This is a genomic window from Rhodoferax ferrireducens T118 (genome assembly GCF_000013605.1).
Lineage (GTDB): Bacteria > Pseudomonadota > Gammaproteobacteria > Burkholderiales > Burkholderiaceae_C > Rhodoferax > Rhodoferax ferrireducens.
The window spans coordinates 114,494-172,164 of sequence record NC_007901.1 but is presented as its reverse complement, the minus strand read 5'-3'; the positions used below and the strand labels follow the sequence as shown (position 1 = coordinate 172,164).

The 57,671-nt window shown below is 55.6% G+C and carries 53 protein-coding genes and 1 tRNA gene (2 of these 54 running past the window's edge); 46 read left to right on the top strand and 8 right to left on the bottom strand.

What is annotated here, in order from left to right; all coding sequences use genetic code 11:
* The 16 genes from RFER_RS22340 to RFER_RS22255 form a co-directional block, all read left to right on the top strand.
* Positions 1-957: the 3' portion of a response regulator gene (locus RFER_RS22340; protein WP_011458649.1), read on the top strand. 30 nt of this gene lie to the left of the window's left edge; the window shows 957 of its 987 coding nt (coding positions 31-987); its start codon lies off the left edge, out of view; it ends in the stop codon at positions 955-957.
* A gap of 572 nt (positions 958-1,529) precedes the next feature.
* A complete protein-coding gene (locus tag RFER_RS22335; RefSeq protein WP_166485919.1) occupies positions 1,530-2,945 on the top strand; it encodes a Type II secretory pathway component PulD-like protein in 1,416 nt (471 codons plus the stop codon).
* Positions 2,946-3,045: 100 nt separating this feature from the next.
* Positions 3,046-4,914, top strand: a complete 1,869-nt coding sequence (locus tag RFER_RS22330) for a type II secretion system protein GspD (RefSeq protein ID WP_011458651.1) — start codon at positions 3,046-3,048, stop codon at positions 4,912-4,914.
* On the top strand, positions 4,907-5,611 hold the full coding sequence (locus RFER_RS22325; RefSeq protein ID WP_011458652.1) for a hypothetical protein: 705 nt from the start codon (positions 4,907-4,909) through the stop codon (positions 5,609-5,611). The genes RFER_RS22330 and RFER_RS22325 overlap by 8 nt, the downstream gene beginning before the upstream one ends.
* The gene (locus RFER_RS22320; protein ID WP_011458653.1) at positions 5,608-7,335 is read left to right on the top strand and encodes a GspE/PulE family protein; all 1,728 of its coding nucleotides are present in this window, start codon (positions 5,608-5,610) and stop codon (positions 7,333-7,335) included. The genes RFER_RS22325 and RFER_RS22320 overlap by 4 nt, the downstream gene beginning before the upstream one ends.
* Positions 7,332-8,588 carry a type II secretion system F family protein gene (locus tag RFER_RS22315; RefSeq protein WP_011458654.1) on the top strand — a complete coding sequence of 419 codons (1,257 nt, stop codon included), beginning with the start codon at positions 7,332-7,334 and terminating at the stop codon, positions 8,586-8,588. Before RFER_RS22320 ends, RFER_RS22315 begins: the two co-directional genes overlap by 4 nt.
* 12 nt (positions 8,589-8,600) lie before the next feature.
* On the top strand, positions 8,601-9,524 hold the full coding sequence (locus RFER_RS22310; RefSeq protein WP_041793398.1) for a hypothetical protein: 924 nt from the start codon (positions 8,601-8,603) through the stop codon (positions 9,522-9,524).
* Entirely contained in the window at positions 9,511-9,975 is a 465-nt protein-coding gene (locus tag RFER_RS22305; RefSeq protein WP_244095915.1) for a hypothetical protein, read from the top strand. The genes RFER_RS22310 and RFER_RS22305 overlap by 14 nt, the downstream gene beginning before the upstream one ends.
* Before the next feature lie 29 nt (positions 9,976-10,004).
* Positions 10,005-10,829 (top strand): peptidyl-prolyl cis-trans isomerase, encoded by an 825-nt coding sequence (locus RFER_RS22300; protein WP_011458657.1) that lies wholly within the window; start codon positions 10,005-10,007, stop codon positions 10,827-10,829.
* 41 nt (positions 10,830-10,870) lie between these two features.
* Entirely contained in the window at positions 10,871-11,518 is a 648-nt protein-coding gene (locus RFER_RS22295; RefSeq protein ID WP_011458658.1) for a hypothetical protein, read from the top strand.
* A gap of 72 nt (positions 11,519-11,590) precedes the next feature.
* Complete coding sequence (locus RFER_RS22290) at positions 11,591-12,226, top strand: hypothetical protein (protein WP_041793389.1); 636 nt, start codon at positions 11,591-11,593, stop codon at positions 12,224-12,226.
* Entirely contained in the window at positions 12,226-12,768 is a 543-nt protein-coding gene (locus RFER_RS22285) for a hypothetical protein (protein WP_166485918.1), read from the top strand. Before RFER_RS22290 ends, RFER_RS22285 begins: the two co-directional genes overlap by 1 nt.
* Before the next feature lie 19 nt (positions 12,769-12,787).
* The gene (locus RFER_RS22280) at positions 12,788-15,937 is read left to right on the top strand and encodes a hypothetical protein (RefSeq protein WP_011458661.1); all 3,150 of its coding nucleotides are present in this window, start codon (positions 12,788-12,790) and stop codon (positions 15,935-15,937) included.
* Between the two features lie 790 nt (positions 15,938-16,727).
* Positions 16,728-17,420 (top strand): tail fiber assembly protein, encoded by a 693-nt coding sequence (locus RFER_RS25000; protein ID WP_279587716.1) that lies wholly within the window; start codon positions 16,728-16,730, stop codon positions 17,418-17,420.
* Position 17,421: 1 nt separating this feature from the next.
* Positions 17,422-18,213: a sulfotransferase gene (locus RFER_RS22260; protein ID WP_011458664.1), complete on the top strand. Its 792-nt coding sequence runs from the start codon at positions 17,422-17,424 to the stop codon at positions 18,211-18,213.
* Positions 18,210-18,791, top strand: a complete 582-nt coding sequence (locus RFER_RS22255) for an adenylyl-sulfate kinase (protein WP_011458665.1) — start codon at positions 18,210-18,212, stop codon at positions 18,789-18,791. The genes RFER_RS22260 and RFER_RS22255 overlap by 4 nt, the downstream gene beginning before the upstream one ends.
* A 139-nt stretch (positions 18,792-18,930) precedes the next feature.
* Here RFER_RS22255 and RFER_RS22250 read toward each other — a convergent pair whose 3' ends face one another.
* Together RFER_RS22250 and RFER_RS22245 are read right to left on the bottom strand one after the other, a co-directional pair.
* The gene (locus RFER_RS22250; RefSeq protein ID WP_011458666.1) at positions 18,931-21,087 is read right to left on the bottom strand and encodes a sensor domain-containing protein; all 2,157 of its coding nucleotides are present in this window, start codon (positions 21,085-21,087) and stop codon (positions 18,931-18,933) included.
* Positions 21,088-21,237: 150 nt separating this feature from the next.
* Positions 21,238-21,447, bottom strand: a complete 210-nt coding sequence (locus RFER_RS22245; protein WP_011458667.1) for a hypothetical protein — start codon at positions 21,445-21,447, stop codon at positions 21,238-21,240.
* 525 nt (positions 21,448-21,972) lie between these two features.
* On the opposite strand from RFER_RS22245, the gene RFER_RS22240 reads away from it, so the two are divergent.
* The 7 genes from RFER_RS22240 to RFER_RS23205 all read left to right on the top strand — a co-directional run bounded on the left by RFER_RS22240 (position 21,973) and on the right by RFER_RS23205 (position 28,605).
* A complete protein-coding gene (locus RFER_RS22240) occupies positions 21,973-22,566 on the top strand; it encodes a thymidine kinase (protein WP_011458668.1) in 594 nt (197 codons plus the stop codon).
* 61 nt (positions 22,567-22,627) lie between these two features.
* The gene (locus RFER_RS22235) at positions 22,628-23,110 is read left to right on the top strand and encodes a hypothetical protein (RefSeq protein ID WP_011458669.1); all 483 of its coding nucleotides are present in this window, start codon (positions 22,628-22,630) and stop codon (positions 23,108-23,110) included.
* A 13-nt stretch (positions 23,111-23,123) separates the two neighbouring features.
* Positions 23,124-24,167: a tyrosine-type recombinase/integrase gene (locus RFER_RS22230; protein ID WP_011458670.1), complete on the top strand. Its 1,044-nt coding sequence runs from the start codon at positions 23,124-23,126 to the stop codon at positions 24,165-24,167.
* Between the two features lie 294 nt (positions 24,168-24,461).
* Complete coding sequence (locus RFER_RS22225; RefSeq protein WP_041793384.1) at positions 24,462-24,665, top strand: hypothetical protein; 204 nt, start codon at positions 24,462-24,464, stop codon at positions 24,663-24,665.
* Between the two features lie 14 nt (positions 24,666-24,679).
* A complete protein-coding gene (locus RFER_RS23210; protein ID WP_011458672.1) occupies positions 24,680-26,449 on the top strand; it encodes an ankyrin repeat domain-containing protein in 1,770 nt (589 codons plus the stop codon).
* A gap of 13 nt (positions 26,450-26,462) precedes the next feature.
* Positions 26,463-27,605 carry a hypothetical protein gene (locus tag RFER_RS22215; protein WP_011458673.1) on the top strand — a complete coding sequence of 381 codons (1,143 nt, stop codon included), beginning with the start codon at positions 26,463-26,465 and terminating at the stop codon, positions 27,603-27,605.
* 427 nt (positions 27,606-28,032) lie between these two features.
* On the top strand, positions 28,033-28,605 hold the full coding sequence (locus tag RFER_RS23205; protein ID WP_011458674.1) for an ERCC4 domain-containing protein: 573 nt from the start codon (positions 28,033-28,035) through the stop codon (positions 28,603-28,605).
* A 43-nt stretch (positions 28,606-28,648) separates the two neighbouring features.
* On the opposite strand, the gene RFER_RS22200 is transcribed toward RFER_RS23205, so the two are convergent.
* A complete protein-coding gene (locus RFER_RS22200) occupies positions 28,649-28,915 on the bottom strand; it encodes a hypothetical protein (protein WP_166485916.1) in 267 nt (88 codons plus the stop codon).
* 326 nt (positions 28,916-29,241) lie between these two features.
* Here RFER_RS22200 and RFER_RS24355 point away from each other — a divergent pair, with 326 nt between their 5' ends.
* The 21 genes from RFER_RS24355 (at position 29,242) to RFER_RS22095 (ending at position 50,061) form a co-directional block, all read left to right on the top strand.
* Positions 29,242-29,526, top strand: coding sequence for a hypothetical protein (locus RFER_RS24355; protein ID WP_166485915.1), 285 nt, complete (start codon positions 29,242-29,244; stop codon positions 29,524-29,526).
* 104 nt (positions 29,527-29,630) lie between these two features.
* Positions 29,631-29,703, top strand: a tRNA-Ile gene (locus tag RFER_RS22190).
* Positions 29,704-30,182: 479 nt separating this feature from the next.
* Positions 30,183-31,052, top strand: coding sequence for a hypothetical protein (locus tag RFER_RS23200; RefSeq protein WP_011458677.1), 870 nt, complete (start codon positions 30,183-30,185; stop codon positions 31,050-31,052).
* Positions 31,053-31,252: 200 nt separating this feature from the next.
* Positions 31,253-31,705, top strand: a complete 453-nt coding sequence (locus RFER_RS22180) for a hypothetical protein (protein WP_041793376.1) — start codon at positions 31,253-31,255, stop codon at positions 31,703-31,705.
* The gene (locus RFER_RS22175; RefSeq protein WP_041793374.1) at positions 31,705-33,042 is read left to right on the top strand and encodes a hypothetical protein; all 1,338 of its coding nucleotides are present in this window, start codon (positions 31,705-31,707) and stop codon (positions 33,040-33,042) included. The genes RFER_RS22180 and RFER_RS22175 overlap by 1 nt, the downstream gene beginning before the upstream one ends.
* A gap of 191 nt (positions 33,043-33,233) precedes the next feature.
* Positions 33,234-33,599 (top strand): hypothetical protein, encoded by a 366-nt coding sequence (locus RFER_RS22170; RefSeq protein WP_011458680.1) that lies wholly within the window; start codon positions 33,234-33,236, stop codon positions 33,597-33,599.
* Positions 33,596-33,916, top strand: a complete 321-nt coding sequence (locus tag RFER_RS22165; RefSeq protein WP_041793368.1) for a hypothetical protein — start codon at positions 33,596-33,598, stop codon at positions 33,914-33,916. Before RFER_RS22170 ends, RFER_RS22165 begins: the two co-directional genes overlap by 4 nt.
* Positions 33,917-34,215: 299 nt before the next feature.
* Positions 34,216-34,500, top strand: a complete 285-nt coding sequence (locus RFER_RS22160; RefSeq protein ID WP_244095914.1) for a hypothetical protein — start codon at positions 34,216-34,218, stop codon at positions 34,498-34,500.
* A gap of 118 nt (positions 34,501-34,618) precedes the next feature.
* Positions 34,619-36,373, top strand: a complete 1,755-nt coding sequence (locus RFER_RS22155; RefSeq protein WP_011458683.1) for a DUF4222 domain-containing protein — start codon at positions 34,619-34,621, stop codon at positions 36,371-36,373.
* A 116-nt stretch (positions 36,374-36,489) separates the two neighbouring features.
* Positions 36,490-37,014, top strand: coding sequence for a hypothetical protein (locus RFER_RS22150; RefSeq protein WP_011458684.1), 525 nt, complete (start codon positions 36,490-36,492; stop codon positions 37,012-37,014).
* A 422-nt stretch (positions 37,015-37,436) separates the two neighbouring features.
* On the top strand, positions 37,437-38,282 hold the full coding sequence (locus RFER_RS24770) for a hypothetical protein (RefSeq protein WP_011458685.1): 846 nt from the start codon (positions 37,437-37,439) through the stop codon (positions 38,280-38,282).
* A gap of 146 nt (positions 38,283-38,428) precedes the next feature.
* Positions 38,429-39,136 (top strand): hypothetical protein, encoded by a 708-nt coding sequence (locus RFER_RS22140; RefSeq protein ID WP_011458686.1) that lies wholly within the window; start codon positions 38,429-38,431, stop codon positions 39,134-39,136.
* Positions 39,137-39,543: 407 nt separating this feature from the next.
* A complete protein-coding gene (locus RFER_RS22135; protein ID WP_011458687.1) occupies positions 39,544-40,068 on the top strand; it encodes a hypothetical protein in 525 nt (174 codons plus the stop codon).
* Between the two features lie 78 nt (positions 40,069-40,146).
* Entirely contained in the window at positions 40,147-40,872 is a 726-nt protein-coding gene (locus tag RFER_RS22130) for a hypothetical protein (protein WP_011458688.1), read from the top strand.
* A 198-nt stretch (positions 40,873-41,070) separates the two neighbouring features.
* Positions 41,071-41,775 (top strand): hypothetical protein, encoded by a 705-nt coding sequence (locus RFER_RS22125; protein ID WP_011458689.1) that lies wholly within the window; start codon positions 41,071-41,073, stop codon positions 41,773-41,775.
* Positions 41,776-42,017: 242 nt separating this feature from the next.
* On the top strand, positions 42,018-43,082 hold the full coding sequence (locus RFER_RS23195) for a DUF7221 family queuine tRNA-ribosyltransferase-like protein (protein ID WP_166485914.1): 1,065 nt from the start codon (positions 42,018-42,020) through the stop codon (positions 43,080-43,082).
* A gap of 526 nt (positions 43,083-43,608) precedes the next feature.
* Positions 43,609-45,171: a methyltransferase gene (locus RFER_RS23190; protein ID WP_011458691.1), complete on the top strand. Its 1,563-nt coding sequence runs from the start codon at positions 43,609-43,611 to the stop codon at positions 45,169-45,171.
* A gap of 18 nt (positions 45,172-45,189) precedes the next feature.
* A complete protein-coding gene (locus RFER_RS22110; RefSeq protein ID WP_011458692.1) occupies positions 45,190-46,419 on the top strand; it encodes an ATP-dependent DNA ligase in 1,230 nt (409 codons plus the stop codon).
* Positions 46,420-46,773: 354 nt separating this feature from the next.
* Positions 46,774-47,301 (top strand): hypothetical protein, encoded by a 528-nt coding sequence (locus RFER_RS22105; RefSeq protein WP_011458693.1) that lies wholly within the window; start codon positions 46,774-46,776, stop codon positions 47,299-47,301.
* Positions 47,302-47,436: 135 nt separating this feature from the next.
* A complete protein-coding gene (locus tag RFER_RS22100; RefSeq protein WP_041793357.1) occupies positions 47,437-48,300 on the top strand; it encodes a hypothetical protein in 864 nt (287 codons plus the stop codon).
* Between the two features lie 138 nt (positions 48,301-48,438).
* A complete protein-coding gene (locus RFER_RS22095; protein ID WP_011458695.1) occupies positions 48,439-50,061 on the top strand; it encodes a hypothetical protein in 1,623 nt (540 codons plus the stop codon).
* A gap of 201 nt (positions 50,062-50,262) precedes the next feature.
* On the opposite strand, the gene RFER_RS22090 is transcribed toward RFER_RS22095, so the two are convergent.
* Entirely contained in the window at positions 50,263-50,769 is a 507-nt protein-coding gene (locus RFER_RS22090; protein WP_166485913.1) for a hypothetical protein, read from the bottom strand.
* 535 nt (positions 50,770-51,304) lie between these two features.
* Here RFER_RS22090 and RFER_RS22085 point away from each other — a divergent pair.
* Positions 51,305-52,822, top strand: a complete 1,518-nt coding sequence (locus RFER_RS22085; protein WP_011458697.1) for a replication initiation protein — start codon at positions 51,305-51,307, stop codon at positions 52,820-52,822.
* Positions 52,823-52,895: 73 nt separating this feature from the next.
* On the opposite strand, the gene RFER_RS22080 is transcribed toward RFER_RS22085, so the two are convergent.
* The 4 genes from RFER_RS22080 to RFER_RS22065 are packed head-to-tail and all read right to left on the bottom strand — an operon-like array spanning position 52,896 to position 57,343.
* On the bottom strand, positions 52,896-53,507 hold the full coding sequence (locus RFER_RS22080) for a hypothetical protein (RefSeq protein WP_011458698.1): 612 nt from the start codon (positions 53,505-53,507) through the stop codon (positions 52,896-52,898).
* Between the two features lie 32 nt (positions 53,508-53,539).
* On the bottom strand, positions 53,540-55,981 hold the full coding sequence (csf4, locus tag RFER_RS22075; RefSeq protein ID WP_011458699.1) for a type IV CRISPR-associated DEAD/DEAH-box helicase Csf4: 2,442 nt from the start codon (positions 55,979-55,981) through the stop codon (positions 53,540-53,542).
* A 1-nt stretch (position 55,982) separates the two neighbouring features.
* Positions 55,983-56,795: a type IV CRISPR-associated protein Csf1 gene (csf1, locus tag RFER_RS22070; RefSeq protein ID WP_166485912.1), complete on the bottom strand. Its 813-nt coding sequence runs from the start codon at positions 56,793-56,795 to the stop codon at positions 55,983-55,985.
* Positions 56,796-56,806: 11 nt separating this feature from the next.
* Entirely contained in the window at positions 56,807-57,343 is a 537-nt protein-coding gene (locus tag RFER_RS22065) for a hypothetical protein (protein WP_041793353.1), read from the bottom strand.
* Positions 57,344-57,542: 199 nt separating this feature from the next.
* Here RFER_RS22065 and csf2 point away from each other — a divergent pair, with 199 nt between their 5' ends.
* Positions 57,543-57,671: the start of a type IV CRISPR-associated protein Csf2 gene (gene csf2, locus RFER_RS22060; protein WP_166485911.1), read on the top strand. It continues 1,002 nt past the right edge of the window; only the first 129 of its 1,131 coding nucleotides appear in the window; the start codon lies at positions 57,543-57,545; its stop codon lies off the right edge, out of view.

Here is a 57,671-nt window from a genome sequence, read left to right as displayed (position 1 = left end):
TCCATCATCTTCGTTGACGATGATGAGAATTACTTGGCGGCTGTAAAGACCATTTTCCCGTCGCAGTGGAACATTCAGACATTCGCGGATACCTCTGAATTTGTTTCGCACATGTCGGCCATGATGACGGTGATCGAGGATATGGACGCCTATCAACGGGGCGCCATTGAACGCTGCAGAAAAGGCGGCTCCGTGGCCATCGAAGTGCTGCGTTTCTGGAACGCATTTCCAGAGCGCTACGCGTTGCCAAAAGTGGTCTTGATGGACTATCACATGCCCAATCACAGCGGGCTTGACGCTTTGGAGAAAATCAAGGACTGGCGTGGCCCTAAAGTCTTGCTGACGGGCGTCGCCGACGAGGCACAGGTATGTCGGGCGTTCAATGAACGCTTAATTGACTATTACGTCGCCAAACAGAATTCAAAGATACTGGCGCTGATTGTTTCGACAGTGAAACTCATGCTCAATAATTACACCGAAAACAGCAGCCTGCAATGGAACGCGTGGAACATGTCGATGAAGCCCGAGCAAACATTAATTTTGGGCTATCCAGAAATCACACAAGCCCTGTTCAAATTTGTTGATGACAACTGTGAACATATTGTGATCGGAGACCCATTCGGGGTCATGGCGCTTGGCTACGCAGGCGAGGTCAAATGGCTGCAATTGGAAACCACCGCCACCCTCGACGCTGCGGCCGATCTGGTCATCAAGTCGGGTGGAACCAGTGAAGACGCGCAGAGTGTGCGCGCGGCGCACTCCCTGACCAATGCGCGCATCAACTCCGCACTGGGCATTGCAGACACTCCATCTGCCGTCGCTAATTCATTTCAGATTCGTATTCCCAGCATCAACGAAATTCTTTTCGGGGCTGTTTTCGACCTGACTGTTGGTGGGGCACCTCTGCCAGAGGCGTGCTACACGGCATGGCAACAGCGCCAGAGCCAGCGCATTTAGCCATTACGGCTAATTAAGGGGCGCCAAGAGCCACGGACCTGTTAGGTCTGTTCGCATTCCTGCGTCGACGCAAACACCATTGCTCCGGACTTGCCTGCGTCCGGCAGCGGCCTTTGGTGCGCGATCTGAAAACCTGCAATCCAACGATATTGCACATGTCTTTGCAGTCCTGACCGGCAACAATCCTGCGCGCGTCTGTACCTAGCCACTTTGAACCATCTTTTGGCCGCCAATTGGGCGGAACCGCAGCTTTCGGGACGGTCATAGCCGCCCTTTCGCCAAAAACACCCAAACAAACTAGCCAAAAACTCGCTCTAAAGCAGACCTCTCGCAAAACCGCGTCGTATTCACACGCGAATGAATCAAAATAGAACACAAATGTGAAACGAGGTCGAAAGTGAAATAGGCAGAGCGCCAGAAATAGCACTCAAAAGCTTAAAACGGAGCAATCCACAAAGTTGCTCGCTGGACTCATCGAGAGTCTCCTTCTCGGAAAAAAAGTGGCGTTATGCCATCAAGAATGATGAACTGGATACTTCTACAAACCTGGGCGGCGGTCAATGCATAGGCAATTGACCGTTGCGCTGTTGGTGGCGAGCAGCGCCTTCATGGCGGGCTGTGCTCAGCTTCCAGAGGCAACAGGAGACACCACAGGCAACGTCGGCGCATCGGGTCCTATAGCGCCCGCACCGGAAATCTCCGTCGTCGACCGCTCCCCCGACAGAACCAGGAACATTGGCAAAGAGGAGCTGTTCATCGCGCAGCCACTGCAGAGCAGTGATCCTATGCCACGGATCAACATAGAGAACGTAACCATATTGAGCAGTCGGGTCTATGAGCTGATGCGCACCCTGCTTGATGGAAAGAATATTTCGTTTTCAATTTCCGGCGTCAACAGCAAAGTTATGCGCCGCCATGTGTCAGCGTCCAACATCACGGGTGATCTAGAGCAGATTCTTGACGATTTTGCCAATTCGGTCGGGTTCTACTGGCATTACAAGGGAGGGACACTGCACATAGCGCCTGACCGCCAGTACATCGCCACGATTCCCCCCATTGACGACGTGTACGAAAGCATGCCCCCCATGCTGCAATCCATGGGTGCGATTGACGTGTTTGTCGATCGGACATCACACCTGGTGACCTACAGCGCCAACAGGGAGGCCTCAGAGAAGATAGATGGCTACCTCAAGCACATTCGTGACAACAAGAAAATGATTTCTTACGATGTGTACGTCTGGCAGGTCGAACTCGATGGGGACCACAAGAACGGTATTCGGTGGGAAAAGCTCGACGAGGAAATCGCTTCCAAAAGAGGGGTTAAACGCCAGGCCGCATCCAGTGATGCCAAATTGGGAGCCGGCTTCAGTTCGACCTTCGGGCGCGGCGAGTTGCCGATTGATGTGCTTTCGAGTTTTCTGTCGGCCCAGGGAAAGATTCACGCTATTTCGCAACCGAAAATGGCAATGATCAGCGGTGGCAAAAGCACCTTTCGGATCGGCAACACCACGGTGTACGCCAAGCAAGTCGGAACCGATTCGAGTTCGGGAGTGAACAAGACCACAGTGACTACCGCGCAGGCGTTGTCGGGAATCGAGTTGACGGTGGTTGGCAATCTGGATGGCGAGACGGTCTATACCGACATCCAGATGAAACTCAACGACTTGCTCAGGTTCAACTCCTTCAGCGCCAACGGTATCTCCCTGCAATTGCCCCAAAACGCAAATCGCGAACTATCGACCCTTGCGCGGATTCGTCCAGGCAACTCTCTCTTGCTGGCGGGGATAAACATCAGCAGAACCGACGATAGCCGCACCGTAAAAGACGCTCGCGAGAAGAACTCGATGACCTTGCCAAATAGCATGTATGAAACCGAACAGAGAACAGAACTTGTGTTGGTTTTTTCCCCCAATGTTTACTCCTTCATTAACGAAGGCGTGAATTCCAAGACCAATGCTGACCTTCAGGCCTATCAAAATGAAAAATGATCTCACTCGATATGCTTTGTGTGCCGTGTCATTGGCGGTGTCTCTTACGCTAGGTGGGTGTTCATCTCCTACAAGGGTCATCGCGGAGGATGGCGCGTCCATGCATGGTGCCCTCGGCGCCGCGCCTGCGGGAACCATAGGCAACTCTGATCCCAGCAGCGTCATTGACCTAGACACTGAATTTGAAGACGCGTTCATCTACCGTCCGGTGCAAAGCGGGGGCGACCGCCTGCCTGACAAGATGATCAAGTCGTTGTCGTTGACGGATACCGCGATTCTGGATGCATTGCGGCTGCTGATAAAAGACACGCCCGTTAGTTTGTCGATGATGAACGCAGCGAACCAGAATTCAACGGTCAATGGAACAGTCACCGCTTACAACCTCAGTGGCAACCTGCCCGACGTGGTGGAAAAGCTATCCAATTCTGCGGGTTTTTACTATCGGTACTCCCAAGGTACGCTCAATATCTACCCTGACGAACAGTTCGTGGTTTCCCTGCCGCCCATCGTCAATGAAGATGTTTTTGCGGGTATGGCCAATACCATCGTGAAACTCGGTGCATCGGACGCATATTTGGACCGCCAGGGCAGGTCTCTGACGTTTCGCGCCAACCGGTCGGCCATGCGAGGGATTGACAGATTTCTCGAAAATGTGAGAGAGACGCGCAGCCTCATCGTCTTCGATACCTATATTTACGAAGTCAATCTGACCGATGGCGCTCAAACAGGAATCAAGTGGAACAAACTGGCAATGGCCATCGGCCCGGGGGGCTCTCTGGGCGCTCTTGGCGCTGTCGGGGGGAGCACAGTCGCAGACTCGGGAGGCATGGGCTTCTCGGCGATCTACAAGGGGTCGCGATTTGACCTTGACGCGTTTTTCTCATTCTTGCAGACGCAAGGTAATGTCAAAACCATTGCCCAGCCGAAGATTGCAATCATGTCGGGATCAAAAGGCGGGTTTAAGGCAGGTTCGACCACCAAGTACGTTTCCCAGGTCGGCACCAATTCCAGTACCACGATCAATCAAACCACAGTCAGTACCGACACCGCTGTCTCCGGGCTGGACCTGTCTCTGACGGGCGATGTATCGGATGGCACCGTCTACGCGCGGATTCGCATCTCCCTGTCCGAACTCATCCGCTTCAACTCATTTGAGGCACTTGGAACGTCATTGCAGCTGCCACAGACCACCTCACGCGAATTGACCACTGCGATACGTGCACGCCCAGGCGATGTGGTGCTCCTGGGCGGCGTGAACAACAGCAGCGAGTCATCGGACTACTCGGGCTTGCCGGGTGAAAAGGGGCAAATGCTGGTGCCAACAAGTTCAAATAAAAAAGTGGCGCGCACTGAACTGGTTATGGTCATGAAGCCAAAAATCGTGCGATTTTCAAATCCGCAAAGGGAAGCCGAAAAATTGGCTCGGAAGATGTTCGAGCAAAGCCAGGTCCGCGCTGTGGCCGACGTGAAAGTGCCCGTACAGTTGGTGGAGCTCCAGGCCGTGCGGCCAGCGCCGATACGACCTGCGATCCTGCCGGCCAATTTGATCAATCCTGTCAAAGCCAGGGTTGAACCGAATGCCCCACCGGTGGAAATAGCTGCCCAGGCCATTGCCGAACCCGCGCCGGTCAATAAAGACAGGACTCCACCGAAAGCGAATCCATCCCAAACCAGGGTTGCCGACGTGAGTCCGGCGGTGAGCGTGCAGACCGGCAACCTAACCGTGACTGATCCGGTCCATGGCCAACGCGAGATGGCAGTTTCCGTAGGACAGGCGGCCCAACAACCTCAAGAGCAGGCGCAACCAGCGCCGCGTGCACGGGCTCCCATTGCCGGCGAGGCGATATCGGCCGTGCAAACAGCCTCGAACAAGGATGGAAGTCTGGTCGTACAGGTAAAGTCAGGCGACCATTTGGTAGCTGAAGTCAATCTCAAGCAGCCACAGAGTGGAGAGAACAACAATGATTAATCGTGCCGTGCTCGCCCTAGCGCTGATGGCAGCACTTCCCGCCATGGCGGATGTCCCCAACCCCTTGATGGCGCCAACGCCGCGCGGTACAAAAACAGGGGCGCAGTCGCTAACGCCAATGCCCCCAGGCGGTCCGTCACCAATGCCAGTTGATCAGCCAAGTACCACCTTTGGAAAGAAGCAGGTTGCTCCGGTGGAAGAAGCGGTTGATTTGCAGAGCACTTGGTATGTGTCGGCCATTGTCGGCAATTCCGCAATGATGCGTCAACGCCCAGGCGCTACGTCTCCCAAAGGTTCGGCAGGTGCCGGTCAGTACGCTGGCGCAGGGCAATTTCCCGGTGTGTATTCAGGTGGCGGAGCGCCCCAACAGGTCCAGAGCGGACCCGCCGAAGTCAAAACAGCACCAGGCATGTCCCTGATGGTGACTGATGGTGAAGACACGTTTGTGATGGGGATGGCTGTACGTGCGAAGTTTCGCGGGGATACTGTGATGTTGTTCGAAGGCAGTAATCGAGTGCCGTTGTTCTACGGCGGCGTAGAGGCGTCGCCCACCTTGCGGGCCGAGCGCAAAGTGACCGAGCTACCCGACACGGCATTTGCCAGTCGCGCCGCACCGGACACAGCGACGGGCAGCTCCACTGGTGCTGCGCCAAGCTCAGATCCGATGCAGCCGCATGCACCTCAGTTCGCGCGATGAGCAACGCCCTGCATATTGTCGAAACGCCAGCGCTGGCTGTGCCATTGCGCACGGGGGAGATTTTGATCCGGGACGGGGTCATTACGCGCCATCAATTGGAGATTGCGCTAAAACAACAACGGGTATGGCGAAACTCCGGAAGAATTACGCCAATCGGCGAAATTCTGCACGAGTTGCGTTTTGCCGATCGCGCCGCCATCGAAAATGCGGTATTGATGACAGCCGGCTCCACGACTGGCATTTTTGAGGTCTTGCTGTCATCCGTCACCTGTATGCGCTATCGCGTGCACCCCATTCGCATGGATGGAGAAACGTTGGTCATTCAGTCTAGGCAGCGTCTGAGTGATCGGGAAAAGCAGCGCATTCTGGATGCATGCCATGTGTCGGCCAAGTACCTGAAAGTCGTTGCAGCTGATCACCAGGCCATAGCTTCGGCGCTTTCGATGCATGAAAAGCAGGATTCTTCCCTCGACATCTGGATCAGACGCTTGCAGCACGACCCATCGGGCTATGTGCTCAAAGCGTTCATGGGGCACATGATCGGGGAGGCATCTCAACGGGATGCCTCCGATATCCATCTAGACCGCAAGGACGACGTCCACTCGTGGATTTCCTACCGCATAGATGGCGATATGAGCCAGATGTACATGCTGCCGTCCAAATTGATGGCCGCCATCATCGTGCGCATCAAAACGGAAGCGGGCATGGACGCATCATCTACCCAGCGTCCCCAGGACGGGCGCATCAGTCTTGATTCGCGCCACCAAAAACTTGACATCCGGGTCTCCTCGCAACCCATCGCAGGGGGTGAGACGATTGCACTTCGACTGCTCAGCTCGGACTCCATCAAGTCTTTGAACATCTTGTTTCCGCAGCAGCCTGAACTGATTGCGCACCTCAAGAAGCTGACCCGTGTTGATTCAAAGACGGGTGGGTTCATTTTGATTTCCGGCGCGACTGGAATGGGGAAGTCCACCACGTTATATGCGTTGTTGCAAGAACTCGACAGGGACCGACTCAACGTCATGACGGTTGAAGACCCTGTGGAATATCAGTTGGCGTTTCTCAGGCAGATCCAGCTCAATCAGTTTTTGGGCGAGCAAGCTACGGATATGGAGAGATCACTATTGCGTCAGGACCCGGATGTGCTCGTATTTGGCGAAATGCGCGACGAGAACTCGACAATTGCCGCATTGCGCCTGGCTGAATCGGGCCACCTGGTGATCTCTACCATTCACGCCAATGACGCGGTACAGACGTTCGAGCGGCTTGCCAATAAAGTGGGCGAAGCAAACCGCGATGACATGCTCTACATCCTGGGCAGCTATCTCAAGGCGATTATTGCCCAGCGCCTGATCAAGAAGCTGTGCCTTTGCGCGCGCCCCGCCACACCTGAATATCGTTCGCTTCATGCACAGACCGCGGCGGATTTGGGCATCAGCGATGAAGCCACTGGTTTGCTGGAGCCAGGAAAATGCAAGGCATGCAACAACACGGGGTACCGGGGGCGCGTCATGCTGCACGAGACCTTGCTGATACCCGATGACGATCTTGTTCGCAAAAATTTGCTCACGGCGATCACGTCCCCTAACGGTTTCTCATCAATCTTGGACGTACCGGGTGTGAAACACATTGCCCGCACGGATACCCTGCGCACGCTGGTTTCATCCGGTGTGATTCCTCTGGGGTTTGCAGCGCTTCAAATGGGGGTATCAGCATCATGATCAACCCTCAGAGTCAGCAAGTGTGGGCGGCACCCCGCAGACAACTTTTGCGCTGGACCATTTCGTACGCTCCATGGAACAGCCCGAAGACCGTCGTCACAGAAAAGACCATTGCCGCATCACAACGAGAAGCGTTGCAGTCCGCCATGAAACTGGGTGTGCCGCTTTCGGCCAAACGCGACTGGCAATTTGGCTGGCAGAAGATAGACAAAGATTACCGGCAGCAATTCTTGCTGGCGTTGTCGTTCAACGTCCAGTCCGGCATGTCTGCAGGCAAGGCGTTGGAAGAGGTCATCCAGTCCGAACGCGGCCATGTGCGACAAGTGATGGAACCCGCGCTGGCAATCATCAAGGCGGGAGGCGAGTTCTCCGATGCGATCGATGGCCTGGCCATGTTTGATGATGCGACGCTCTCCATCTTGCGCGCTGGTGAAAAGCTCGGGGCAATGAAAGAGGCCATGGCCAGCGCTATCGCTCATATCAAGAAGACCAATCACTCGATGAAACTGATGATTGGCGCGTTGATGGTCATTATTGCGGACATTGTGGTGTCCTCCATAACGGTGTTCGGCGTCCAGTTCTATCAGTTGCCGCAACTGCGGACCGAAGGCATCACGTCAAAAGACCCGGTCGTCGTTGCCAATTTCGCCAGCAACCTTGATATGGCTTTCTTGTTGAATGGAATTTTGACTGCCTTTACTGTGGTGCTCTCCATCGTGGTGACAGTGGTCGTCATGTCGTATTCAAACAAGGAAATGCGCGAGTTCAGGCAGAAAGTCGACTACGCACTGCATCAAATGCCGATTCTGCGCGATTTGCTTCGGCACACCGCGATTTCGTCCACCATGTCGATTTGCGGTGCCTTGCTGAGCGGGGGTGTGATGCTCAATAAAGCGTTGGTCATTGTGCGCGGCTCCACCATGTCACCCATCGTTTCAGGCTACTGGCAAAGGGCCGAGTCGCATCTCGAGCATGGGGAATCGGTGAACATTGCCCTGCAGGATGAAAACGTGCTTGAACGCTCGGAATGTCTGATTCTCGCCTCACACGCAGACCAGATGCAATTGGCGCAGGCCATGCTTGCGATAAGCGAGCGTCGGGACGAGATGGCGGAACGGGCATCCAGCAAGTTCGGTAAGTTTGCATTTTGGACCGGGCTACTTTACTCAGGCTGTGGCGTGTTGATCGCCTTGTGGGTGTCCTACATCCAGTACCAGGCAGTGATGGCCAGCACAACGTCAATCGGGGGATAAATGAAGTCAATAATGAACCTGATCAATTCCAATTCGGGCGCCACAGGGCCGGTCGGCTCAATGCAAACCGAATTGTCACCAATAGCGCAAGAGGCAATTTACTCGTCGATGGTGGCGGGAAGCTTTCCGAAAACGACCGGCAGTTCACAACAGTCTGCCTATTGGCTTGCGCGGGAGGCGCTGGACGATGACAGGTTGGCGCTGGTATCGGGCAGCAGTGAGACCCATGTGTTTTACCTGGCGGTGCCAACCAGGGCGTTCTCCAACGGCGCCTTGCGGGATTTGCCCCTGTCAGCTGCCTTCCCAAATCATCCTGAGCATGAAGGCGACGGGGCGTATGTCCTGCACCTCGGGCACGATGTGACAGTGGCCGTCATCATTAACGGCTCGGACTTCAAAATCCTTTGCAATGAGCAGCTAGCCGTTCTTGAAATCATAGAAGATGAAGGCCTTAGGCAGATTGAGTGCGACGCAAAACTGGCTTGGCCTCTCAAATCACTGCGGCTGTCGTCCGAACAGGCTGCAGATTTGGCCACAAAGTGGGCGGGCAAAGTATCCGCGGTTGTGCTGGCGATGTCGGTGCTGGTCTACGCCGCGGCTTCAATCGCCTCAGGCGTAATTCAAGGCCGCTCCAAGGACGCCATCAGCGTGCGGGAACACGGGTTGGCCTCCATCATTGGACAGGTGGCTTTGTCATCGCCGCTGGCCGAACGCATGGCCAAATTTCAGCAAATCTCGTCCGTGGTAGTTCGTGCCGGTGGTTGGCTCAAAGCTTACAACTTCAAAAATGGAAAGGAAAGTTTTGTCGTGGAACTCCCCGAATGGGTATCACGCGACTATCTGGATGCGCTCGGACCCGATGTCAAAACAGACTTGGATCGGGTTGGCGGCGTATTGGTGGTAACCAAAGGGGCAATGAAGCTTGAAAACAAATAATGTGACGCCTGATTTTCTGACGCGAGTAGCGTTGGTCTGGTTTACTCGGTCCCCGTGGGCGGTCGTTTGCGCCATGGCGCTTGCTCTCGCGGCGACGTGGATTGCGGGCAAAGAAATAAGGGCACTCGTTTCTGCTGTGCGCACGAGCGGCGCGCAAGCCGGCGATGCGGCGAGCCTGAGTAAAGAGGACGTTCCCCTTCCCGAACTAACGGCGCTCTCAACGATGCTGGAACGCGTGACTCCGTCGGTCTCTTTCAAGCCTGAAGGAAACACACTCAAGGTGTGGGTAGATGCGCCTGTCAATTACTCAGACTGGGTGCTGGCTCTTTCGACTTTGCAGACGTATCAAAAAGGGCTGGTATGGGACGTCAAAGTCATATGCGCCAATTGCGAGGGCAAGGCAGCCTATGCAGAGGTTGCACCGTATGTGCAAAAGATTGTCTGGAAATGATATTGCTAAATTTATAAGGAGAGTTGATTGTGAGCTTAAAAAGCAAAAAGACGATAGGGGTTCTGGTGCTTGCGGCCGTGGCCTTGGCAGCCGGTGGTGTCGCCATGAGCAAGGTCACTCTCGGTGGCGACAAGTCAGTGACTGCGGCACCACCGGTGGCGGCATCCAGTGCGGGAACGAACCTCGTGGCCCTGGTCAATGGCGAGCCCGTTTACGAAATTGAACTCGCATCGATGTTGCAGAACATGCCCCATGCGGTCGCCGTAGATAGCTACATCAACAAAGTTCTTTCCGCGCAGGCCGCCAAAACCGAAAGCGCGGGACTCGAGGTCGCCGCCCGGCGACTAATGGCCGAACGTGAAGTGCTTTCCAATCTATATTTCTCTCGCATCGGCGAAAGAGAAGTCAAGGGTGTTTCCGACGCGGAAATCGATCAGTTCTATCAGCGCAATTTGTCGGACAGCATGTTCGCCAGAATTGGAGCCTCGTACTTTCTGAGCGCAACCGACGAAGACGCAACTCAGTTCGCGCTGAAACTGCGCGAAGGGGATAAAGAGGCGGCAGCGAAGCTCAAGCCATTTCTGAATCCAGCAGGCAAGGCGATCGCCTTCGCTCCCGCGGACTTTCCCTATGACATGGGGAAACTGATACAGACAATGAAAGTCGGGGAAGTGTCGGGCTCTTTGGCCACCCGAAACGGATTCTTTGTTGTGCGTGTCGATGAAGTTGTACCGGGCAAAAGACCCGCCATCAAGGAAATCAAGGAGCAATTGCGCTCTGCCCTGGTCAATCAACGTGTTGGCGAGAAGCTGCAGCAGCTACGCAAAGGCGCCAAGATTGAACTCAAATCTTAGTTTTTTCAAATCACAGGTTAACCAAGAAGAGGAATATTGAAATGAAACGTAGCAACTTTAAGAGCAAGCAAGCGGGCTTCATGAACGCCCTGATCATGTTCGGCATCGCGTTGATCGTAGCGATGATGGGGGCATGGGCAGTTGCCAATCGCAGCTCCAACACCAACTCCAGTACGGAACAGAACAAGATGAGCGCGTCGGTTATCTTGAAGGAGGCATCCGATTTTAGAGATGGATTTGCGCGTGCGCTGTCTGATGGGATCAGTCCGTCAACAATCACTTTCGATATGACAGCGGGCACTGGCTTGCTCCAGCCGTCCAAGGGCTATGCATCGCCACAGACAGCCCCGATCCGTGCGATGGACGCTGCGGGCACCGCGGCAAACTTTGTCTGGAACTACACCAAATTGGTGAAGATCAAAGATATTGGAGCGGACACCAGTAATGACTACATGGTGACGCTTGGTGATCTTTCGCTTGAAGTATGCCAACGCCTGAACAACATGCTTTACAACACTGATATGGCTACAGTCCCTGTGACGGGCGTCGGCACTTTGGCAGATTACACGACCACCCCAGCGGCGGTTGATCTAACAACAAGTGTGGCTGGCCGTGATGGAAAGACAGACCTATGCGTTAAAACCAGCGATGGCAAGTATGTGTATTACAAAGTGATGGTGGAAAACTAATCATTCCGCGACGGCGGCTTTTGCCGCCTGTTCTCTCTGGCATCTTCTCACCAGAGCACCAGCGAACACACCATGCACTCGGTATCTCACCAAAAAGGCTTTATCAATGCTCTGATCATGTTTGGGATCGCGTTGGCGGTTGCCATCATGGCGGCGTGGGCTATCGCCAATCGCAGCTCGAGTTCCAGTTCTAACCAGGAGCAGGTAAAAATGAGTGCGTCCATGATTCTCAAAGAGTCGTCGGACATTCGAGATGGCTTTGCCCGCGCATTCTCAGATGGCATCAGTCCATCGGCGCTCACGTTTGACATGGCGGCAAATACCGGATTGTTTCAGCCAAGCAGAGGGTACGCGGTGCAGCAGACGGCACCGATCCGTGCCATGGATCCCACGGGGACTCCGGCAAACTTTGTTTGGACCTACAACAAGTTGGTGAAAATAAATGGCATTGGCATCGATGCCATTGATGATTCAGTGATCTCGATCGGGGACCTGACAGGTGATGTTTGCAGAAGCATCAACAACATGCTCTACAACACCGACGTTTCTGCGACGCCCATGAATGGGGTCGGTTCTTTGGCCGATTTCGCCGGGGCCGGTGCGATCGACATGAGTTCGAATTTACCGGGGCGAGACGGCAAAACCGATCTGTGCGTCACGACCAGCGATGGAAAGTACGTGTACTTCAAAGTGGTGGTGGAAAAATGATGCCACGCAGACGCCTCACTTCAGCGCTTGATGGAAAGCAAAAGGGCTTCATGCTGGCTTATGTCATGCTGATGATTGCTGTAGTCTCAATAGCCATGAGCGGCATTGCCTTCATGAACAAGGGCATGGCTTCAAAGTCCTATATGGACGATGCCAAAAACGTCATCCAGAGCCAGGTGGGCACCATTCGCGGACAGATACTACTGTGTGGGCTGCTCTATCCATCGGGCAACAACGCGACAACGTTCAATATCAAATACCCAGGTGGGTCAGCAGTCAACGTCTCCGCCCTGACTTGCCCAGGAAGCCCGGCGGCCAACAAAAGCCTGTGGACGGGTGGTAACGGCACCTTTCTGTCGCCCGTTCCATCGGGTTTTACTGGATGGGTCTACACCAATGACGCCGCGGGTATCAAGGTCGTTCTTACATCAAATGGTGGCGTTTTGGAAAACAATGTCTTGACCAGTGTGGCTGCGAAGTTCACTTCGGTCGAGGCAAACATTGTTGGCAATGTCATGACGATCTGGATTGTTAAGTCCTAGTTCCGAAGAAGGGAAAGACATGTCGCTCAAGAAAACAGCCCTCGCCCTATGCGTCGCGTCGGCGGCCGCCCTGGTGGGGTCTCCGACCCTGGCCGTTACTGCATCGCAACAGTTGGTTTTGTCGTCCGCGTTGTCCACTCTTGAGCGCGCAACCATCAGCACCTCGCTCGCGTACCAGGCGTTATATGTTCTCGCGGCCGAGTCATCGGACTTCGATGGTGATGCCGCGGTCGAGGCGCCCGCCATGACCAATGTGGGGGGTGCGGGCGTGCCAGCGAGCGGTGGCAACATTCCTTTGACCTCAGCGGCGCCCAAAAGCGACGGCTACGAGCAACCATTTGGGTATTGCTCATGGGACAATGGGTCGGTGACCGGATCGGGCAACAGGATAGCGGGGACCAATAACCCGGCCAAGCCGACGCTGGCAATCATCGCCAAAGGCCCCAATGGGGTATTTGATACAAGCTGCGCCAACATTTATGCGGGTCTGCCGGCGCAGGGCGACGATATCGTCGTCGCCTATTCCGGTTTGCAATTGCAGGCCGGGGTCAATTCAAACCTGTACGTGGGAGACGCGGTAGCCAACCTCGCCGGATTACTAGCGCTTGACCCCCTGAGTTTGCATGACGGGCAAATCCGGCTAACCAAAGACTCAAATGCGATTTACCGCTGGAACAGCGGAACAGCAGCTTGGCAGACCGTGGGAGTTGGTGCGCTCGCTGCATCGCGCCTTCTTGTCTCAGATGTCAACGGACTGGTAGCGGCATCAGCAATCACACATAGCGCGGGAAGCTTCTCGGGCATTGTCAACCTGGCCGCCACTGGCACTATCAGCACCACGGGCGCAGTTACGGCGCCGTGGTTCAACGGCGCGCTTAACGGCAATGCGGCCACTGCAACAGCGCTGCAGACCGCGCGGAGCATCTCCATGACGGGCGATGGCAGCTGGTCGACGAATTTTGATGGCTCTGGAAACGCTACTGGAGTCATGACGCTGGCCAACTCGGGTGTGGTGCCGGGCACTTATGGAACTGCCACAAGTGTTGCCGCCTTCATTGTTGACTCGAAAGGAAGGGTGACGTCGGCGTCCAGTGTGCCGATTAACGTGGTTGCCGCTCTTGGCTACACGCCTACACGATCGAACGGGGACGGCTACAGCGTGGCAACCCAGGACACACGGGCCACGAATTTCGAGCCGCAAGCTCGAAATAGCGGCACCTATTTTGATTTCAGGGGCAACGCAATAGACGGGCTGGCGAACGGCGGTACCTACCACGGCGTGATGACCTTTCGGCCCTACGGCTCCACAACAGATTTTTCGGGTGGTGTTGCGCACCAGATGGCTTTTACCGAGACAGGAGAGATTTTCCGGCGCAACAGCACGGGAGCTGCCTCCTGGTCGGGCTGGTCTAGGATTCTGGATTCGACGAATTCACCGAACGCCTACAACATGAACCAGGGTGTGCGCACCACTGACTCGCCGACGTTTGCAGGGTTAACTACTCCCGTCTTGAATTTTAATCGGACCTCTTCCGCCGCAAGTGGCATCTCTTGGTATAGCTCTGGGTATAACACCTGGGTTGAGTACATGGGACCTGCCGGGGCAACGGGACAGGGACCACTCGGAAATATTACGGCTCCCACCGGTTCATTGGTGACCACCTGGGGTCTTCGCAGCTTTATTGAGAATAATGCGGGGTATGGTTGGACTTGGGAGTCTGCCTCTGGTTCCGGGCAGCCAGTTATCGTGGCAGAACTGAGTTCGAATACAGGCAACTTTAGAACGATGGGGTCGGTTACCGCAGCTTCTTTCAATAGTCATCCAACGTACGGTGGAACCGGCACCCTGCTGGATACGTTGAATCAGCCCTATGCGGCCAACATGAACCAATATGTTAGAACGACAGACGCGCCGACCTTTGCCGACGTATATACCAACGGTTGGTTCCGCCTTAATGCCGGTAACAATGGCATCTATAACCAAGCGACGGCGACGCATTGGTACTCGGAAACAAATGGCAGCTACACCATTGCAGGTAATGGCACAAATAACGCCCAGATCGTCTTTAGAGATTCCCATATGGGAACAAGGCGAGGTTACGTCTATTCTGACGCTGGAGGCTTCGGGTTGCTTAACGATGGCGGTAACTGGGCCGTTCGCACCAATGCGGGGGGCGGTAATGCTGGTGGTTCGCTCTATGGCACTTGGGATTCAACAAACCTGACAGCCAACGGCAACCAGGTGTTACACGCAGCAAATTTCAGTTCCTACGCCATTGCGCGTGGCGGCGACACGGTAGATGGGGCCATCTATTTCCGATCCAATAAAGGCGCCAACTCCTATTTGCAGAATAATTCCAGTTACGGGCTAGAGGTGTATTCATCAGATGGTGGCGCCGCCGCCATGTCCTTCCATCGCGGGGGCTACTACGCAGTCAATATGGGGCTAGACCCGGATAATGTGCTGCGCATCGGGGGATGGAGCGCTGCTGCCAGTCGCTGGCAACTTGACATGTCTGGCAACCAAACGCTCGCCGGATCAAGCTACGCCTATGCTTATTACGGCACGTCCAATGTGGCTGGTACGGGTTCTGCCAGCTACCATCCTGCCGGAATTTACAGCACCGGAACCAATTGGCTCTATGGAACGGTTGAGTTGAATGGCAACAACATCAACAATGTAAATACCATTAACGCGGCAACAGTTAACGCCACTCGATTTGCAACTAATCAAGGCTCACAAAATCCAGATAGCTCACATCCTGGTTATGGCATTCGACCTTTCTATTCATGGAATCTCGGCCAAGCAAACAATGCAGGCGCAGGCTACTCTAACGGCATCACGATTGGATCCAATCCTGGAGATCAATCGTACGGATTTCAGATTGTCCAAAACATGTGGGACGACAACCTGTATTTCCGCCGTTACAACGCTGGTTGGCAAGGCTGGCGCCGGGCGCTGAACAACGTCGAGGACCCATACCCCGCCAATATGAATCAGTACCTTCGCACCACTGATGCGGCCACTTTTGCAGCACTGACCGTTAACGGCGTTGTCTCAGCCGCAGTAGTACAGGTGAATCAAATTGTCTCATCAGGTGCCGGTTGTGGCACTCTTGGACAGATCGCACGGGATGGCAATGGAGTGCTATATGCATGCCAGAACTAATCAATGGTTGTCTATCAATTGCGTGAAAGTTAAGTAACCATGGAGGATCTAACCAGGAGACGTCTTTTAGAGTTGATGGTCGGTGTTGGCTGTGTCACGCCGATGGAGACCATGGCTGCGACATGGAAGCAGGTTAGCGCCAACGCGGGGGGTGGTCAAACATGGAAGCCTATTCCCTACACGGGGCCTGCAGGCACAAACTGGAAGAAGCTAGGGGCTGCCGGCGCGGTGACCATCAATTTGGTCATTTCGGCCAATGTCTATGCGTACAACATCAAAAATGAAGCGCTGGCGACAGGTTGGAATGGCACCACGCCAGCAATTTGCACGGTGACAATAAATTCAGGCGTTGTTGTTGGATCGGTTTCGTATCTAACACATTCGTTTGATACCGGACCCGGGTGGCCACTCGGGTCAACGATCTCCATTGTCAATGGTGGGTACATTGCGGGAAAGGGTGGGGATGGCGGAACCGGAGGAGATTCTGCAATGAATACTGGACTAAGCGGAGGGTCTCCTGGTGGGCCGGCTATGAACCTTCAATGGCCAGTGACCATAACTAATGCTGCTGGCTACATCTATTCTGGCGGCGGCGGTGGGGGTGGGGGTATGGGCAGCCCTGACATTGGCAGCGGAGGCCACGGCGGAGCTGGCGGTTGCGGTGGTGCCGGTTTCGGATACGGCGCTGGGGGTTGGTATGGATACGATGATTGGTTGGGAGGTTTGACTCGGCGAGGAGGTCAAGTCGCTGGTGGCGGTCTACTTAATGGGGGGGGAGGAGCAGGGTTGGGTGTCACCGGTAATTGGAATGGAGGCGGCGGCGGCGGTGCATCTGGTGGCCCTGCTGACTCATGGCCAGGCGGTCATGGGCTTGCCATTACAACCAACGGCCACGCCATTACATGGGCTTCCGGAAACACCCGAGTCTACGGCGGGGTTGTTTAAATACTTTAAGCAGAAGAACATGCCTGATTACACAATTGTTTCGTTTGAAAATAGCATTATCACGTTAGCTTTTGACGGGCGAAGAGTTAACTTTCCGCTACCCATTGTTGATGGGAAATATCCGGAGGGTGAGGCATTAAATACCTTACTCACCGCCTATGTCCGTAACGCGCGTGCTGCGCCGCCGGCACCAGTTGCTTCCAATGCTGCTGAAATTCAGCGATTGGTTGCTCGGCCAGCAGATTTTGAATTGCGTCGCGCTGTAATGGTAGCGAGGAATCGTCTGTTGTTGGCAACCGACTGGACTCAAATGAATGATTCCCCGTTGTCTGCAGATTTGAAGTTGCGTTGGAAGATCTGCAGACAAGCATGGCGCGATATTTCTCGGCAATCAGGTTTCCCTTCCAATGTTGTTTGGCCGGTACCACCCGACCAAGTAAAAGGTCCGGCCGGAGGGATGCTTACCGCGGCGCGGGGCGCCCCTACTCATTTATTGAGTGTGCAGAGCGTGCCAACTCACATCACAGTTGGGCGTTAGCATGTATCTGTTCCTCGCCGTCCCCAACTTCTGCGGCAGCACGTTGCTCCACAGCCTGCTGGAAACCTGCCCATCAGTAGTGCCGTTGACCGATCCACGCCCTGAAGAACGTCGCATGAAGGGAATGGTCGAGGGAAACTGTTGCGCTGGAGCCGGCTACAGGAATCTAAATGGCCCGCATTCAATTGAAGCCAATATGGAACACGTTTACGCTAATCCTGCCAACTACGACTGGCCTGGTATTCGTAAAACATGGGACGAAAACTGGGCCAAGACCAACCCTGATGCTCCTATTCGGATGCAGAAAACTCCTGCAGATGTTTTTAGAGTTGAAATGATAGAACCTCATTTCCAAAATCTCAAGTGGATCATCTCTGTAAGAAACCCCTACGCCTATGTGGAACATATCATGCGAAAGGCAACGTTTCACATGGATCCCCTTCGGCAACTTGATCAAATTTGCTATCACGTGCTCCGGACAATGGTGGTCCAAATCAAAAACAGATTGCATCTTGGAGATCGTGCCTACACCATGACCTACGAGGACTTCATCGCCAGACCCGAATACCACAGCGCGAAGTTGGGTGAGTTTCTTCCAGGGTTGGAAGCAATCAACTTTGACGCTGAATTGATGGTCAAGGGTGAGAGGGTTGAGTCGATACGCGATAGAAGTGAAATGCACATTCAAGAATTGATTGCTGACATCCCAGATATTGTTGAGCGGATCAATGAGCATTTTCGTCCTGTTGAATGCGTCCTCAAAACCTGGGGCTATGAATTGAGAAAAGCATGATCAAAGTATTAATCATGGGCCTGCCTGGTGCAGGAAAGACGACACTCTCAATCGAGCTGATCGGCCTACTGAAAATGAACAGGCTCTCTGTTGGGTATCTCTGCGCTGACAACGTGCGGGCTGAGGCCAATGACTGGGACTTCACAACGGAAGGCCGACGCCGTCAAGCCCGGCGAATGCAAATTAAGGTCAACGAATTGCAGGGTGATGTGGTGATTGTTGACGCCTTGGCAGCGCTCCCCGAATCAAGAGCTGCGATTGGCGCGGACGTCCTGGTCTGGATGGACACAACCAAAACTGGCAGGTACGCCGACACCCTGGCAGGCTTCATCCCGCCCGCGAACTGTGACTTCGTTGTCTCTGAGCTGAACTCGAAAAAATGGGGTGCGATTCTCGCCACTCATCTTCTGAACCAGATCGAACGCCTAACTTTTATGCAGCAGCTCCACGAACTGGCCGCCAGGGGCTCACTCTTCAAATGGCTACCCCACAAAGCCTCCCTCGACAAAAAGGCTGCGGGTCAACGAGCGCATATTCATCAAGTTAGAACTGATTCTGGCCAACACCAACACCAATAAATCCGCATCAGTAAGAATCTGGCAACATCGGCGATTCGTCGAATATTTCCTGCCCGGGCGGCATCGGCGAAGTCGAGGTCTTTGGCCAAACGAGCATGAGCCCCGACTGTGGCCACTGTGGATCGTAGCTGGGACTTGCCTATGCGGAAAGTTGCGAGGCTGTGGTTTTTGAACCTGAATACGAGGCAATGAAGCTCGCCACCTGGTGCGCCGGCAGCGGTTTGCTGTACAGGTAGCCCTGGAATTGACTGCAGCCGATGGCCAGAAGGATGTCGGCCTGCGCCTGCGTCTCCACACCCTCGACCGTGATGCCTTTGCCCAGCCTGCGCCCGAGCTGCACGATCGCCTCGATGATGGCGGCGTTGGTCTTGTCGTTTTCGATGTTGGTGACGAATGTCCGTTCGATTTTGAGCCGGTCGATGGGCATTTTCAGGTGCATCAGCGAGGCGTAGCCGGTGCCGAAGTCGTCAAAGGCAATCTCCGCGCCCATGTCATGGACGATTTGCAGGCCACTCAGAACCAGTTCAGCCGATGGACCCAGGAACATGCCTTCGGTGACCTCAACGCAGATCTGCGCGGGGTCGACCCCGTAGTGCATCAGCCGGTCGGCCAGCCAGATCGGGAAGCCCCCGAGGACAAAGTCGGCCGTGGTCACGTTGATGGCTATTTTGTGAAAGTCAACTCGCTCGCGCGACCACAGCGCGGCTTGCTTGATGGCCATGTCAGTGACGAACTTACCGATGCGCGCAGTGAGCGCGCGGTTTTCGAACACTTCCTGAAACTCACCGGGCGAGATGATCCCGTTTTTGGGATGATTCCAGCGCAACAGGGCTTCAAACGACACGACTGCCCGGGTCACCGGGTTGACGACTGGCTGGTAGTACAGCATCAGACGGTCCACACTGATGGCCTGCTCAATGGCACGCAGGACGGTTGCTCTGCGGTCGACCCGGTGTTTGTGTTCGGATTCAAACAGGACGCACTGCCCCCCGCCGTTGGACTTCGCGCGATGCAGGGCGATATTGGCGTTCTTGATGAGGTCGGCGCTTGCACTGGCGTGCGCAGGAAAGAGGCTGGCGCCGAGACTGAGGGTGCACCGGCCCTGCTCGGCATTGTCGGTGGGGGCCTCCAGGGTGCAGCGCAGCGTCTCAATGAGCCGGTGGATATCCTTGACCGTACCCAGGTCCAGCAGGATGACAGCAAACTCATCGCCGCTGAGGCGGCTGATGAAGTCCGTCTGGCGCACGGAACACGAAAGCCGCCTGGCCATGATCTTGAGCAGTTCATCGCCGGCGAGAAAGCTCATGGAGTCGTTGACGACTTTGAGGTTGTCGATGTCGATCATGACAAGGGCGAACGGTTCACCGCTGGCTTTACCGCTTTCAACGCACCGATCGAGCGTGGTCTCAAATCTGGACCGGTTGGGTAGGCCGGTCAACGAATCGAGGTTGGAGAGTTTCCAGAGCTGCGCCTGATCAGAAAACCGCGTTGAAATGTCGCGCCCCACGCCCTGGTAGCCCATGAACTGGCCGCGTTCGTCGTAGGTGGGCTCACCCGAGAGGCTAAACCACACCGGCAGGCCCGTGTTCTGGTCGCTGGTGACCAGAAACTCGAAGTCACGAAAGGGCTGCTGCGACTGCAGGGTTGCGCGGTGCTTATGCCATAAGGCTTCGTCCTGGGCGCACTGGGCGTCCCAGCTGGTCTGGCCAAGAAAGGCGGCCGGGTCCTTGCCGGTCTTTTTGAAGCCATCGGAGAGTAGGGTAAAGCGAAATTGGGTGTCTTGCTCCCAGTACCAGTCGCCGGACATCAGCAGCAGGGACTTAAGCCGTTGGCGGCTTTGATTGAGTTGTTGCTCGGCTTGTTTTTTATTGGTGACGTCGTTACAAATGGCCACGAAGCGGGTGATTTTCCCGTGGGTGTCGGTGAAGGGCAGGATGGTGGTGTCGACCCAGTAGAGGGAGCCATCCTTGGCGCGGTTGCATATCTCTCCCGTCCATCTTTTCCCGCTCAGCACCGTGTCCCACATATCGCGGTAGAACGATTCCGAGCTAGTGCCCGAGCTCACGATGTTATGTCGTCTGCCGGTGAGGTCGTCTTTATCGAAGCCGCTAAGTTCGCAGAACCGGTCGGTGGCAAAGAGAATCACGCCGTCGCAGTCTGTGACGGACAAGACCAGGCAGGCATTGACGGCCGTAAGCAGGGCGGGCAGGTAGGAGGCGACCGAGTTAAGGGGCTCCCCGATGACCAAATCCAAGATTTCCTGATCTTCATAGATCGCGTTGAGAAACGCGTTCATCGCGGAGTTCCCTGTGAAGGCGACACCTGGGCGCCGGGCGCAGAGACGTTGTGCAGGAAGGAGTCGCTTATGGGTTGGTCCATGGAAGTGTCCAGCTTTATAGCTCTTGTTGTTGGGGGGGAATCGGGATCGAAAGGGTCGACAGATGGGCTAGGAGAGCAGCATCTCCTTGGGCTGCGGGGTGGCCAAAAGCGTGTCAACGCGCACTTGCAACACCAGGGCGAGTACACGGGCGTCGTGGGCGGCGTCCAGCGGGTCGCGTAGCAGGGCGGACTTCAGGGCCGAGCGCAACCAGAAGCTCGAACTCGGGTCGTCCAGCAAAGCTGTGATGTCTGGGAGGTCAGGGGGTATGGCCAGCATTCATGACAGGTTAGCAAAATGAAAATTCATTTTCCGCATAAAACCCCCTGAAAACGCGCAGATGTGACGTATTTCCAACTTGGAATCCAAGCGCCAAACCAATATTCAAGCCCCTCCACATGAAATGTAATCTACATGCAGACCTTGTCCAGCCCCGGAACCCTCCTGTTGATTCGCTGTTCCCTTGCCCCCCTTGTCCCACTCATCTCACTGATCTCACTACACCATAGGGCGCGCAAATTGCCCCCGCCCCGTGAGTCTGAAAGAGATGCCAACCAATAGGGGGGAGAAGTGACAGGAGCGCTGGCTTACCGCGACATAGGGAGGGTAGGGAAGGCAGTGAACAAGGGCCGGGCAGGGCAGGCAAAGCGGGAAGAACCCACGAAAAGGGATTGCGAAGGGCCTGCATGTAGATTACATTTAAATCAGAGGATGCGGAAAATGAAGCGGGGATATTCAAAACTTGCCAAATGAGCGGTATCCGTTATGCTGAATTGATCACCCTTAAAAACCATTGCACCACCCATGTCACAACTCACTTTCATCTTCGCCGCCATGAACGCGGGCAAGTCCACGCTCTTGCTGCAAGCGGCCCACAACTACGTCGAACGCGGCATGGCCGTCGAGCTCTACACCGCCGCCCTGGACACGCGCGCCGGCTTGGGCGTCATCCGTTCGCGCCTGGGCATCGAGCGCGGCGCCAGCACCTTCAACGCCGATACCGTGTTCGATCACCGCATCCTTGAGCGCGACACGGCCTGCTTGTTAATTGATGAGAGCCAGTTCCTGCGGCCCGTGCAGGTCCGCCAGTTGCACCGCCTGGCCCACACCAGCCAAGTGCCCATCCGTTGCTACGGCCTTCGCAGCGACTTTTTAGGGCACCCCTTTGCCGGCAGCGCGGCCCTGCTGACACTCGCCGATGAATTCGAGGAAGTGCGCGCGGTCTGCGGCTGCGGAAAAAAAGCCACCATGAACGCCCGGCTTGACGCCACCGGCGCGCGGGTCAGCGCGGGCGAACAAACCCTCATCGGCGGAAATGAACGCTATATCGCAATGTGCCCGCGCTGCTTCTACCTGGACAGCGCCGGCGAGCAAGATGCTCAAAGCACGGCGGCCTGAAGCCACGACCCGCCTGCGCGCACCCCATTTCACAAAATCACAACCTGACGGAGAAACAACCATGACCTCGCTTGATCCCGGCCGCCACATGCCCCCCTATGCGGAGCTCAACGAACAGTATTTCGAGCGCTACGGGCTGCTCGCCGAACGCCTGTGCGATGGCCGCACCGTCTGCAACATTGAAGTGGTGGGCGGTCTAGCGGGCATGCCCGTGGCCCCGGCCTGGGGCGAACCCACCGGTGGGCGCTTCCTGCTCGCACTGAGCATCGTGCTGCGCATGATGGCCCGGCCCGACGAATTGACAGCGCCCATGGCCCCGGCGTTCACCCGGTGCTACAAAGCCCTCACGCCCGCCACCCAGGTACTGGACGACGGCACGCGCGTCACCCCCTGGCTCACGAGGATTGCGCGCCTGTTTGAGAACCAATACCTTGGCACAACCGCGCAGGACCAGAACACCCTGACGATTCCGATCGAAACCATCCAACACGCGCTGACCGTCTACATCCAGGAGTTGTACCCGGACGAGCCGGCACCGATCTGAGCCCTCGGCTGCGATGTGCCCCGCAACGTCCACCCCGAAGGCCTCCGATCTGCCCGATCCGTCCCTGCCGGCGACCTCGGCGCACGCGGCGTTTGAATCCTGGGCCGCCGGTGCTGTCAGCCGTAAACGCATGCACCTGTGCCCGCGCAGCGTCAAACAGTACCGCAGCACCTGGTTCAACTGGGTCGCGTGGCTGCCCCCGCACACCCCGTGGGAGAAAGCCGCGCCCGAACAGGTCAGTGCCTATCTGCACCAACTCAGCGCCAGCGCAACGGCCCGGCAAACGCAGCCAAACAGCAGCCGGCGCCCAGCCAGCACCGTCACGCAGCGGCGCTACTGGCGCATGCTGCGCGATATTTACGCCCACGCAGTGGTCATGGCGTGGTGCGAGGCCAACCCTTGTGCCCAGGCCACCGAAATACCCGCCAGCGAGGCCATGGCCAGCATGATCCTGCCGGCCTGGGCGCTGCGCCAGCTCCAAGACGGCATCCTGCACCAAGCCTCGCGTCAAGCGGTGCGAAAGTGGCAGGACGTCCGCAACGACGCGCTACTGCTACTGCTGCTGCACACCGGCGCCAAGACCGGGGAGTTGGTCAGCCTGCGCGTCGATCAGGCCCTGAAAATCCGCACCGAAAAGCACGGCGAGCAATGGGCCATCCAGATCGACGGGGAAAAGGACTGCCAGCAGCGCCACATCACGCTGGACGAGCCCCGCGCCGGCGCCGCGCTTGCGCAGTGGCTGCGGGTGCGCCAGCACGTCCCGCGCAAATCGCCCTGGCTGTTCTTCGGGGCCAAATCCCACGTCATCGACGGAAAAAGAGAACTCTCGCCTCTGAGCAGCAAGACGATTTTCATTTTGGTGGCCGGGGCTTTGAAGGCGCATTTGCCGCCCAACACGTTCGAGGGCATGCTGTCGCACGCTGGCGCCGAGGCCATCCGCAACTCCGTGCTGGCGCGCTGGCTCGAAGCGGGTCTGGGCCAGGAAGAGGTCATGCGCCGCGCCGGGGTGGCCGAGATCCGCGCGGTGGTCAGGCTCGACCGAAAAGACGTGACTTAATACGGAACCAAAGGAAATCATCGTGCGCCTGGCTATCACACCAACAATTCGCAATGAATGGATGTCTCGTTGCATTACAGACGTTGTACCCGCCTTGGCCGACCTGCCATGGGACACTGCTACGGCCATCGAGGTCGAGCCTCCAGTGGCGGCTGAGATTCGCGCTGATTGCGCTTTCTACATTGACCCAAAGGCAGTCGACGCAACGGCGGGAGAGCGGGCAGCATACCGCGCTTTGCTCCACCAGATCGACGCAGCAACATGCTGCGAGGTAACACCTGAAGGAGCCCGACCATGCCGAAAAGCCTGAGTGAACCGCAACAATCGCTGGTCAGCAAGTTGAAGTCTGGAGCGAAGCTGCACCACGACCAGGCGACTGGATTGTTTCGTCTCCACGATGGCCCGTTGCGGCGCTCCATCCATCCAGCCACCGTGCAATCACTTTTGGCAGCTGGCGTGATTTGCAAAAGCATGGCGGGCGATTGCTCGCTTGCCTGATCCCAAAGGAAAACATGATTGAACGCCACCACAAGATAAGCCACCTTCGTAGAGACCTTTCCCGCACTTCAGATGGCAGATGGCTTGCTCAAGCGCCTGGTGAAATGATTGATGGGTTCCTCTGCAGTCCTGCAGCACTTGCGTCTTGGGTTTACGAGGCAAAGCCTGAATTCCTGGCAAAACCATCGCTTGGCGTGCTTATTCTTGGCTCCATGCTCGACGGGTTCGATGGTGGAGCGTGGTGGACTCTTTTCTCGACCCTTTTGGGCAAGGGGTCGGGCTGGGCCAAATTCACAGTGATGGTTCCCGAAGATGAAGGTCCGATTCAGCGATCCGGCCTGCCTCCTGCGCCTTTGGCGAGGTCTGTGCAAATTATTCGCGGAAATTTGTTTGCTCTTGCAAAAATGGAGCAGAGCGAAATCGATGTTGTCTATTTGCCTTTTGGCAACCCGGATACATGGGTCCCAATCCTTCAGGATGATGCCCGTGGCCTGTGGAGGTTTCTCAACCAGAATGCTTCCATAGTCATGGGGTTGATTGAGTCGAGTGACGCACCTCTTTGTATGGAGGTTGCCAAGATGTACGAGCTGGATGTCCGGAGGATGTCCAATCGTTTTTACGCCCCCACTTCCGAGACAATGGCGCAAACCAAAGAGTTGATTTCTGCCCACGGCAAAAAACCTGCAGATTTTGATTTGGCAGATGACCGCGCCACCAATCTGACGGAAGTGTCTGACGTCATTAAGGACTTGTGCACCACTCTGCCAGGTGTTGAGCCCGAAGATTACCGGCTTTGGGGCATGAGATCGGTGATTAAGTCATCAGTTGATTCGCAAGACTTCTATATCTCCCTCCCGCGAAAACTCGCCGTGCGCGTGTCTACTGGGCGTATCTATCGCATCACAGATGATCTGGCCACAGGCGAGCCGCTTCGGTGCACATTCCCGCCAGGAGGTTTGACTGATTACCCAGGGCCTGAGAGCCATTGGTCAGCCAAAGTCTTTTGGGCTGGTCGGGTCTGGGAGGGTGGACTCGGTAATTTTTACAATGACACTGTTGGCGCAGCATTTGACAAGCTTGGTTTGGGAGAGCTAAAAGTTGCTGAGTTCATCGACATGATCGGCGGGAACGAAGATCATGAGGGTTCGCAACGTTTGAAAAACGCCATGACGGGAGGCCAGAAATATAGCCCCACCCGCGATGAGCGATTCCTGTTTGATATGGTCGATAAGCGCGATGAACAAGCCGTCTTGGCATTGGTACGCGAAAACAGGCAACTGCTGAATTCCTTCAATGAAGATCGCTTGCCTCTGTTGGTAATGCTCGGTCTGCGCAACATGCCAGAGACCATGGCCAAAGTAATTGATCTTGGCGCCAATCCACGCGCTATAGACGGCGGAGAGCGTCCAATTTTAGTGGAGCTGGCCGGTCGTGGTAACCGAGATGTTGTGAAGGCGATCCTAAACGCAGGCGTGTCGCCAAATTGCCAGGACGCCCTTGGCTGGACTCCGCTTTTATATTCAATGAAATCCCGACGTTGGGAGATTGTTCAGCTTCTATTGGACTGTGGTGCGGATACGCAGCTCGAAAATAGTTTTGGAGTAAGCCCGAAAGGTATCGCTCTGGATCAAAAGACCAAAATGGATGATCTCGCTGAAATGGCGATGGACCTCATGGGCAAGCTCATGGACCCTAAAACTATTGCTGCTTTGAAGGCTGCTGGGATGGAGCTCAAGTCAAGCGACATACCTCAACCCATTCGGGATCAGATACTTGCGTCTTAAAGGAGATCATCTAGTGAACCAAACCGTGTTTTCCCCATACGCCCCGGTACGACTTCGAAATGAAGTCTGGTGGACGTTTGCTATCCAGTCGGCTCAGAATGGATTGGTCGCCCCGAATGGACAAATTGCAAGAAACCTGCCCGACATCATCATGCGCGAATTGATCGCTCCCATGATGGCCGCAGCGCAACGGAATGCGAATGACGATGGTAATGATGCCTACATGGGCCAGCTTTACGCCAAGTTGCTCCAACAGCGCCATTGGGTGCCAATGGTGGGGCAATACCACCTAAGTGGGAAGCAGATATTCGATCTGGACGACAACATTGTCTCGATGCTTCGCAATACGGACGTGGCCGACTGCACTCTTAACGAATGGCACCCGCCCTATGACGCGTTTTTTGTGCGCTTCGGTAAACAGGAGGACATGAATCTCCAGTTCGACGATGGTCACGAGTATCTGGACGGCGCATTTGTGGCGGTGACACCGTGGACACCGGAAGGCCCAGAGCGCCGGTTGAAAATCGGTCTGACAACGGTCAAGGATGATGGCTCCGGGGTAATGATGCCTGGATACTTTATCGACTTTACGCCGGGTGAGCAACGCCTGTCCCCCCATGCAGCTGTAGATGCATTCATTGCTCGCAAGTTTGCTGACCTCGATTCTGACGAAGACAAAAGTGAAAGCAACAAGGCCCTGATTGAGATTCGAAAGGGTGAGTTGAAAGAAGGCGCGGATTTGCTTCGGAAGGCTACGGAGCTGGTCGTTAACTGTCTTTTCTATATCGAATCCATGGGAGCGAACAAGGAGTTGTCGCCTGGTCGGGATGTCCCGGTTGAACTCCTTGTGAAATGGCAACAATCACCTCAATTGCGCCGGTACAAGGTCGCCCAAAAAATCGGCAGCGAAGGCTACGCGATGGTTCGCATGATGGGAGACGAAGTTCAGCCAGGAATCGGATCGACAGGTGGCAACCGAGCAGATGTCAGCACCCACTGGCGAAGAGGGCACTGGCGTCGCCAAGCCCATGGCCCGCAAAAATCCCTCATGAAGCGAGTCTGGATAAGGCCAGTGATGGTGAACCCATCGAAACCTCACGAAGAGTTGCCAGGGCACGTCTATGCTGTGGGTGGCGATGGTAAAAACGTTCATTGAACCATAGGAAATTATTATGAATTCCACGGTGAGAATCATCAGCGGCCTTATGCTCCTTACGGGCTTGGGGTTTTGCGGGCTTTGGCTTCTTGCGAGTGTTCTAGGTAAAGTGACGCCTGGGTATGCATGGGATGCTGTTGTGATGGTTGGGGTACCTATTGGCGCCGTTGGTGCTATCGGGTCGGTCTTGACTGGCCAATTGCATGACCGTCTCCAACGCCTGTTCAATACATAGGAAACCAAAATGCCCACTAAGCGCGTTCACCTTGCGACCGAAAGAGGTGGGTGCTCGCGTTGCCGGTACACGTCGAGGCCCGCATTCGGGCTTTGTTTTTGCCACTTGATCAGTTCAAGGCTACACCAGTAGAAAATCGCTGCAAAGAGTGCGCAACGCGAATTACTGAACCGAAATCCTGAGGGAAGACTCATGACATTGCGTGCCGTACCACCCACAACCAGTCGGCTGATTGTCAAACGTGGCGGTAGCGCCATCACAAGCAAAATCCCTAAACCGGTGGTGCTGGTCGACACACGAGAGCAGCAGCCGTTCACATTTGAGCGGTTCCCAAATTGGATCGCCAGCGAGCGCCGGACAACCCTGCCCACCGGGGACTACAGCATCCTTGACATGGAGCATCTGGTGGCGCTGGAACGCAAATCACTCCCGGACCTGATTGGCACCTTGATGCACAACCGTCAGCGTTTTTTTCGGGAATGTGAGCGTTTGACCACATTCCGCTGGCGCGCGTTGCTGGTCGAAGCGTCCTACCACGACGTCAAGTCGCCCTATGTCAATTGCGAATACACATCAGCCGCCCCGAACGGGGTCAGCGGCACGCTCGATGCCCTGGAAGTTAAATTTGGCATACCCGTCATCTACGCATCAAAACACCGCGCATTGGCGGAGGAAAAAACAGCTTCCTGGCTCAGCAAGCTGTACACGTACTGGTGGCTTGAAGAAAATGGCATGGGGCGCGTTCTGCAGGAAGGCGATTTATAGGCCAACGCCAGCACGCGACGCCAGCGGGCTCAGAATGGACGCATCAATGGGCGTGCCCGCTGTCATTGTCGACCACCACTTGGGACATGGCGGCCGACAACTCATTGACCGTTGCCTCGGCCCGGGATGCTTTGACCGAACGCGGAGGCCCAAGAGGCGTGCCAGCCGACGCCCCCGCGACACAGCCCGCTAGGGGCAATTCCATTTCATGCAAAAAGTTGTTGCACAAAATGAATTTTCGATATACATTTTGCTCATTGGCTTTATTTAAGCCTGCGTCGACCCTCAATTCATTGGGCAGAGTCGGCATGTCATTAGTCATCGATGGTCGTCGGGCAATGTCCTGACCTGGAAATTCCGGCTTTGCCGGGCAGCCTGCCGCACCATTCGAGACACTTCCAAAATCTGATCAGAGTCTGTCATGTCGCCATGGTGCGCGTCCGGGTATATCCCAGCGACCACACCATCACGAGATTACAGACTCCTCGTTCGCAAGAACGTTTTCAGCGTCAAGCTGGAATTTCAAGAAAAGCGATTAATTACCGCTTTTATTGTCAAGGAATCAGGCCCGTGGGCTCACCCCCACAGGCCTGGTCAGCATGTGGGTTCCTTTTCGACCAGGCAAAGGAAATCATCATGCAAACTTCTCCTAACACTCTCTCTCAAGCACCTTCTCAAGCTCACGCTTCAACACAAGTCAGCTGCACGCAAGTTCAGCACCTTGTGAAGATGGCCATCACACGGCCAGAAGCTGCGATTCGTCAAATCTTGGCGGACGAAGCCATCGAACAGGACCTGCGCGCACTGCGTGCTTACCCTGCTGCTTTGGTTGCGCTCTGGAGGGCCGACAACGCCCCGAAAATGATGCGTCAGACAATCGAGGAAGAATTGGAGTCCATTGGGATTCAGTTTTTGTCCTAAGAAAAAGCGACGGAACAACGCTTGCGCACTGAGGCATATCAACCTCAAGCTATTCAATTAGCAATGCCAAAAGTCACCAATCTATGGTGATGGTTCCATGTGTCGGGTGAGTAGCTCAGTTGGTAGAGCGGCTGGTTGATACCCAGTGCGTCGGCGGTTCGATTCCGTCTTCACCCAACCTAAAACAAGCGCATCGAAAGATGTGCTTGTTTCAAATTCTGTCGGGAAGTGATACACTTTTCGAAAATAAGACAGTAGACAATCTCATGAGGGATTGACGGTATCAGCGCCTAGCCCAGTGGGTGTTTGTCGAATAAATTGGGAACGAAGGCCGCTAGGAGAAATCTTGGCGGCTTTTCCTTTTGTGGCCAGCGAGACGCCACCCCAGCCCGCCACTCGCTCATCCCACCCCTCCATTCCCGTGTATTTTCAGACTCTGGCTTTGACTTCAAGCCTTCAAACCCCGACCCAGTGAGATTTTCAATGGACACTCTGGTGCCCATCGCAAACATCACTTTTCTCGCACTTTCGTGCACCGCCCAAACGCATTCATTTGGGCATTTCAAACCGCCTGCACTTCACCCTGCAGCGCACCACTTCCAAACCTACGGGCCCAGACCCGATGGGGCCGGGCTCCTTCTATCAATGGAGTTCTTATGGACAAAACTTATCCCGACCCTCGCGCCTGGATTCAAGCGCATATCGCCAACCATTTGGGAAGCAATATCCGCCAATACACCTGGCGCACCTGGCTTGGACAGCCAAAAGTTAACTCACTCGGAGGACTGAGCTTTCTGCAAGCAGCAGAGGGCAAGGTTGTCGAGATGGATGATGACCTCATCCTCGTAAAAACATCTGCCAAAGAGTTCTGCATCGTGGCAAAAGACCTACTCAACGCCCCGGTCGAAGTTGAGGCCAAGGTCAAGCTCACGTTTTACGATCTGCGCGATTTTGACGGTCTCAAAAGCGACGGCTCGGACGATCCGTCCACCGGTGGCTGCAAATCCTTCATGCTCACCGGCGCCAAAACACTTCTCCCTGCCATCTGGGAAGAACGAGGCGAATGGTCAAACCGGGCCAAAGCGGTCACCGCCTCCTGGACCACGATTCAAAACCCCTACCTGCGCGACCTCATCAAGCAGCTGGAAGGCACTTACGCCGACTCTTGCCGTGGCCGCAACCTGGTCAATGTGCTGGTCGACGCCAACGGCACCACGCCGATCTTCATCGACCCTTCGGAAGCTAAAAGCTGCAGCGAAGACAAGGAAAAGTGGCCAGCCATCATCACCACGGTGAATTCAGCCAAGTTTCGCGGTCGTGTGGCCATCCGCTACGACCGCGGCGCCGACACCTACGAGATCGAACTGACCCCAAATTTGGGTGAAGCCCGGCTCTTTGGCATGGTGCACTTCGATGACCTCCAGCCCATTCTTGTTGGGCAGATTGAGGACGACTCCTGGCAGAGCGTCAACGTCGAAATCCTCAAAGCAGCCCCGAAGAAGAAACGGGTGCTCGAAGCCGCCTGATCCCAGACCGGCCTGATTCGCCTTCCCGCAGCACATCGGTGCTTGCGGGAAGCGCGATCTTCTTCATTCCCCTACCAGACGTTTTCCCCAAGCCCCTTGCACCCCATTCGGCTTGGGGAAAACGGCCTCGTGCCCTTCACCACATGCCTATCGCATGTGATTTCAACATACCGCTGCATTTCTGCAGCAGAAAGGACATCATGGAACTCAAAGCCATGTGTTATCCCAACGGCGGCCCAAGCAAGGGGTTTGCTGTGCCGGTCACCGGTAAAAATGTGCCCATTCTTCGCCAGGTTGCCATTCGCATGAAAGGCCTGGACGATGGACGAAAGAGCCTCAACGCGCAAACGCTGCTGGCCGAGGATCTGGCGACCGATCGCCTGCAGGTCTTCCCAGGTCAGGACAGACTGTTCGAGGTTGGTTTTGATTTTCAGAAAGTCGCATTCGACTGCTCCAACGGCCGCGAGCCGCACGTGTTGTTCATTGATAGCCGGCGGGACCGCTCGATGCGCCTGATGGTCAGCACCCCTGAAATTCAGTCCCTCATCGGCATGGAATCTCAGGCTTGTTCCTTCTGCAAGGAACCCATGGCCGAGTCCGACATCCTCAAAGGTGACGGAATTTGCGCGCCTTGCGTTGTGGAGAGAACATGATGGATGCCGACGCGCTCAACGCCCGCATGTTCCTGGAGACTGACAAGGCTGCTCACCAGATCATTGCCATTGCCGATATCGGCAAGAACGAAAAGCACCACGACAAAGTGACGCAGGCTGCAGGCAAAGCTATTCGGCTGCTGCTGGCGATCCTGGCGAGCATTTCGCCCGACAAGGGTTCGTTTGCCGGTATCAGCGATTTTTCGAAGGCCAGCCTGGTCTACTTCCGCGGCGTGATGCCGGGCAAAGTGGACACGGAGATTTGCCGGGTCGTTCAAATCCCTCTATATTTTGAAGAGGTCAAGCAGTACCGGCCCCTCGCGGAAGCCGACCTGGCGGCCCGCCAGCGATTTGCGCACAGGACCGGGTTTTTGTTGCTCGCGCCCGATGAATGTCTGGCCATCGAGTACAAAACGGCGGACGACCACCATTTCGTTAGCGCCTACGACAACAACGACCTCGGTCATGTTCGCAATTTGGCCGGATACTACGCGCGGAACCTCGATTTCCTGGCCCGGCTCGTGAAGGTCAGCGAACTCAACGTGACGCAAACCAAGGAGGCCTTGGCACTGACTCTTGGCAACTACCACTGGTGGTGGCGCCAACTCAGCGAACTGCAACGAGATCGGCTGGTTACATCGATTCGATTTCTTGAAAAGCACACGGCTGAAGCCCGGCCAGAGCGCACAAGCAGTGGGGCCATCATCAATCGTTCATTCATCGAGAACGGCACCACGGAGTCCACGGTGCATCTTCGCCCCCACCAGCAAGGATGGATTCACTACCCGACCCGCCAGGACGCCTGGTACTTCGGGATCTGGATCAATAATGAATTGCACCAAACGCTCAGCTACGCCGAGCAGGATGTCGCCCATGTCATCTGCGAAAACCCGGACCAGTTCTGGGAAGAGCTCAAGGCCATGGCCCTGTTTCACGGCCGCGAGCTGACGCCATCAACCATGGCTTGGGGAGACGATGTTGTGTCGGTGAGTTTTGACTGCTTGACGCTGCTCAAAGACAAGACGGTGACCGTGACTTTTGCGGGCACCGGCACGATCGACAAGGAAAACCCGTCAAGGTCCCAAGCCCCGCTCATAGTGGAGGTGACGGTCGCGGCGCTTACTCGTCTGTCTCAGGGCAACTTGCTCAACGTGCCCAGCACGCTCGAAGCAGGTCGTGAATTCGCGGTGAACATTCTTGATCCCCGCGCCTTCACCGAGAACATTGAAATACAGGTCACCTACAAGGGCGATCTGCAGTTCGAGGTCCTGGCCACGATGGAAGGGCAGGGGGTCACGCACACGGCCATGATTTCGCTCACCCCAGAGTCAGCCTGAGTCTTTTTGCGCGCCGCCTGTCGCTGGGACTTCGGCGCATCTTAAATTTCAAAAAAGGAACCTCCTGCAGCTCACGCTGAAGGCGGGTTCCCTGAGTTCATTCAACGCGTGAACTCAGGGAACCCGTGGTTATCCACGCTCTGCCGACCAATCGGCAATTTCAATGCACTAAACCTTGGAGAATCTTCAACATGAGCAGCACAGCAATTTACCTGTACATCGGCGCCGACCAGACACGCGGGGACGGCACTTGGCCCAATCTCGACAGCCTGGGCGGCCACATCGGCGTCATGGCATGGATCGCAAGCTTTGCGCCAATCGTGGACGCGTTCTACGCCCGAGACAAGCGCGAATATCCCGGTGTCGCGCACTATGAAGTCACCGAAGCAATGGGAACGTGGCTGTATCAAAACAGCGACGCCACACCTGAAGAATTCGAAGTCGAATTGACGCGTTTCGTTAATGGCTGGATTGCGGAATATGAACCGCGGCCTTCAGACAGCCGACTCTCTGCCATGTCAAATGACACCGCAGCCGAGATGTGCGGCGCGACATGACCTCCGCAGTCAACGGATGGTTCTGCATGGGTATCGAGTCCATCAGGACGCCGATGCGTGCTTTAAAGGGCCGCTATCAGACCTTCATCAATCTGACGCTCCCTATTCGCTGGCATTACGCCTGCGATCAGGCGCGGTACGCATTGTGTTGCGAGGAAGAGGTCTGCGATCACTACGGTGTGGCTTTTGCCAAGGCCGGGCAATTTCGCATCTATGTTCGCGGGTTCATGTCCGGCATCACCCGAGGCACCATCCCCGACTACTTTATTGACGGCTGGTTCCGACGGGAACTGGACCTGGCTCCTGACCAAAATTAGCCAAAACCGCTCTAGTTGCCGACCGGCGCAAGCAGCGACGCCGGTTAACAACCCCAATGAAGAAACCCCATCCGCAACTCAAGCGCGATGGGTTTTTTTTCGCATGTACATCGCGCGCCCCATGAACGGCCTATAACAGCGATATTCTTCAATTCCAGCAACTATTTGGATAGAATGTGAGTATTCGCCCCTATGGCGTTCGTCTTGCATTTCTGCAACGGCATATCAATTTCAACCCGACCGGGATCACTCCCGGCATTGCTGGGTTGGTCCTGCTCATGTTCAATGACAGGAAAAACATGAAAACAGTATTTTGCGTTGCCGCCGAATCAAGCAGCTCCGGCTCCATTGACTGGTTTAACAACCAGCCAGCGGCGACCGCGCAATATCAAACGTTCGCGGCCGACAACAGCCTGGCAACGGACACCCTGACCAGTTTCAGCCTGGAAGTCCCTGACCGCGCCACGCCCGGTGAGATCACAGAACTCGCGGACGAGGCCATGTGGGAGATGACGTACCAATGCGCAGAACGCCGCATTGGAACCGATGGCATTCATGCCAGTTTGGCTGTCTCAGCCACTTGAACCAAACCCGTTCACCCCCTCGCGCAATCGGCGGAGACGAACATTTGACAACCCTTCCGGGACCATCTTCCCGGCATAGCTGGGTTGGTTCCGGTCATCTTTCATGACAAGGAAACTTATGAGTTCAAAAAACATTGGCCGTGATGCCGATACCGATAGAACGCACCTGCTGCAAGACTGGACCGTCCGCTACGGCACTGACGCGTTGATCTTCAATTGCCAGGCAGAAAACATTGGTCATGCCATTTCGCAGTGCGCGAACGCCTATCCGGGCGACACCATTGTCAGCGCCTTCCTGGACGCACTGACGGGCACAAACTCCGTCATCGTCGCCTTGCCTGCGGCTTTCCAATTGATGGTTGACGGCTCACCGCGAAGTGGCCCGTGGTTCGTCATTGTGGACAAGACAACCGGCGACCTGGCGCCCGATCTCGTGATCGGCGATGTCGCTTGTTACCAAAGCTACGATGAAGCCCGGCAAGCGCTGGACTTCAACCTAACCGAGTACGCGAAGGAGTCGGCCCGAACGGCTCAACCATCGCAAGATTCGCCGCGACAAAGTGACGACGACGCGAAGCGAGCCCGCATTTCTGCGGCTGGCTACACCATCCAAAGTCAGGGCATCGGAACCGCCATGGAAGGCTGGTGGGCGCTGCTGCCGGGTGAAACCGAGTTCCACGCCGCCGAAGAGGGCGAGAACCAAAACTACCTTGGTTTCTTCAGCAACGAGCAAGACTTGCTCGATGAACTCGACGATAGCCTCACTGACAACGCGTTGAGTTCAAGCAAACTCTACACGGACGAAACGGGTTACACCGTCGAAATCAGCGCTATGGACATGGAGAACGTTGCATTCGCACGCCAGGGCGGCGGATTGTTGGTGACCATGCCACGCAAGGAATTCGAGGCTAAATTCAAACCGACAACGGTGCCGGAATTCAGCCTGATTGGGGTGAAGGCCGAATGGCTGCCAGACGACCTGAAAGTCTATGCGTACTCGCAAGGGCTGCGCTGGAACGGATGGGCCATGCCACGGTTCGAACTCTCTGCGGCGCTAAAACTGCTTGAGTACATCCCCGAGCTGCGCTGGAATTCCGCACGCGATGAATTCAGACTCCAACCAGGCGAGCCTGAAGATGTCTGGACAGGTGAAGACGTTCAGGTTGGCAACCGGACCCTGCATCTGTACCCGATCGGTGCGGGCTCATGGTGCTGGGATCAGGAGCGCGCGATACCCACGCTCGACGAAACGATTGCTCTCATGAAGAAAGAAATTCTTCTTGACGTGCGCGGCCGGCGCGTTCCCATGGACGTAAAGACCTTTTCGGATCTGCACGCTTATGTTGACGCCAACGAATATGGCGAATTTTGTGTTGACAGCGTTGCTGATGCCATGATTGCCTATTTCGGCGGCCGCGACGAGCACGAGGGCATGCCGGATCGAATGCTGGAGTACATCAATGCTGCACAGAACGCGATCAACGAATGGCTCGCGGCAGGCGGCTTGCTCACAGAAATTGGCCAACTGGCCGATGTCGAGCGGGCCAAACTTGAAACTGACGGTGCACTGCTTCGCGAAAGAAAAGCACCTCATCCACTGGTCGGGCAATCGTTCACCGGGGAAGGCACTCCGTCAGCAATTGACTCGTCAAACAGCAAAACGGCGATTGACATCGTTCTCGCGGTCTGCAATGACTTCGACGGCAACGGCATCTACAGCGTCGGCACCAGTGCCGCCCTGCGGGCCATGGCCGTACATTGGCAACACCATATCGCCCAAGGCGATAACCCAAAAGTCATTTCGGATGACTTGGATGAAATGAGAAACCAGTTGGAAGTGATGCGCGCAGAAATCATGCGCCGTATCGCATAAAGAACGTCCACCTGAAACGACCACCACCTGGCTTGCCAGGTGAACCCATCAAAACCTGCCCGAGGGATGCACTGTCCCTCCGGGGCAGACATCACCAAGGGCATTCAAGGAAAAACATGCTCAAAGAAGAACACCCACCCATCGTCATCGATCTGGCGAAGAGTCTTGATCCCGTCTATCGCAGGGTGGCCAGGATGATGGACGCCGATGAAAAGGTGTACGAACAGAACAAGGCGGCCGTCTTTGGGGCCTTGTACGACGCCGCGGTCGCAGTTGCAATCGTCACAATTACCAATTATCCCGGTCAGCCACCCATCACGCCCGCTCCGCTATTAAAGAGTGCGAGCAAGAGCCCGGGCCGGCGGCCCGCCATGCTGGTTGAACTGACCACCCTGCGTTCAACTTCCGGCGATTACAGCCCCGAGACCAAAAGCTATTCGCTTGATGGTGCGGTGACCTTTCTCGCCAATTTGGCGATGAACAGATTCGAGATGCAAACCGACTTGTTCAATGAAGAGTCTGAAAACAAGATCCCGACGCACGACCTCATCACCATGAACGTTGCAGAGCGTTCGGTTGTTGTCAAGCACACGCGTCAGGAATTCATCGTCCGGACAGACATCACCGAGTTATCGATCTGACCCAGTGATACCAGCAACCCATTCGCACTCAACTCTTTGTTGGCGCGCGAATGCAGAACATGTGAACCTCTTGACCCATCGGGTCAGGAGGATTCCCCAAGCGTCAATTCAACTGGCGTTTGGGGAATCCGCCGTCAAGGCATTCATTCAGGCCTTTCACGAGGACCTGGAATTTCAATAGCCCACGCGGGCCCACAAGCCTGATCGGATCGTCGTCAGAACAGGAGGTTCAAGCCAAATCCGTATAGGCGCAGCTGACGCGCGGGATTTACCCGTCTGAGGCCCTTTAGATCATCCCTCCCGATGCTCAATCCCTCTGGGGATTGACATCTGCGGGCATCACACTTTCAAACGCCCAATGGGATGCAACGCCCCATTGGGGGGCTGTGTGTCTCTATGGGAAATCACAGAGAAACATTCAAATGAACAAAGCAAATACACCCCTTGCAAGCACCTGCCGCCTTCAACTCGTTATGGAGGTGGCGTACACCCTGAACGGACAAACGATTGCTGAGATGTCTGATCGGCTGTGCGCCATCGCTGAACAGGCCATGGGTCGGGGAGAACTGACCGGTGACACGGAGGCGGAAGTTGACGATCACACGGTTCAAATCCGGGTTGTCCCCGAACTCTTGAGCGAAGTCGAGGTGGCCGATTTCATGCTCAAACGCATTGAAAACGGTGACCTCGACCTTGGCGACGTACCAGTTCGCTTGGCACGCTACGGTTTGATGGACTCCATCGCATTCAGTGCGGAAATTCGCGGCCGGATGGAAATCATGGCGGGCGAGTGTGAGGATCATGCCCCGATCAGTCCAGACTTGCTGGCACCCACCGTGCTAGCCACAGTGACTTCAGACACCACAAGAACGCGAGTCGAGTTCGATGCAGCGCCCTGGTTCGCGCAAGCAAGCGACAAGAACATTCGCGATTTGCAGGCCATCAATTGGGCGCATAACTATGCCGCCGACGCGGTCGCTGAGTATTTCAGAAAAGCCAATGCCGATATTCGGAATATTTTGAACGAAGGCGGTGGGTTCGAGTGCTACGTTGATGAAGACGGCGCCATGGCCTGGCTCAAAGTGCACAAGACCGAGCTTTGGGCCAGCTTCTCATGCGATGCCAATGATGTGACAGTTGTGCCAGTCAATGGCCAGTGGAGTTGGAAAGACGCCAAGGGCGCGACCAGCGTCCAAACATTCCCGACAGTGGCACTCGCCTGTTTGAACGCCGTCGCTGAATTGGGCCTTGGTGGTCAAGCCGGCTAGCCCAGAACACCACCTTTGCGGTGCACTGACAGGATCTGCACACGAACTGCCACCTTGCCTTACGGCCGGGTGGCTTCAATAACCACAGCCTGTTCGGAGCTCGCTCTTTGGGTGGGCTCTCATGGCATCTATCAAGGAGAAAAAACATGGCAGTCAATTTTTGCCAGTATATTGACGTGAGATTCGACCCCGGCACCTCGGACGCCCTTTGTGCTCGTCTGATCGAGCGATTAAGCGCCATTGCCGCTGCACTGGGCCAGTTGCCCGGCGTGCTGTTTGGCCACGAGCGCCCGCGGCTCATAGATTGGCCTCACGGTATATTTCAGTGGCGCGCCGACTGCTGGGTCATCAAGCCTCGTGGCATCACTTGGGATGAGGTCTTTGCCGTTGTGAGCAACATCAAGGCGGTGCCATTTGACAAATGCACGGACAAACATGCAAGAAAAATGATCGAGGTGAATGCTGCCAGCGCTGGCAACAGGGCCTTCGAAGACCTGAGTGCACCGAAGGCATTGGAGCCGGTCGAGGTAACCGGTATGAAGAAGGAGAGACCGAGTGGTAGCCATTCGCTGGATGAGTGGACATCAGTCTGTCTGGCGCCAACTGGAAAACCGTTTGAGTTGAAGCCGACTGGGTACACGTGCCGAGGCACGAATGACTTGGAAAGGGCCAAGCAGTACGCCCGCGAAGCGCTGGAATTCTTTCAGGGCCATGGTCTCGAAATACCGGTCTTTGTCGTCATGGGCCCCACAAGCACGACCCGGTGCAGATTCGAAGTGGTCACCGCAACATGTGGCTATTCAGTGCTGCATCGAATCGGCGTGCGGACATTGCAACCGGCGTCAAGTCTCTGACAAAACCAGTAGCTCACAAACATGGAGAACTGGGGCCGAGATTATCAATAACAAAATTGCCCCCGCGCCATCCCCTCAAAGGACGGCTGTGGGGGTTTTTTTTGGACTTCGATTTGCCGGTACCGGCCGGCGTGCGGACAGGAATCTTGCTCATTTCCCGCCCACCAAATGTCACACCATTGGCAGTTGCGACGCTGGGCAAACAGTCCAATTGCCACCTTCAACCCAACCCGATACAATGAAACTCAAATTGGCTCTGTCCAATGCTGGTCAGTTCATGCAAATGGGCTTCGAACTAGCCTGTCAAACCCGGATCACTTGCTGATCCCATTTCAAAACCAGCCCAACAAGGGGACTTCGTCCTCTGGGCGCGAGATCTCGCTTGGGCATTTCCAAGGAAAAAACCAATGAAGAACTTCGAACCGTCCGCGGCCATGGTGGCTGCTGCGGAAGCTGTTTTCATGACCATGGCACTCGTGCAAACGATTCGGCCGGTGGTGATGAAGTACCAAACCGACATCCTGGCAGCTGGGCAGTGGCACATCAGGGAAGCGTTCATCGCGCGACTTGAAGACAAAGTGATCCTCGATCCGGCACAGTCTTATCTGATGTCGGAGGAGGACTTCGCCAACTATGACCGCCAATGCAAAGATGCCTGTGACAAAGCAGGCCTGGTGGTGGAACACCCTGACCAGTGCCCGCTGCTGGTGGCAGAGGAGCTGCAAAGGTTGGCTGAAAGAGCGCTGATCGACGCCATGGTTGATGTGGCGAAAATGACGCACGAGAAGCTGCTGTCCTTCGGGGACGGGCTTAAAAGCTACAGGAAGTACATCGACCTGACCCTGAAATTGCTGGTCCCTTTCATCAGAGACACTGCGTCTTTGATGCCGCAACCCACACTGGCCGCCGCCCGGCGCATGTTGCCTCGGTAACAGAAATCAATCGCCCGAGTGATGCACTTTCCCTTTGGGGTCGCGCACCTCTTTGGGCCTCAACAAAAGAGAGAATAAATGCAACGTGACCTCACCATCGGGAAGCACCCGATATTGCTGGGCAGGCTCTGGCCCCAAGTCTTGCACCATTGGACGGCTGATGAATTGCAGTCGTTTCTGAAACAAAACCGGTTTCCCGCCAACACCTGGCGCGATCAGCAAGAAGGACGCCGACAGGCCGCCATCGAGGCGCTGACCTCAGGCATAAGCGTCCCACAGGAAGTGCTTAAGGAGGATGCCTCCATCGCTGAAGACTCCGAGATGCAGATCAAGGCTGCTGCAGGCTGGGCGAAATTTGAAACCCGTATGGCAGATCTGAGGACCAGCTTCGAAGTATTCATCGGCTATGTTTTGACAATGGACATTTACCGTAGTCGCATCAAATCGCTGCTCGCAGAAATGCTCCGGCAGCGCAGGACAGGGGGACCCCACCAAATGGTGGTCACCCACCAGGACTGGACGCTGACGCTGAAGGTATCCGGTGCCAACCAGAAAGCACACGGTCCTTTCGGTGCGTATGGTGGCCAGTACAGGCGGGTGATCGTCACAGCGGGTGTGGACACCCTGATCTCTGGCTGGCTGCACACCATTGCATGGGATTTAGTCGAGTCGGTGTTGACCGAGTTTCTGATTGACGGCGCATTCACCTTTGACGACATCTGGTTCTTCACGGGTGTGGGCTGGCAACCCACGCGCAACACCCTCGTGGTGGTGACCTCAAAACCGCAGGCATTAGCCGCCTGAAGAACAAAGGAGCGCTGTTTCAAAGCGAGGACATCTGGAATCAAGTCAAAAGCCAATACACCTTCAAGTATCAGAAGGCGTTGGGGCCGGAGATTCCCAGCTAGACCCATCCTGTTTGCCCCATTGCGCGGCAAATCCATCATCAACCCTTCGGGACTCATGCCCGAAGGGGCGTGAGTCCCTTTTTTGGACTTTAAGATGTCAATTCAAAACCCTCCCATACCTTTGCGTGCGGGACTCGACCATCCGGCCTACAACACCCCAATGCGGGTGAGAGGTTGGACGCGACGGCTCACGGCCAAGAACTCGCCAACGACCCTGCCGGCCAAGCAAATCATCAAAAGGCTGGCTCCGCACTGGAGCCAGACTGATCACGCTTTGCTGGCCAAGTACCACACGGACCGGGCTGCAAAGCTCGATGCCATCTGGTGCCTGGTATCGGAACGCGCGGCGCTTCAGGCCTTGGGTCGCCCCTGGCAATTCACCGGCTACGAGATCTGCGGGATCGCTCGCGAAGAGTTCGCCCCGCGCCACAAACGGGTCCTGCGCCACTGCGCTTACCGTGGCACAGAGCACAAGAAGCTGGCGCTGGCGCATGCGGCAGCGGCAGGACGGGCAGCGATCTTGGCGCTGTCCACCATTAAAGAAAACAATGGAAACGAAAACAAAGACGATCCAGGTCGTCCCCCAGTCCCGTTCGAGTTGGCCAACGCCATCACAGCCTTGAAACTGGCTGCAGAGTGCGGGGGCGAGCTCGATCGGCGGCAATACAAGACGGCGCACGAAAATTTGGAACGCTTGCGTGACCAAATCATCGACTATGACAACAGCCTCAATGCGCGAGAAGTGGCCCCCACCGGGGATGACTACAACGCTTTGATGTCCCTGCTGGCGCTGCCATGACAAAACCGCAGGCTTTAGCCGCCTGAACAAAGCATTCACACCCACCCAATTGGCGCGTGAATGAAGATTACGTGAACCCCTTGACCTGTCAGGTCAGGGGGATTCCCCAAGCGTCTTTGATGGGCGTTTGGGGAATCCGTCGCAAGACCTTCACTTCAGTCTCGAAAGAAGAACTGGAATTTCAATCACCCACGCGGGCCCAAACGCCCAATGGGGTCAGGGCCTGCCATCAAAAGGCAACCATGAATTGCAAAAACATTGTGGTGCGCGCTGGCGTCCCACAACCTTCAGGCGCCCTTGTTCAGGCCGCCTACGCCGCAGGACTCCCGGTCTTGTTCTCTGCAAACGCATTTGCAAAGTCGAATCAGGGAGAGTTTTTTGGTTTTAACTTGAAGGCAGCGCAGAACATTCCTGCCGATCTCGATGCTGCGCTGGACTCAGCCGGTTATGTCGCCGCGGTGCGCTACGGAGATTACCGCTGGACGACAGAGCAATATTACAGTCTTGTGGCCTCACGCAAATGGGCGTGGCACGCAGCCATGGACTACTGTGTCGAGCCCCCCGTGGCCAGTTCACTGGTGGTACGCCTCATGCGGCTGGAAGCAACCGCAACGGGCTACCTGCGCTGCTGCAATGAAGCCAGAAAGCGCGGGCTCCCGCTGCCGATGCCGGTCCTTCAAGGCTGGTACCCGGAGGACTACCGGCGCTGCGCCGATATGCTGGCCATACAGGACTGGCCCGCCATGGTCGGAATCGGGTCCGTGTGCCGGCGCAACGTCGGTGGCATCGACGGTATTGAGAGTGTCATCGAGGCACTTGATCGCGTGCTTCCCTCACACGTGCAGTTTCACCTCTTTGGTGTAAAGAGTGGGGCGATGCGGGAAATGGGCGGTCATCATCGCTTCGTCTCCATCGATAGCATGGCCTGGGACTTCGCCATGAGGATGGAGCACAGGACGGGACGTACCCAAAGCATGCGCGCGGCGGCAATGATCAACTGGCAAGCCAAGCAGGTGGACATTGAACCCAAGGACTGGGTTCACCGCGTTCTGCGTGAGCACATTGACCACGATGTCAAACCGCGAAGAAAGCCGGTGGAACAAGTGGTGCACGAGACGGTGGCCAACTGGTACGCCGAAAATTTGCTGGCAGATCACGGCTATCGGGAATCCAATCGCATGGCGAGGGAACAGGCCGAAATGCTGTGCATGCAACTCAAGACGTTCGGTCGCGATTACATTGCCGACAGCACGGATGCGGTGGATATGGCTGTTTTGCAGGCATTGAGCGAACACCACGCGGCATAAGCAGAAACGGCCTCATTTGCTTGCCTGGACGCAGTTTTATGCGGTAAACTGAAAACCTTCTCGACACTTGTGTCAAGTCCGTCGCACTCGTTGCGGCATTTCAAAATTCATTGTCAAAATTCCCGAAGGAATCATTTCCTTCGGGACCTGATTTCTACGGTTTCTCAGGAGACTACCGAAATCATGAAATAGCTGATCGTGGTTACTCTGTGCTGAAACTCATTTATTTGAGCAGAGCATCAAGCAGACTAACTTTCAACGAAACACCTCTCAAATAATCGGTTGCTTGTTAGCGACTGTCCAGCTTGCCTGGAACCCAAGAAGAACCCGAAGACAATTTTCGGATTCGCAATAGGCCACCATGACCAACGCGCTCACGCGCCGGGGTTTTGGTGGCTTTTTTGTTTTTGGCTATTGCGCGCGACGTTGTCGCCCAATAGCAACCGCCGCGCAAGGCGAACAAACCACCACCGGGGTACCGCTCCCCTGTGGGGGCGGTATTTCCCGATTCACGGAGAAATACCAAATGAAACAACACCTGGTGCTTATGTGCGAAGTGCCCGACATCGAGCAGATCCTGGCCATTCGCAGTCTCTTTCAGTGCGAGTGGACCTTCAACGAAGACAACCCGGAGCGCCTGCGCACCGTCAATGCCGAGGGGGAACCCGGCAAACGTGTGATGTTCGCCGCCGATTCCGACGAACCTTTGCTCTGGGCCACAACCCGTAGCGACAAAATTGAAATCACCGTGAGCCCTGCAGTGAACCTTCCCGATGAACTGCACCTTCTCTTGCGAGCCATGGGGCTCAAGGAATGCGGCCGATCTCCTGAAGGTATCTCGCTGGATTCAACGGATGATGAAGTTCTCTTTGACCGAATTTCGACGTTGGACGCTGCATGGATACTGCTACGGCGCCTCAAGCAATTCGAAACCGATGTCCCATCCATTCAGACCTCCGCGATTGCGATATTGGAGTTTGCCCAAAACTGGAAGCTCAACTGCGCTCGGGTTAGCGACCGTCGAGAGACTAAAGCCATGATGGCCCACAACGACATGCTGGAAGAGCAGGCCAGTCGCTTTGCCGAGTGGAACGTGGCGGGCCTCAACGGCATCAAGTTGAACTACGACCCACGCGGGTCGGCGCTGGCGCTGCTGTTCGAAAACAACCATCCGATGGATATTTGCGCTTTGACATTCAACTGGCCCGTGGGTCAGGGGCTGAACCCAAACGCCCAGCGTCAGAAGGCCAAGTCCGGCAAATACGACATTCGACCGACTCGGATTGCCAGTGATGTGCAAGGCATTTTGAATGGGCTGGCAGTGCTCGATTGCAAGGTGAAAATCGCGCAACGGTTGCCCCCGCGTCTTTACGCCAAGGTCAATGAACTGCTCACTACCATAGGTGGCCAGTGGTCGACCGCGCAACAGGCCCACGTCTTTGCCGAAGACCCCACCCCCATGCTGGAGACCCTCACCGCCACCGGTGAGGTCTATACGGCCAGGGACTACGAGTTCTTTGCCACGCAGCCCGCTCTAGCCAGCCAGGTCATTGCAGAGGCAGGTATCCTGCCGGGCATGGTCGTGATCGAGCCCAACGCCGGCGACGGGGCTTTGGCCATGGCTGCGGCCGAGATCGTGGGCAAGTCCAATGTGATTTGTTACGAGCTCATGCCGCAAAACGTCAAGACGCTCACCGCGCTGGGGTTTCACCTCCAGGGCCCTCAGGACTTCCTGGCGGTCAAACCCGAAGCGGTCGCAGACCGGATCACCATGAACCCTCCTTTCTCTGGCGGCCGCGACATGGCCCATATCAGGCACGCCATGGAGTTTCTCAAACCCGGCGGCGTGTTGGTGTCCATCGCGTCGACGCAGTGGCAAACCCATGACACCAAACCCGCCAAGGCCTTTCAGGCTTACCTGATGACGCTTGGTGCCAAAGTCATTGCCATCCCTGCGGGCGCGTTCAAAGCCTCCGGTACCGACGTTGCAACCACCTTGCTGGTGCTCAAAAAGCCCCTCAACAGCAAAAAGGCGCCACCGGTGGCCCAGGCTGTGGATCTCCAACAGGTTCAAGCCGCACTTTTTTGAAGAGCTGGTTCACCTGACATGCCCGGCATTTGGCCGGGCCATCATCAACAACAAGAGCGCTATCCACCAGCTTCTGCTGGGTGCGGAGCGCTCTTTCCTTTCGAGAAAAACATGACTGAAGAACTAGCCAAAAACACATCCCTTTATTCCAGGCACAACGGTGCCGACAAGGTCTACCATGCCTACCTTCGCAAGAAAGACGACGGCTGGACAGTTGATTACGCGCACGGTGGCCGGGGCAAGGCCCTCAAAGTCGGAACGAGAACTGAAACGCCGGTTGCCTATGTCAAAGCCCTCAAAATCTTTGAGTCACTGGTCAACAGCAAAAAGAACGGCGACAGCCACTATCAGGAAGGGGAGGCCGGCACCGCCTACGAGAACATCACCGATAGCAAGGAACTGTTTGGCATCTTTCCGCAAGAGCCGACCGCGATCCAGCGCGCGGCACTGAAAGCGCTCATTTTTGACAATGACTGGTGCTTCCAGGTCAAGGCCAATGGCGAAAACCGTTTGCTGTCCATCAAGGGTGACTGCGCACGCGGCGGCAACAAGAAGGGGCAGGTTGTTTCCATTCCCACCCACTGGCTCACCGAGTTCAAGGCCTTGGGCAATTTCGTTGCCAACGGCGAGCACGTGGGCGATCGCTTCATCGCTTTCGATTTGCTCGAATACGAAGGCATTGACATGCGGGGCTGGCCACAACGTCGACGCTTCGCCAAGCTGCTCGAAATGTATGACAGCATGAACGATGTGGCCAATGTGACTCCGAGTTTCGGAGTCATCGAGTGCTACTACACCGCCGATGAAAAGCAGGCGCTGTTGCAGCGGGCCGAAGATATCCGACTCGAAGGCATCGTGGCCAAAAACGCTCGCGGCGTCTACGCACAAGGTCGAGGCCCTGACAGCTTGAAATTCGTGTTTCGTGAAGTGTCGACTTGTATCGTCATGGCCAGAAATGTCCAGCGCTCGGTGCAAGTGGGCTTGCTCAACAGTGAAGGTGATCTGGTGAGCCGAGGCAATGTCACCATTCCTCCGAACAAGCCAGTACCTGAAGTCGATGCCCTAGTCGACGTCCAGTATATGTATGACAATGGCAAATCCTTTGTCATCTCTGTTTACGATCCCGACAATAAGAGCCCACGGAGCGACGTAGAACGGCACGAATGCACGCTGTCGCAAGTCACGCGCACGATGCCAGACGAAGAATATGTCGACCCGGAGGCCTATCACCGACGCCAGTGCGCCTGACGGATAGTCCCGGCAACTGACGAACTTTCAAAACAAAAAAGCCCACTGCAGCCTCACCAGGTTGCCGGTGGGCTTTTTTCGTTGGTGAAACACGGCATTTCCCAATGGGAGAACACAAAAATAGTGCGTCGTTTGCCGCCATTTTGGATAGAATCAGCGTGTCTCGCCATCTTGGCGTTCGTCTTGCTCATTCAGCAACGGCATTTCAAACTTCCCCCCCCTGTACTCTCCTGGGCGGGCCTCTCGATTCAGCAGTGAAGCCGCAAAGCAATTTCACTGACCAGAATTACTCACCCACTGGGAAACTCGTTTCCCGATGGGGAAAGTGAGTTCCCATTATTTTGGAGCCATCACTTGGAAATTTCCCAAACCAGTTCTGCCGCGCCCCTAAGCCGCGGTCCAACTCTGAAAATCTTTCTCGACGCCAACACAGGGGTTGCCGAAGTCACGCGCCAGGAAGGCGTGACAACGCAGGCCAATGAAGCGGCTGTCGTGTCCAAAGACATTGCTGTCCTGTTCCCGAATTGTTTGCAGCCGGCAGTGGACCTTGACGACCATCCCGTAGTTAGCTTTGCGATCAATGACATGGCGATCTACGACCCCTACCTGAGTTCATGCGGTCGCTTTGTTGTATCGCCGGAGCAGTACCAGCTGACGCACGAGCAGGCCAAGGCACTGGTCGGGCTCAACAAAGCCATTGCTCAGGCCGCAGAAGATGCACTCAATGCGGGCTGCCTGGCGATTCAGACGTTTCTTGGCGTGACACAAGGCGACTTGGCCAGCGTCCATTTCTCGGGCAACCAGCAGCGCTTGATCATCGAAGGAATATTCCGGGACTACGCAATGAGCGAAGTCAACTTTGCGCAACCCAACGGCGATTGAGCCGCAGCGTCGGGACTTGCGCCTCCCGAAAAGTAGCCCCGGTGAAATACCGGGAGCCATCAAAAACAACCAAGAGAGCCTCTTTGCCTCCACAGATGGCGCATGGGGACTCTTTTTTCATTCTGGACAAAAGTTATGAATCAAAAATCACTTCAAGTTGGCGAGGTTGCGCGCAAGGCGGCGCATCAGGCCTCTCGCTCTGAACTGGCCCGCCAGTTCATGCGCGAATTGCTGGACTCGGTGGAAACACTGGGCGGCATTGCTGACACCCACGGGTCACGGACCCTGGCTGACTTGATGTACCTGCAAAACGCGATCCTGAGCGGCAATTACATTGAACAGTACCCGGGCGAGTCACACGTGTTCGAAATTGCCAATTCTTTGCCGTCTGGCGCGCGATGGGCAAAGTACATCGAGCTGACTTCTGGGCCTTCTGATGCGCCCGCAACCGCGGTAGTGTCAACGAGCCAGGAAGACGACAAGGATCGCTTTCTGCTGATCTTGATGGACGGCCGCAAGCCAGAACTTCTGGGGCCTTTCGCGGATGACTTCGATCGCATGTGGACTCTCAAAGAATTCACCGATGTGGAGGGAGACATGCACGGCTTGTACCCTCTTGATGTGCCCAAAGGGGTCGTGCCGGTCGTGGGTAACTTTGAAGACCCGTTGATCACTCACATCCTCGAAAGATTCGCCGCCGGCGACGAACCGATCAGCAAGCCGCGAATACCTGGGGCGCTGTACTTCACGGTCAATTTTGAAGGCGCCGAGCTGGTTTTCAACAGCGAAATGCTACGGGCAGTTGAAATCATCCTCAAGGACAGGCTGGTGATGGTCGACAGAACGGTTGAAAACAGGCTTGTTCCCACCGCCAAGGCCGCCGAAGAATATACGCGTGCTGACTGGCAGGAAGATGTGTCCCAAGGCAACACCAAGCTTGGGTATCAGGACTGGCTTGAACACAATCTCAGTTCAGAAAAACACGCTTTTACCCTCTGACCAAGGGGACCAATAGCGTCAAACATCCGGTAAGCAGGTAGCTCAACAAAGCATCTGCCTCATCCGGTAATTTTCAATCCCAACGGGACCACCTCCCGTTGGGCTGGTGGTCCCGTTTTCATTACCACCGAAGAAAATATGGAAAACATCAGACCAATGCCCGATGCACGGGCCAACAGCGGATACGAATTGACTCTGCCCAATGGGGCAACCGAGAGCTTCAACACGCTGGGCGACGTCTTGTATCGCATGAATCAAAAGCCTGCCGCCGGGGCTGAAAGCCTTTATGGCAAAGCGGACCGGATGGAAGTCTGCTCACCTGCAGGCAAGATCTATTTCGTTGAACAACGGTACAGCGAGCTTGGAATTCGCATGCCACCGGGGCAAGGCCACGTCCAGGACATCATGAACCGGATGTTGGTCGAGGTCATGCCGTACGCCCAGGGCGATCTGGGCACGATCAAGGCACCTTGGCAGATGACCGCTTCACAGTGGGGCGCCATCAACGCAATCGGCAAAGTGGCCTATGGGGTATATCCCTGCCTTTCTGACGAACATCGCAAACAGTCCTGCGTCACGCGCGACGGAAATCAACACGATGTGGTTGACTACGTCAATTCAGAATTCATAGTGCGGCTTGGCTACGGCCACAATGGGCCGCTGTATGACGGACAACAAACCAACAGTCGACACGAGATACATGTCGCCTACGCGTTGGCGCGCGGGGACACCGTCCCAGAGCATGTGCTGGCCGAGTACCAGGACGAAGAGAAGGTTAATGCCTTCAGTGGTCTTCACTGGTTTTCGACTCTGCTGAAGAAGCCGTACCTCCGGGGACGGATCTCCGCCGACAGACTTTCCCAATTGGTGACACTGCTGAATTCAGATCGTCCCCATGTCCATGAAATCACGGTTGAAAACGCACCGTTCTTCATTGGGCTGATGAACAGCTTGCCAGCAGAGGCAACCTCCGTGGATTTCGACAATCTGTTGTACGAAAAAGGTGTGCTGCATGTCCGGCCGATGCCGGTGCCCGCACAGGAGCCCAACATTGGCGTTCCGGTCAATGCGTTTGCAACTGAACTGCGCAAGATGCAAGTTGAGAAGCGAAAAAGGACTCAATCGAAGCACATTGAAGAGCAGATGGCAAAGCGAAATATGACCCTGCGAGAAATGCATTACCAGTTGAAACTGGTTGAAGGCATTGATACGTGGGAAACCCATAATTGGGCCAACCGGGTCGCGCAAGCGGTCGAAAGCAAAAATCTGGTCGTTCTGCTTGACGTCCTAGACGGTCCGAGCAACGACACGACCAAACGCGCCATCGAAAAGTTCTACCCTGTGAAGCTGCTGAATGTATCGGCGGCCAAGCGGCGGCGAGCAATATTCGCGCTCGCAGGGCATGTGACCGATGAACATTACGCAGTGGCCGAAGCGGCTTACAAGGCCGAACGAAAAGCGACGGCTGAAGCCCAGGAAGCCGAAAAGGAGCGCAAGCGCAATGAAACCCGCCTTGAAGACACCAGGGCGGTCGCCACCGGTACCAACTACCGGGTAAACGGGGTGGCGATGAACGGCGCTGAGTTCGTCGAAAAAATCATTCGGGAAGGGTACACCCAGCTCGATGCGCGCAAGCGCGGGGCGGTTGCTCAATCCATCCTTCGCAACCCGCAAACAAGCAGCTTTTACAAGCTCAAACGAAAAGACGGAACGCTGGACTACGCAGAAGTGTTGCTCGAAAAGGAAACCGCTGCAGCCTGATATGGCCGCACATTTTTAAGATCAAACCCACCAACGCCATGCGTCGGTGGGTTTTTTTTCGCCCCTCGCAAACAGGCTAAATGAGCCCACCCCTCGAAAAGGTAATGGAAGCGACCCAAGACGCGGGAGTCCAAAATGCTCGCCTTCGGGCTCGATGCCCAGCGCGCATGGACGGCGGAACGGTTGCTTGGAAGCTTACGTTCAATGCCTCGACGTCAGAGCCGCATCAACATGGCCGAGTAGAAGGTGGTTGTTCAGCTGCTTATCGATCCACTCAGATCGGTTAACCACGCCGTCGGCGGGCAGCTCGTCTGCCACCTGCTGCACCAGCAGCTTCGCTAGGGCGGGCGAGCCCTTCAAGACCGTCACATCGGCAAAGGTGCTGCGCGCCAAGGTAACTGACGTGCGTCTATCCCCAACCTTGACATTGACTCGGATCGTTGCAGGATCGTTCTTGGCGCGGCCACGCGCTTGCTCTGATGCAGCCACGGTTCGCGCAACAGTTTCACGTATGACGGTCTCCAGCGCCGGCGTCAGCTCAATCTTCCCAGGCGCGGACTCTGGCGTGCCCAATATCTCGTTCACCCGAATTGAATACCCCAGTGAGACCGCTGCAATGACATTTGCGGGCGCACCAGTCGCGACGATAGCTTTGAACGCCTCGCCTATGAGGGTTTGGATGCGGGGATCGTCGTCGGTGTGGTTCACGCTGTCAGTGTACCAAGCCCCTGCCACCTGACTACCGTATGCCGGATATGCAAAGCAGTATTCTTCTGTACTTTTCGTGCTGAGTAGGCCGTTTACATACGCTGCATACCAAAAAAGTATGCAAAAGTGCCATCGGCTTTCGACCAAAAACAGCCTGAATACTGCGAATAAGAGGTGGAAATGCGGTGGGGTTTGGCTGTTTGCTTAAAAAACCGACAACAAACCCTGCCTGGGCAGCAGCAAATCTCAAAAGCTGTTCGCCACGCCTTACTGTTTGTTATAGGGTTTCAATCAACATCCCAGATGTTACGGCTACAAAATAGCCATATAAAACAATTGGTTAGCGGTGTTATTGGTGAATTTTGCATACTGTCGTTGGCAAATTTTGACCTGTTTGGTAAAAATTGCATACTGCCTGTGGCGTAGGCGATTCCTGTCGGTGGCAGTTTTGCATACTTATGGAGCACTTGAGAGGTCTATTGAAATGTCTATGGCAAGAAAATGTCACATCGTGCCATAGAGTAAACTTATCTGTGTGAAGAAACAAGACAAGCCTGCCATCGATCGACCAGATCCAGATTTTGAGACCCGTAGTCGCGCCCAGGACCAGCCGTCCCTTTTTGCGACGGAAGATCTGATCATTCCCGATGGGATCAGGAGCTACCGGAAAGCGGTCAGTGCCATTCATGTTGTGCCCGTCAACTCGTCGCACACACTTCATACATCCAAGTTGTTTGATGCGTGCATCCTGATCGCTCAACTAGACTTCAAACTGAGGCCTCGCGATCAGGTAGCCCGCATCAAGACCGAGCGAATTTCCATAACATTTGAAACCAGAATCACAGACTTGGTTCGGCTGGCCGGCATCCCCGGCAAGAACTACAAGCGAATCTACGAGGACCTTGATTTTCTGTTTGAAATGATTCTGAAGTGGAACGTACTGGACGAGGACGCGGCCGTGGCGTTCGAAATGAAGTCTCATTTTTTTACTATGCTTGGCATAGGCGTTGGACACAAACGGGGCGCTATTCGGTTTTCATTTCACCCGGATGTTATGGACATCGTGCTGGAGCCAAGTAACTGGGCCACGCTGTCCTTAAAAGCCATGGATGGGCTGGGCACGCTACCAAGTTATGCCCTGTACCAACAGACATTTCGCTACCTCGGGACAACCGCGAAATGCACAGCCAGCTTGCCGACCGAAACCTGGATAGACCTTCTGCTGGGGCCATCGCGGTACGTCAAGACAGATCCCGCGACTGGTAAAAAAACTGTCACTTCCTACGGCGACTTCAAAAGGCGTGTTTTAAACGATGCGATCACGCGCGTCAATGAAGCCAAAGCCCTCAACTACACATTGCGTCTAGACGAAAAAAGGGCTGGGAACAGAGTATCCAAACTTCAATTCTTTTTCATCCCAAAAAAGCAGGCGTCGCTTGGCTTGCCATTAACATGGCCCGAGGATGGATTGAAACTTCTGACAAATATGGGTTTCAGTGAGGCTGAAATAAACGACATGAGCCAGTCGGATTCATACGAGGTCATTGCTGAGTCGTTGACCAGGTTGAAGGCCGCGGAGGTCCGGGCGCGTGAGCGGGGCAAGCCGATAACTTCAAGGAAGGCGTACTTCAGTGGCATCTTGTCGCGCGTCTCGCAGGGCGCAACAGGCGCCGATCTGGAAATTGATCGAGTGGAGGAAGAGGTACGAATCCAAGCGGAGGCCAAAGCTGATAAGGAGCGACAGGAAAGGCAGAGGGAGGCCTTTGAAAAACATCAGTCGGATGTTTCGACGCAGCGGTTGTTTGCCATGGACGCGAATCTCCGAGATGCCTTGTTTGCAAGATTTGAAGGCACTCCTGAGGGGAAAAAAGCAAGGGTGTTCATTGACAAAGGCTGGACCCCGCGAAACACGCCGGCGGTCGCAAGTTTTAAGAATTGGCTGAAAGAGAGCAACAACGAGGTCTATCTGAGCTTGCTTCAGGAACCCGAAGACAGGTCATTCGACTCCTGGGTGGCTTGGCGCCTTGAGGCCTTGGCGAACCAAAGTCCTTAGCTGGCGAGAAACAGTGAGGCCCGCAAGGACGCAGGGACGTCCTTTTATCAATGCGGGCGCATTTAGTCAGCCCTCAAAAGGCAGGATCGGCGCATTTGACTTTTTTCAGGTCGGCAACCGGAACGAGTTTTGTACCAACCACCCGCCAAGCGGCTTTGTGTTCAGTGTAAAACTCCTTGCCATTCATCTTCGAGATGGCGACATCAGCACCTTGACACGCTGACAACATCAAATCGTATCCCTTCGGAACATCGATCTTGACAGTATCCAAAAACTCAATGGTTTTATTGTCGCTACTGGAGCGCTCTAGTGCCAGTGTCAGCTTTGAATCACCAACGTTATCGCACTTTGTCTTAATTCCTTTTCGTAATATGGTAAGGCTCAGATTGGCCGTCCGATCGCCGATGACTGCGCCGCCGCACGAGAAATAGTCATTACCGTAGTCGGTCAAATTTGAATTGGCGCCTTTGGCCAAAGCCTTGGGCGTAATCGCTTTCCCAACCAATCCGGTTAAGTCAGAATTTGCCGCAGCAGGAGGAACGGCGCTTGCCAGACTTGGGACTAGCAAAGTGGCCAGTAGCGCAAAGCTAACACGGCAGACAAGTGATTTTTTACCCATGAAATAATGACCTTTAGATGTTGTTAACCTGAACAGGCTGTTCGGTTCAGTCAACTCGACACCCACGATTGCCTCCGTAAAGGAATGTCATTTCGTGATCAAGACACGGCAATCACCTTGTACTTCACCAACAGGCGCTTGATCGGGTTGAACAGGCCCGCCGTAGCCGCGTGATGAATGCGGGCATCGAGCCAATGGATACGGCGGTTGGCAGGCGTATCGGGGCTGCGTACCAGGCGACCGACGCCTTGACGAATCAACACGACAGTCAAACCGACGATTTCAAAAATACCGTTTTTCTGGCGTGCCCGTTTCTGCCGCGCAAGGGACCGCGTAATAGCCCCGAAGGGGGCATTCAAGATGGCAAGATCGGTCAGCGCATTGGGATTGATGGGGCTGTGCAAATCGAAGCCCGTCCAGGCACCACTAACGGCCAACAGAACAGGGCGTTTGCCACCATTTGCCGCCGCAAGGAACTGATCTCGCAGGCTGGCCAGCGGAACGCCAGAGTGGTGCACCAGGACCGGATGGGACGTATTCTTCTCGATCAGTTGACCAATATCGGCAATATCCCGAAAAGCAGTGCCCAGCACCAACATGCCACCCTGCGCCACCTTGTGGGCATCCACGAGATAACGGCCCACATCCTCAACCCAACCCGCATAGAGAGCGTTAAATTCAACATGAACGGCCTCGGGCGATGAATCCTTGACCACCGGGCGCAGGAACCGTCTGCGTCCGTCAGCCGCACAGGTGTCGGCCACCACACAGGCGGTCACGAGCTTGTACTGCCACGGTGCATAGACCGGCTCCATGGTCATCATCATGTCAAACGGCACCGACAACGAGCGCCGGGCAGTCTCACACGACACCTGGGGCAGTTCTTCGTAGAGGGTGCCAGACACCAAAATAGAGCGACGGGCGACCACCAACCACAGATAATTCATTTCCCGCGCTGTGGACAAACGCCCCACCATCAGGCGCGGCCACTTGCGATCCGGACTCCAGTCGATCATGGCGCCGATTGAGCCGCCATATTGCTCCCCCGCCAACAGGGCCAGCGTCACGCTACGCGCAATTTGAGCGATGCGACGAAATCCCGCATTGCTGCCGAGTTGGTTCTTTGGCGTGCTCTTGATCTCAAGAACCCCTTTCAGGATAGCGCCGAGATCGATCAGGCAATTTTTATCATCGTCGTGCAATGACATCACCTTATCAACCGAGGCAGAACCAGAGCGCCTGAGCCGTTGCCACACATCCGTCATGGCTGCCACGGTGGCGCTGGTGATCTGTTTGGGATGACTGGCGTGCAGCCGCTCGATATCCTTGTGCAGCCGGTACATGGAGATGTTTTGCGACAGGACCAGATTGAACGAATCCTCCAGCGTATGCGCCTCGTCCACCACCAGCAGATCCAGATTGGGCAGCAAGTCAAGACCATCCTCGCACTCGCCCTGCGCATAGATATCGTTGAGTACCTGGTACAGCCGCTTTTCCCGCTCCGTCGAAGTGAGGGCTACCCACGCTGCGGTCGCCTCCTTGATGGCGGCACTGTCCTTGGTCGCACGGGCCTGTGCGGTCAGCCGGCGCAATACAAGGCTGGCCAGCATGGCGTGCGACATGACAACGATAGAACAGCGCGGCAACGAGTCCCACTGCTCCCGGTACGACACATACCCGGGGTCGTCGTCGGTATCTCTCTCCGACAAAGTGACGTCTCGCATGCGATTGAAAAGTGGCGCGACTTTGCGCAAGGCACCCACAGTCCAGGCATGCCGGATCACAGCGTCCGGGTCGCATGGACCGCTCTTGCCGATCCAGGTCGTGATCTGTTCACGCACTGTTTGATCAATATCGGGCAGGAGGTCCGTGAGCGCCTGCACGCTGACGAATTCGTTTTGACCGATCAAGGTCGCCGTTGACACGGGCTCACCCAACGCATCCTGCACCTTGCGCCACTCGCGCAGAGTCTGATCCATCAGCGCGTGCGTTGGCACCGCAATGGCCGTTTGTGCCGTCTTGAGGGATTTCAGGAAAGCATGCACGCCCGCCATATAGGCCAGCGTCTTGCCGATACCGGTGCCCGCTTCTGCGAAAAGCACACGGGGCAACTGGGCGGGGTCTTCAATCGACAGAAGTTTTTCCAGCCCAGCGTAAAAGCGCGACTGTTCGCCGCGCTGGCCCAGTTTCAGACTGGCGAGCACCCGCGCCAGAGCCGGGTGGCAGGGGGCTTGAGCCGCTACGGGAATGCCCATGACAGGTGCAGCCCACATGGCAGCGTCGGCCACAAGAAGAGCGGTAATGGTTTCCCCCACCGACATCTCATTGGGAGCGCCCAGGTCGGCCAGACGCTTTTCATCAGCGGCGTTCAGCCATATGTTGGCGTGTACAGAAATCTCCGGGATGACCCTTGCTGGCGTCGTTAGATCGTTGCGCGTCAGGATGGCCGCGAGTCGGGCCTTCCCTGACGCGGGAACGGGGTCGGCGATGTAACCATTGGTGCGAATCGAATCAGGGACCCGAAAAGTGACGCTGGGCATGTCAGTCGTCTACTTCAACAGGCAAACCAGGCGCACCCGGCGCCAGGGGGAGAACCTGGATGGGCGTGGGCCAGGTCGAAGGCGCGTCTTGATCAATATGGCGCAGAGCGCAGAGTGCCCACCACTCGCCCACACGCATGGTTTGCAGAACACCGATTGCCTTGGCCGATGCAGGCGAATGCGCGAGCGCCGCCTTGATGACATCGGGCCGGATCACGCCCATGCCTTCGTCACACAAGGTGCGTTCAAGTCTGGCGGGCAGGCCCTTAATGCCGATCACTTTCATGCATGACTCGATGCTGCGCCAAGCCCGTGCGCCATCGAGCGCGAGCTGGCGCCGGATGTGGATCAATTCATCATCAACCCGCACAATCATCACATCCTGACTCAGGCAAACAGGCGTGCGCCAGATCATGTGCTGCTGCTGGCGGGTGTTGAAAATCGCGACAAATGGCGGGGAGGGCGGGGACAACAAAAATGCCTGCACATCTTCATTGCTGGAGAGCTTGAAAACACCCTTGGTCGTTGCGTAGGACTTGCTGTAGCTCTGCAAGTAGTCCTTGGACCAAAGGGCAGCGCAATCGCCACACACAAAGTCGCCGCCTCGATGGTGGATATCGAGCTTGTTGTTGAAACCCTTGTCAAAGGTGTCTTTTGTGACCAGCTTGGCCAGATCACCCACCTGGAGTTGAGCGGCGCACATGGCGCACTGGCACGGGGCCGCAAGCGGGGTGCCCTTTTGCTCAACACCGGCAGCGCGGCGATAGAGTTGGCTCGACGATGGAATTTGCTCGAATTTGACAGTTGCAGACACGGTGTGTTCCCTTATTGTTCTTGGCTATAGCCGCTGCGATAGACGCGCCCGAAGCCCGTTACGCTGAAAAACCCGGCGTAAAACGCCCCTTCAAGGCGGTGACTGCTGCTGAAGGACACATTGAGCCGCGCCATCGTGGCCACCGGCTTGGGACCGTTCCAGATCGCCTCCTTCAAGACCATGGGGGTCCCAAAATGATCAATGACCAAGTCCAGATCGGGGAGGTCGTTCATCCACACATTGATCTGCTGTGTAAGGTCATCCTTGAGGCGGTTCTGCATTTTCTGGCAATGATCGGCGTCAAGACTGGCCTCACGCCAGCCAGCCCAATCGTCCTTTGGCCTTGCCACGACCCAGCGGGGCACGCTGTACTGCCAGCGGTGGTTGGTGAAGGCAACCGCTGGAGTCAGGTCCAGCATTTGGACCTCAAGCGTTCGCCCAGCCACATTGGCCGCCGCACGCATCACGTCCATCACCCGCTCACGCAACCGGACACTGGCCTGGGGCGAAGCGGACGTGATGCTCAGTGCCGTACTCGATTGATGCACCCTGTATTCATCAAGATCAAAGCCACTTATGCAAGCGCATGCCTTCAGTCCTTGTCGCCATTGCGAACTACCGCGCACGCCACAAGGATGGGCGAATCTCAGTAAAACCTGCTTTTCTTGACTTGTCATCATAAAAATACCTAAACTAATTATGTTTGTGTGAAGTGTAAGATATAGTCGGCACGTTTGAACTTAATAATTGGATTTATTTATGGCAACAACTCCCGCTCAACGCACAACGGTTTCAATTCGCGGCGTCATCACACTGACCGCCCACACCCACCAGACCTCACCGGACGGGAAAACGGAGGGGCTGACATCACAGGCC

Bases quoted from the DNA above. Each gene is read 5' to 3' on its own strand.
- RFER_RS22235 (WP_011458669.1), top strand. From the start codon at position 22,628: ATGACCTCGCTTGATCCCGGCCGCCACATGCCCCCCTATGCGGAGCTC.
- RFER_RS22225 (WP_041793384.1), top strand. From the start codon at position 24,462: ATGCCGAAAAGCCTGAGTGAACCGCAACAATCGCTGGTCAGCAAGTTG.
- RFER_RS22245 (WP_011458667.1), bottom strand. From the start codon at position 21,447: ATGCTGGCCATACCCCCTGACCTCCCAGACATCACAGCTTTGCTGGAC.
- RFER_RS22110 (WP_011458692.1), top strand. From the start codon at position 45,190: ATGCCCGGCATTTGGCCGGGCCATCATCAACAACAAGAGCGCTATCCA.
- RFER_RS22180 (WP_041793376.1), top strand. From the start codon at position 31,253: ATGGAACTCAAAGCCATGTGTTATCCCAACGGCGGCCCAAGCAAGGGG.
- RFER_RS22280 (WP_011458661.1), top strand. From the start codon at position 12,788: ATGTCGCTCAAGAAAACAGCCCTCGCCCTATGCGTCGCGTCGGCGGCC.
- RFER_RS23205 (WP_011458674.1), top strand. From the start codon at position 28,033: ATGACATTGCGTGCCGTACCACCCACAACCAGTCGGCTGATTGTCAAA.
- RFER_RS22160 (WP_244095914.1), top strand. From the start codon at position 34,216: ATGAAAACAGTATTTTGCGTTGCCGCCGAATCAAGCAGCTCCGGCTCC.
- RFER_RS22310 (WP_041793398.1), top strand. From the start codon at position 8,601: ATGAACCTGATCAATTCCAATTCGGGCGCCACAGGGCCGGTCGGCTCA.
- RFER_RS23190 (WP_011458691.1), top strand. From the start codon at position 43,609: ATGAAACAACACCTGGTGCTTATGTGCGAAGTGCCCGACATCGAGCAG.
- RFER_RS22135 (WP_011458687.1), top strand. From the start codon at position 39,544: ATGAAGAACTTCGAACCGTCCGCGGCCATGGTGGCTGCTGCGGAAGCT.
- RFER_RS22250 (WP_011458666.1), bottom strand. From the start codon at position 21,087: ATGAACGCGTTTCTCAACGCGATCTATGAAGATCAGGAAATCTTGGAT.
- RFER_RS22285 (WP_166485918.1), top strand. From the start codon at position 12,226: ATGCCACGCAGACGCCTCACTTCAGCGCTTGATGGAAAGCAAAAGGGC.
- RFER_RS22170 (WP_011458680.1), top strand. From the start codon at position 33,234: ATGAGCAGCACAGCAATTTACCTGTACATCGGCGCCGACCAGACACGC.
- RFER_RS22140 (WP_011458686.1), top strand. From the start codon at position 38,429: ATGGCAGTCAATTTTTGCCAGTATATTGACGTGAGATTCGACCCCGGC.
- RFER_RS22095 (WP_011458695.1), top strand. From the start codon at position 48,439: ATGGAAAACATCAGACCAATGCCCGATGCACGGGCCAACAGCGGATAC.
- RFER_RS22175 (WP_041793374.1), top strand. From the start codon at position 31,705: ATGGATGCCGACGCGCTCAACGCCCGCATGTTCCTGGAGACTGACAAG.
- RFER_RS22125 (WP_011458689.1), top strand. From the start codon at position 41,071: ATGTCAATTCAAAACCCTCCCATACCTTTGCGTGCGGGACTCGACCAT.
- RFER_RS22150 (WP_011458684.1), top strand. From the start codon at position 36,490: ATGCTCAAAGAAGAACACCCACCCATCGTCATCGATCTGGCGAAGAGT.
- RFER_RS22130 (WP_011458688.1), top strand. From the start codon at position 40,147: ATGCAACGTGACCTCACCATCGGGAAGCACCCGATATTGCTGGGCAGG.
- RFER_RS22290 (WP_041793389.1), top strand. From the start codon at position 11,591: ATGCACTCGGTATCTCACCAAAAAGGCTTTATCAATGCTCTGATCATG.
- RFER_RS22165 (WP_041793368.1), top strand. From the start codon at position 33,596: ATGACCTCCGCAGTCAACGGATGGTTCTGCATGGGTATCGAGTCCATC.
- RFER_RS23195 (WP_166485914.1), top strand. From the start codon at position 42,018: ATGAATTGCAAAAACATTGTGGTGCGCGCTGGCGTCCCACAACCTTCA.
- RFER_RS22230 (WP_011458670.1), top strand. From the start codon at position 23,124: ATGTGCCCCGCAACGTCCACCCCGAAGGCCTCCGATCTGCCCGATCCG.
- RFER_RS22330 (WP_011458651.1), top strand. From the start codon at position 3,046: ATGCATGGTGCCCTCGGCGCCGCGCCTGCGGGAACCATAGGCAACTCT.
- RFER_RS22100 (WP_041793357.1), top strand. From the start codon at position 47,437: ATGAATCAAAAATCACTTCAAGTTGGCGAGGTTGCGCGCAAGGCGGCG.
- RFER_RS23210 (WP_011458672.1), top strand. From the start codon at position 24,680: ATGATTGAACGCCACCACAAGATAAGCCACCTTCGTAGAGACCTTTCC.
- RFER_RS22200 (WP_166485916.1), bottom strand. From the start codon at position 28,915: ATGCCGACTCTGCCCAATGAATTGAGGGTCGACGCAGGCTTAAATAAA.
- RFER_RS24355 (WP_166485915.1), top strand. From the start codon at position 29,242: ATGCAAACTTCTCCTAACACTCTCTCTCAAGCACCTTCTCAAGCTCAC.
- RFER_RS22315 (WP_011458654.1), top strand. From the start codon at position 7,332: ATGATCAACCCTCAGAGTCAGCAAGTGTGGGCGGCACCCCGCAGACAA.
- RFER_RS22295 (WP_011458658.1), top strand. From the start codon at position 10,871: ATGAAACGTAGCAACTTTAAGAGCAAGCAAGCGGGCTTCATGAACGCC.
- RFER_RS23200 (WP_011458677.1), top strand. From the start codon at position 30,183: ATGGACAAAACTTATCCCGACCCTCGCGCCTGGATTCAAGCGCATATC.
- RFER_RS22320 (WP_011458653.1), top strand. From the start codon at position 5,608: ATGAGCAACGCCCTGCATATTGTCGAAACGCCAGCGCTGGCTGTGCCA.
- RFER_RS22255 (WP_011458665.1), top strand. From the start codon at position 18,210: ATGATCAAAGTATTAATCATGGGCCTGCCTGGTGCAGGAAAGACGACA.
- csf4 (WP_011458699.1), bottom strand. From the start codon at position 55,981: ATGCCCAGCGTCACTTTTCGGGTCCCTGATTCGATTCGCACCAATGGT.
- RFER_RS22325 (WP_011458652.1), top strand. From the start codon at position 4,907: ATGATTAATCGTGCCGTGCTCGCCCTAGCGCTGATGGCAGCACTTCCC.
- RFER_RS22155 (WP_011458683.1), top strand. From the start codon at position 34,619: ATGAGTTCAAAAAACATTGGCCGTGATGCCGATACCGATAGAACGCAC.
- RFER_RS22260 (WP_011458664.1), top strand. From the start codon at position 17,422: ATGTATCTGTTCCTCGCCGTCCCCAACTTCTGCGGCAGCACGTTGCTC.
- RFER_RS24770 (WP_011458685.1), top strand. From the start codon at position 37,437: ATGAACAAAGCAAATACACCCCTTGCAAGCACCTGCCGCCTTCAACTC.
- RFER_RS22240 (WP_011458668.1), top strand. From the start codon at position 21,973: ATGTCACAACTCACTTTCATCTTCGCCGCCATGAACGCGGGCAAGTCC.